Genomic DNA, 57671 nt, shown 5'->3' with positions numbered 1-57671 from the left:
TCCTCGATCGCGTTGGGCCACAGGTCCGGATCCTCGCGCAGGCGGGCCAGCTGGTCGGGGTGGGTGAGCAGCTGGACGACGCCGTTGCCGATGAGGTTGACCGTGGTCTCGAAGCCCGCGCCCATGAGCAGGCTCGCCGACGCCTTCAGCTCGCGGTCGTCGAGTTCGCCCGCGGTCACGAGGCTGGACAGGATGTCCTCGCCGGGTTCGCGGCGCAGCCGGGCGATGTGGTCGTCGAGGTAGGTGTTCATGACCTTCATCGAGCGCATGGCCTGCTGGTAGGTGCGCCAGGACAGGCCGACGTCGAGCAGGGGGCTCATGGCGTCGCCCCACTCCAGGAACAGGTCGCGGGAATCGTCCGGGAAGCCGAGCATTTCGGAGATGATCGCGATCGGGACCTGGGAGGCGTAGGTGGCGACGAGATCGGCCGACCCGCCCGCGGGCAGCGCGGCCAGCAGTTCCTCGGTCACCGATTCCACCCGGGCGCGCAGCCGGGCGATCGCGCGCGGGGTGAAGGCGGAGGTCACCGGGCGGCGCATCCGGGTGTGGTCCGGGGGGTCGATGACCAGCATGGAGGGCGGTTCGACGGGGTTGGGCGGCAACGGGTTTCGTTCGGTCAACCGTTGCAGTGGACGGGGCACCTCGAAGCTGTCCGGGGCGCGCACGCCCCACCGGTTGTCGCGCAGAATCGTCCGGCACAGCTCGTGATCCATGACCGCCGAGCCGATCGGCGAGGGCACCACCGGTCCCCGCGCGCGCAACTCGTCGAGCACCGGATACGGATCGTGCGCGCTGGACTCCTCGATCATCAAGCGGGACAACGCATCCCCGCGCCGCGCGAACATCTTCATCGCGTATCGCGGCATCCCCTGCGCCGACACCCACCGGAGCACATACTGCGGCATCATCGCCATCCCCGTTCGTCGTCCAGTCCTGGTCCCACCGTACGAAACCACCCGGCCCCCCGAAACGTGCCCGAGACGGACCCCGACCCCCTACCCAGGTAGGACACGCCGCCGATCCTACGCGGGGCCGGCCCAGCCGCACCCTTTATTCGGATCCGCACCCGTTGTGGGGGCTTGTAGCGGGTGCGGATTCGAATAAAGGGTGCGGCTGTGTTGCGTAGCTTTTGGGGGTTAGGGGCGGGTGTGGGTTATGTGTTCGGTGTGGAGGCGGTGGGGGTTGGGGGTGGGGTTTGTGACCTGGACGAGGGAGGCGCCGGCGGCGTAGATGGCGAGGAGGTCTTCGGTGAGGAGTTGGGGGGTGGTCCAGGGGGTGGTGGAGAGGACTCGGGAGTCCTCGGTGAAGGATTGGGATTTCGCGGAGGCGCGGGCTTGGGTGAGGACCTCTTGGACGGAGGCGCCTTCCAGGGCGGGGCCGGTTGTGGTGGGGTGGAATTGGTCGGGGTGGACGCGGACCGAGGTGGCGTAGTCGACCACGCCTACGGGGAGGTCGCGGGCGGGGCCGCCCATGGGGTCGAGGGAGAGGACGGCAACCTCGGGGATGTCGGCGGCGTCGTCGACGCGGTCGGCGGCGGTGAAGGCCATTTCGGCGGTGGGGTCGGGGCGGAGGACGACCTCGGTGCCCGCCCACCAGCAGCCGAGCAGGACGGCGGCGGTCTGCCAGTGGGCGGGGAGCAGGACGGCGACGCGGCCGCCGGGTTGGACGCCGAACTCGTCGCGAATCATGTTGGCGGTCTTGGCCGCCCAATTGGCGAGGGTCAGGGCGGACAGTTCGATGCGGGCGCCGAGGGCGTCGTCGTAGTAGGTGATGCGCGGACCGGCCGGATCGCGGGCCAGGATGGGATCGAGCAGCGCGCCGGTGAGGGTCTGGTTCAGTTCACACATTTGGGTCCGTTCTGGCCGGCGTCGATGGGTGGGGCGGGGGGCACCGGGGTCGCGGTCGTCGTCGCCGACGTTCCGGACATGTCGAACAGGCTGCCCGCCGCCGAGCCGGGACCAGAATAGTCACCGCTCAGCACGACGCGGACCGTGCCCTCGGGCAGTCCGGCCTCCGCCGTGACGGTCAGTCCGCCCAGGGCCTTGGCGACGGCCTTGGCCTTGGGATCGGCCGCGCTGCCCGCGACCACCCGGCTCGACGACACCGGGCCGCCGATCCAGTTGTCCACGGTCCCGGTGCGGAAACCCTTGCCCGCCAAGGCTTGTGCCACCTGTCCGGCGAGGCCGGGCGTGCCGCTCGCGTTGTAGACGTCCGCGGTCACCGACGAGGGTTCGGGGGTGTCGGAATCGGTGGCGTGGCCGCCGCCGACCATGGCCGCCACATACGACTTCACCGCGCGCGGTTCGACCTTCACGACCGATTCGCCGGATGCCGTGGTGCTGTTGATGTCCGCCACCGGAATGGTCTCGAACTGGACCTGCCCGGCCGACAGATCGCGCAGCTGCTGCACGAAACGCATGACGTCCCAATCGTCGTCGAGCACGATCGTGCGACCGACCGCGTCGCTGAGCTGCTTCAGCCGGCCGGGGTCGGCGAGGATGCGGGCGCTCAGCGCCTGATGCACCAGCGAGGCCATGAACACCTGCTGGCGCACGATCCGATCCAGATCCCCGCGCGGCAGATCGTGGCGCTGGCGCACGAAGCTCAGGGCCTCCGGACCGTCCAGGCGCTGCTCGCCCGCCGGGAACTGCGCGCCCGAAAGCGGTTCGTCCACCGCGTTGTTCAGGCACACCTGCACCCCGCCGACGGCATCGGTGAGCAGCACGAAACCCAGCAGGCTCACCTCGGCGTAGTGGTCGACGGTGATACCGGTCAGATTGCCGACGGTCTTGATCAGCGCCTGCCGCCCGGCCTGGGTGGACTGGCGTTCCACCTCGGCGTCGGACAGGCCCTGGGCGATCAACTTCTGGCGCGCCTTCTCCTTGGTGACGCCGTAGGCCGAATTGATCTTGCCCATACCGATTCCCGGGATGTCGACGTAGGAGTCGCGGGGGATGGACAGCGCGGTCGCCGAGCGGCCGTCGTTGGGGACGCGCATCAACACGATGGTGTCGGTATTGGTGCCGACCTCGTCGCCCGCGTGCAGCATGGCCCGTTCCGAACTCGACAGCGGATTGCCGTGCGCGTCGGTGCGGCTGTCGATGCCGACCATGAGAATGTCGGTCGCACCGTCGCTTCCGCCGCCCAGGCCGAGATTGCCGATCCGCTCGATGCCCGACACCAGGCCGTCGACGCCGTGCCAGCCGAAGCCGGTGACGGCGAAGACCAGGGTGGCCGCGACCGCCGCGATGAGCCGGCCGGAACGGTTCACCGGCGGTTTGCCGTAATAGTCGCGCGAACGCGGGCCGCGCAGAGGGGAACTCGTGCCACGCGCTCGCGACAGCGTTGTTCCACCTCTGCCCTGCGTCACGTGTGCCGTCCTTTCGACCCCACCCGATAACCCCATGTTGACTGTCTACCCCTCGAGGGTCGAGGCTAACGAATGCGAGGGGGCGCATGGTTCAACCGGCACCGGCGCGGCGTGCCAGACTTGCCGCGTGCATTCCTCGTCCGACTCGCGTCTGGTCGTCACCGGGGCCGGGGGGCAACTCGGCCGCGCCGTGATCGCCCGCGCGCCCGAGGCGCTCGCGCTGGGCCGCGGGGACCTCGACATCACCGATCCCGCGGCGGTGCGCGCCACCCTGCGGCCGGGCGACCTCGTCCTGAACTGCGCCGCGTACACGGCCGTGGACGCCGCCGAATCGAACGAGGCCGCGGCCTTCGCGGGCAACGAGACCGGGCCCGCCGTGCTCGCCGCCGCGTGTGCGGCCCTGGGCGCGAGGCTGATTCACGTATCGACCGATTACGTCTTCGACGGCCACGGCACCCGGCCCTACGAACCGGACGATCCGACCGGACCGACCAGCGTCTACGGACGTTCCAAACTGGCCGGGGAACGGGCCGTGCGGACACTGGGCGAGGACGGGCACATCGTGCGGACCGCGTGGGTCTATACCGGCGACCACGGCGACTTCGTCGCCACGATGCGGCGGCTGGAACGCGAGCGGGAGACGGTGTCGGTGGTGAACGACCAACTGGGCTCGCCCACCTACGCCGCCGATCTCGCCGCCGGACTCCTCGAACTGGCCGCGCGCGTGAATTCGCCTGGGCCGCAACCGCTTCCGGCGGTGCTGCACGCCACCAACGCCGGGCAGGCGACCTGGTTCGAGCTGGCGCGAGCCGTATTCGAGGAGGTCGGCGCCGATCCCGACCGGGTGCGGCCGTGCACCAGCGCCGAATTCCCGAGTCCCGTACGGAGACCGGCGTATTCGGTGTTGTCCGATCGCGCCTGGGCCGCCGCGGGACTCACCCCGCTGCGGAATTGGCGTCTCGCCCTCCGCGACGCACTGCGTCGCGTCTGCGGATAGGCTGGGCCCCCGTGAACGCTTCGGAACCCTCCGCTCGACCCGGCCTGGTCGTGGTCACCGTCACGTATTCGCCCGGTGAGCACCTCGAACACTTCATCAGCACGCTGGCGGGTGCGACCAATGAGAAGCCGCAGGTCGTTCTGGCCGACAACGGGTCCACCGACGGGACGCCGGAGCTGGCGGCCGAGGCCAACGAGCATGTGCGGCTGCTGCGCACGGGGGGCAACATCGGGTACGGCGGCGCGATCAATCGCGCGGTGGCCGAGATCGATCCGGAGGTCGAGTTCATCGTCATCGCGAATCCGGACATTCGGTGGGGGACCGACTCGATCGACCGGTTGCTCGAGGCGGCGCAGCGCTGGCCGCGGGCGGGCGCGCTGGGGCCGCTCGTGCTCGAACCGGACGGCAGCGTCTACCCGTCGGCGCGGCGCGTGCCGGGACTGCTCGACGGCGCGGGGCACGCGGTGCTCGGCACGATCTGGCCGACCAATCCGTGGACCCGCCGGTATCGCCAGGAGAACGAGGAACTGTCCGAGCGCTCGGTCGGGTGGCTGTCGGGGTCGTGTCTGCTGGTGCGGCGGGCCGCGTTCGACTCGATCGACGGATTCGACTCGCGCTACTTCATGTACATGGAGGACGTCGACTTCGGCGACCGGATGGGCAAGGCGGGCTGGCACAATGTATTCGTGCCGACGGCCGAGGTCACGCACGCGAAGGGGCATGCGGCAGGGCGCAATCCCGAGGCGATGCTGCCCGCCCATCACGCCTCCGCGTATCGTTTCCAGGCCGACCGGCATCCGCACTGGTGGCAGGCCCCGTTGCGGCTCGCGCTGCGCGCCGGACTTGCGATCCGCTGCCGCCTTGCGGTTCGATCTGCGCTGCGTGAGCGCGCCGCGCAGCAATAGGGCGCGACGGATCTCTTCGGCCACGCGCGCGTGGATCGAACCTGAACAGGGAGACTGATGGCGGACAACTCGGCTGTGCCCGGCACCGCGACCGATGCCGTGATCCTGGTCGGCGGCCAGGGGACGCGGCTGCGGCCGTTGACCCTCTCGGCACCGAAACCCATGCTGCCGGTGGCCGGTCTGCCGTTCCTGCACCACCTGCTCGCCCGCATCGCCGACGCGGGCATCACCCACGTCGTGCTCGGCACCTCGTTCAAGGCCGAGGTGTTCGAGGCGCATTTCGGCGACGGCGCCGACCTCGGACTCGAGATCGAGTACGTCACCGAGACCGAGCCGCTGGGCACCGGCGGCGGCATCCGCAACGTGCTGCCGAAGCTGCGCGCCGACACCGTGATGGTGTTCAACGGTGACGTGCTCGGCGGCAGCGATCTGGGCGCGATCCTCGACACGCACGTGTCGAGCAACGCCGATGTCACGCTGCATCTGGTGCGGGTCAGCGATCCGCGCGCGTTCGGATGCGTGCCGACCGACGAAACCGGCCGGGTCACAGCGTTTCTGGAGAAGACCCAGGATCCGCCCACCGATCAGATCAACGCCGGGTGCTACGTGTTCCGGCGCGAGTACATCGAGAAGATCCCGTCCGGTCGGCCGGTGTCGGTGGAGCGGGAGGTGTTCCCGGCGCTGCTGACCGAGGGTGCGCATATTCAGGGACATGTCGACATCTCCTATTGGCGGGATATGGGCACCCCGGAGGATTTCGTCCGGGGCTCGGCGGATCTGGTGCGGGGCATCGCGCCCTCGCCCGCGCTGCCCGGCCAGCGCGGGGAGTCGCTGGTGCACGCCGGCGCGGGTGTCGCGCCGGGCGCGCTGCTGATCGGCGGGACCGTGGTCGGCCGGGGCGCGGAGGTCGGGGCGGGGGCCCGCCTCGACGGTGCGGTGCTGTTCGACGGCGCCCGCGTGGAAGCCGGTGCGACCGTGGAACGTTCGATCATCGGATTCGGTGCTCGGATCGGGCCGCGGGCGCTGGTCCGCGACGCCGTCATCGGGGACGGGGCCAGTGTCGGGGCGCGGTGCGAGTTGCTGCGCGGGGCCCGGGTGTGGCCGGGAGTGGAGATCCCCGACGGCGGCATCCGCTTCTCCACCGACGTGTAGCCCTCGCTCACGCCGCGACCGGAACGGGGGTCGCGGCCCGAGCGCCGGACGCTTCCGCGCGGACCGGCCGCCGCTCGCGCAGCAGCAGGAGACCGGTCGTGAGGACCAGGGCCGCGGTGAGTCCGTGCACGCTCAGGGCGATGGCCGTGGAGCCGTGGTAGCTCAGCACCGTGAGCATGTCGCCGATGGGGATCAGTGCGATCGCCAGCATGGTCACCCCCAGGGCGAGGCGTTGCCGGGTCGCCAGCAGGGCCAGCAGCAGCACGCCGGAGGCGGTGTCGCGCACGCCCTTCAGATTCAGGAACGCGACGGCGTCGCCGTGCGGCCACTCCGGTAGGCCGAAGCCGGTGGCTATGGATTCGGGGACGAGGAGATAGCTGACGCCGATGTAGAGGATGAACGCGGCGCCGAGCAGGACGAGACCGGTGTTGATGCGGGACAAGGTCATTGGAGTGCTCCGAAATCTAGCGTTGCTATTGGATGCGGCAACCATAGCTTGTCGACGGCTAAGTTGTCTAGCGGTGCTAGAATCGAATCCGTGAGCACTCAGGCCAGACGAGAACGCCAGCGCGCCGAGCGGCATCAGCAGATCATCGACACCGCCCGCGAGATCGCCGAGACGCAGGGCTGGGAGTTGGTGACGGTCCGCCGCCTCGCCGACGCCATCGAGTACAGCCAGCCTGTGCTCTACAGCCACTTCCACGGCCGCGACGCCATCGTCGCCGCCGTCGCCGAACAGGGCTTCGTCGAGTTGACCGAGTTGATGCGGCGGCTGCGGGCCGCGGCACGGACCCCCGAGGAGGCGCTCGTCGCGGTCGCCCGCGGCTTCCTCGAGTTCGCGCGCACCAATTCCGCCCTCTACGAGGCCATGTTCGTGCAGAAGGTGGACCTGAAATTCGGCGACGGCGCCCCCGAGGTCCTGGTCGAGGGCTTCGCGGAGCTGATGGCCGTATTCGCCCCCTTCGCGGGCGACCACGACCCGGAGACCTTCACCGAGGTCGCCATGAGCGCCCTGCACGGCCTGGCCCACCTCGACCACCACGCCCGCCTCCGCCCCGACTTCCGCCGCCAGCGCCTGAACATCCTCGTGGAGCAGTGGACCCGCGGCCGCGCGGTCGAGCACGCCTGAACCTCCGCCGCCGCGGGGCGGGCCTGGACCGAAGCGCGCCAAGGGCATTGGGCCGTCTCCTCCGTCGTCCGCGACAGGGCGGAGGGCTCGGGCCGCCGAATGGGCGGGCGGATTCGGGGTCGCGCCTACAGTGGGGACCATGGCTGATGCGGTGGTGGTGGGAGCGGGGCCGAACGGGCTCGCGGCGGGCGTGATCCTCGCTCGGGCGGGCCTCGAGGTGGAGGTGTACGAGGCGGGGGAGACGATCGGGGGCGGCTGCCGGACGGCGGAGTCGACCTTGCCGGGCTATCACCACGATGTGTGCGCGGGGGCGCATCCCATGGCCGTGGCGTCACCGTTCTTCCGGGCGTTCGATCTGGCCGCGCACGGAGTGGAGATGCTGACGCCGGAGGCGTCCTACGCGCATCCGCTCGACGGGGGTGTGGCCGGGGTGGCCTGGCGGGATCTCGACCGGACCGTGGCGGGGCTGGGTCGGGACGGCGCGGCGTGGCGGCGGTTGTACGAGCCGCTGGTGCGGCGCTGGGAAGGCGTTGTGGCCCTGGCGATGTCGGATCTGCGGCATCCGCCGCTGGATGTGGGCGTCGGGGTGCGGTTCGGGCGGCGGATGCTGGAACAGGCATCGCCGTTGTGGGGCTTGCGGTTTCGGGAGGAGCCCGCGGCGGCCCTGTTCACCGGGGTGAGCGCGCACGCGATCTCGCCGCCGCGCTCGTTGCCGCCCGCGGGGGTGGCGCTGTTGCTGGGCACGCTCGCGCACGCCGAGGGGTGGCCGGTGCCGCGGGGCGGGAGTCAGGCCATCGTCGACGCGCTCGCGGCGGATCTGGTGAAACACGGTGGCCGCATCGAGACCGGGACGAGGGTCGACTCGCTCGACGAATTCCGTTCCGCGCGAACGATTCTGCTCGACACCGCGCCCGCCGAACTGCTGCGCGTCGCGGGCGACGATCTGCCCGAGCGCTACACCCGCCAGCTCGAGCGGTTCCGCTACGGCGGGGCGGCCTGCAAGGTGGACTTCGCCCTGTCCGGTCCGGTGCCGTGGCAGGGCGAGGGCTGTGATCGCGCGGGGACCCTGCATGTGGTCGGCACTCGCGCCGAGGCCGTCGCCGCCGAAAAGGCCGTCGCCGCGGGCGAACACGCGCAACGGCCCTACGTCCTGGTCATCCAGCCCGATATCGTCGACGACACGCGCGCGCCCGAGGGCGGGCACACGCTCTACACCTACGCCCACGTGCCGAATGGTTCCCCGCGCGACGTGAGCGGCGCCGTCGTCAATCAGCTCGAGCGCTTCGCCCCCGGCTTCCGCGACCTCGTCCTCGCCACGAACGTCCGCACCGCGGCCGAAATGCCCTACTACAACGCCAATTACGTGGGCGGCGACATCTCCGCGGGCGCGATGACCCTGCTCCAGACCCCGCTGCGCCCGGCCCCGCGCTGGAATCCGTACGCGACCCCGCTGCCCGGCGTCTACTTCTGCTCGTCGTCCACCCCGCCGGGCCCCGGCGTGCACGGCATGTCCGGGCTGCACGCCGCCCGGCACGCCCTGCGGGAACGGTTCGCGATCACCACCGAGCCCGAGGCGTTGCTGCGGCCGGCGTAGCTCAGCGGCTCGATTCGGTGGCCTGCTGGCTGCGGTACAGGTCGGGTTCGATGTACATGAGCCTGGCGGCCGGAACCGCCTCGCGGACACGGGCTTCCGCGGCGTCGATGGCCTGCGCCACGTCGGCGATGTCGAGGCCCGGGACGATGGCGACCTTGGCGGCGATGAGCAGCTCCTCGGGGCCGAGGTACTCGGTGCGCAGGTGGATGACGCGGTCGATGCGGCTGCCGTCCACCAGGTTCTCGCGGATCTTGCGGTCCTGCGTCGGGGTCGCGCCCTCGCCGATGAGCAGACTCTTCATCTCGACGATCAGGACCACCGCGATGGTGCCGAGCAGGGCGGCGATGCCGAGGGTGCCGACGCCGTCCCAGATCGGATTGTCGGTGAGGACGGTGAGCACGACCGCGACGAGGGCGAAGGCCAGGCCGATGAGCGCGCCGGAGTCCTCGAGCAGGACCACGGGCAGCTCCGGATTGCGGGAGTTGCGGATGAACCGCCACCAGCTCAGATTGCCGCGCAGCGGGGCGGATTCGCGCATCGCGGTGACGAAGCTGAAGCCCTCCAGGGCCACCGCGATCACCAGGATCACGATCGCCACGATCGGCGACTCCAGCCTCTCCGGATGCTGGATCTTGTGGATGCCCTCGTACAGCGAGAACATCGCGCCCAGGGTGAACAGCACCAGCGCGACGACGAACGAGTAGAAGTACCGATTGCGCCCGTAACCGAAGGGATGTTTGGCGTCGGCCTCCTGCTCGGCGCGCCGCTGACCCAGCAGCAACAATCCCTGGTTGCCGGTGTCGGCCACCGAGTGCACCGCCTCGGACAGCATCGACGACGAACCCGTGATCGCCGCACCCACGAACTTCGCGATGGCGATTCCCAGGTTCGCGGTCAACGCCGCGAAGATCGCCTTCTTACCGCCACCGGCAGACATGTCGCAGCCCTGGTCCTTCCGTCTCGCGGCGCGCACCTGCGAGCCGTGTCCGATTCGCCCGGATATTACCGATCGTGAACGCAGGCGCAGAACACCTGGGCCGCATCCGCGTCCGCCCGCGCCCGCACCGGGCCGTCCGCGGCCGACACCCAGGCCGCGCCGCCCGGGGCGATCCGCAGTTCGTCGGCGCCGTGCCGCAACCACGGGTTGCCCGCCGTGCACAAGATGATGCCCGGTCCGCCGTCGAGGATCTCCACCGGCTCCGCGTCCGGCGTCAGCTCGAACCGCCGCAGCTCGAATTCGCGTGCGGGCGTGGGATATCCGAACGCCCCTTCGCCCAGCGGTTCGGGCGCGACGATCGGGACCTCGAGCGGTTCGAAGTCCAGGACCCGCAGCAGTTCCGGAACGTCCACGTGCTTGGGCGTCAGCCCGCCGCGCAGCACGTTGTCGGAGTTGGCCATGATCTCCACCCCGACCCCGCTGAGGTAGGCGTGCAGATTGCCCGCGGCCAGGTACAGCCCCTGCCCCGGTTCCAGCGTGATGCGGTTGAGCAGCAGCGCGGCCAGCACGCCCGCGTCGCCGGGATAGCCCTCGGCCAGCTCCAGGACGGTCCGCGCCTCGGCCACGAATTCCTTGGGGGCCGAGGCGGATTCGTCGTCGGACTGCTTGAGGTAGTGCACGCAGCCGTCGAGCACCTTGGGCAGCAGGGTGGCGAGCATGGCCTGCGGCAAGGTGATCCAGCTGGTGAACAGCGTGCGGAGACCGTCCGAATCCGGTTGCGCGCCCAGCAGTTCCGCGTAGGGGACCAGTTCCGGTACGCCCAGCGCGTGCAGCAGGGCGACCGTGCGCCGCGGCTCGCGGAATCCGGCCAGCGCCTCGAACCGTTCCAGCGCCACCACCAGTTCGGGCTTGTGGTTCTCGTCGCGGTAGTTGCGCAGCGGCGAGTCCAGCGGCACGCGCGCCTCGTTCTCGCGCCGGAACCCCGCGCGGGCCTGTTCGGCGCTGGGATGGGCCTGCAGCGACAGCGGTTCCTCGGCGGCGAGGATCTTCAGCAGGAACGGCAGGCGGCCGCCGAAAGCCGGTGCCACCGAACCGAGTTCGTGCTGCGGATCGGCGTCGACCACCTCGAGCAGCGAGGCGTTGCGGCCGTCGAGGCGCAGCCGGGCCGGATCGGCGGGATGCGCGCCGAACCACAGCTCGGCCTCCGGATGCGCGGACGGGACGGGGCGCCCGCACAACCGAGCGAGCGCGGTGCGCGAACCCCAGGCATAGGAACGCAACGCACCTACGAGTTCGTGCACTAGTAGGTTCCCCCGTCGTACTGGGCCGGGCGGTCGGCGGCCACCGGTCGGCCGCCGAGCAGACGTAGATAGGCCGCCGCCATCTCCAGGCGCAGGATCAGCACGGCGAGCTGTTCGAGTTCGCCGCCGCGCACGGGCGGACGCGGCGAAACCGATGCGGCGAGCAGGTCTTCCGCGGCCGGTCCGACCGCGGCCTCGCCGCCGGTCAGTTCGGCCTCGAGGTTCAGCAGATCCGCGTCCACGAGTCCGCCGCCGCTGAACACGGCCAGCCGCCGATGCGCGGCGAGCCGATCGGCGTCGGCGCTGATCACGAACACCCGGACCCGTTCGACCGGGGCCGGACCGTCGAGCTGCTCGTCGTGGAACAGCGGATCGTAGTCCGGCGCGGCCGCGTTCGCGGCCTCGCTCAGGCGGCCGTGGGCGGCCACGGCGTCGGCCAGATCCGTGGCCGTCGCGATGCGGCCCGCGGCCAGCAACAGCACCTCGGCGGCGTGCCCGGCCACCTCGGTGGCGGCGGGGGAGTCGCCCGCCAGCACGACATCGCGCTCCCGCATCCGGGCGGCCAGCGTCTTGGCCGGATTGTGGAAGACCTCGTTCTGCGGACCGTCGCGCAGCGCCTCGGCGTCGAGCAGGTCGGCGAGCGCGTTCAGATCGGGCACCAGCGTCGCCGCGCGGACCGGATCGATCGCCCGCAACACGGCGAGTTCGACGGCCAGGTACCGCAGCAACCGATTGTGGTCGAGCACCGGGACCCGGGGCGGCAGCACGGCCGCGCGTCCGGCCGCCGCCGCGCGCATCGGACCCTCGTCGGGGGCGGCGACGACCACCTCCGCGCCGCGGCGCAGCGCCCGGTCGACCGCGCCGATGAGCCGCGGATCGCCCGCGTCGTCCCCGGCGACCAGGACCACGTCCAACGGGCCGACCCACTGCGGAATCTCGGTGACCGGCACGATCGGCAAGCCGGCGCGGTCGCCGACCGCGGCCACCAGCAATCCCGCCGCGCGGGCCGCGCGGCCGGAGCCGGAGACCAGGACCAGACTTCGGGGGCGGAGATCGGTGAGCCGGCTCAGCGCGTCCTCACCGATGGCGGCCGCCGTCGCGCGCACCTGGGCGCCGCCCGAGGCGGCCGAGCGCAATGTCCCTCCGGAATCCGCGGCCTCCAGCGAGGCGACGTCATCGAGGTCGAGTACCGGTGTCCCTGCGATCATCGGGCGTTGCCACCTCCCCTCAATCGGGTCACCAGGCCGGTCGAATCCGAGCTCTGTGATTCCACTATTCCAGTCAGCCGCGGACGATGCCGAGGATCTCGGTCACGAGTGCGTCTACTTCGTCCTGCGATCGGGCCTCGACGTTGAGCCGCAGCAGCGGTTCGGTATTGGAGGCGCGCAGATTGAACCAGGCCTTGTCCGGCAACCGCACGGTCACGCCGTCCATCCGATCCACCGATTCGGACCTACCCTCGAATGCCGCGAGTACCGCCATCGTTCGCTCCTTCGCGTCCGCCACTGTGGAGTTGATCTCCCCGGAGGCGGCATATGTTGCATAGGACGCGGCCAGTTCCGACATCGGGCGGTCCTTCTCGCCGAGCGCGGCCAGCACGTGCAGCGCGGCCAGCATGCCCGAGTCGGCGCCCCAGAAGTCGCGGAAGTAGTAGTGCGCGGAGTGTTCGCCGCCGAAGATCGCGCCCGTCGCGGCCATCTCCTGCTTGATGAACGAGTGCCCCACGCGAGTGCGAACCGGGGTGCCGCCCAGCCGGTTCACCAACTCCGGCACCGCCTGCGAGGTGATCAGGTTGTGGATGACGGTCGCGCCCGGCTCCTTGGCCAGTTCGCGCTCGGCCACCAGCGCGGTGATCGCCGACGGCGGGACCGGGTTGCCCTGTTCGTCGACGACGAAGCAGCGGTCGGCGTCGCCGTCGAAGGCCAGGCCGAGGTCGGCGTCGTTGTCGCGCACGAACTTCTGGAGGTCCACCAGATTCTTCGGGTCCAGCGGATTGGCCTCGTGATTGGGGAACGAGCCGTCCAACTCGAAGTACAGCGGGGCGATGGTGAGCTGCGGGACCTGACCCAGTACGGCGGGCACGGTGTAGCCGCCCATGCCGTTGCCCGCGTCGACGGCGACCTTCAGCGCGCGGCCCGCGCTCAAATCGACCAGCCCGCGCAGGAATTCGGCGTAGGCGTCGAGCAGGTTCACCTCGCTCGCGGTGCCGGGAGTGCCGTCGAATCCGGGCACCCCCTCGATCAGCTCGCTCGTGATGGTGGCCAGACCGGTGTCCTGGCCGACCGGCAGCGCGTTGGCGCGGCACAGCTTGATGCCGTTGTAGCGGGCGGGATTGTGGCTGGCGGTGAACATCGCTCCGGGACAGGCGAGATGGCCGGAGGCGAAGTACAGCTCGTCGGTGGAGGCGAGGCCGATGTGCACCACGTCCAGGCCCTGGGCGAGCACGCCGTCGGCGAAGGCGGTGGACAGGGCGGGCGAGGAGTCGCGCATGTCGTGCCCGATGACGATGCGGGCCGCGCCCTCCTCCCGCATCAGCCGCGCGAACGAAGCGCCCACGTCCCGAACGAATTCCGCATCGATCTGTTCGCCGACCACACCGCGAACGTCGTAAGCCTTGACAACTGCATGTACCGACTCGGCAGATCGCGCGACTGTCATATGAACCACCCTAGTAGGCGCGCGCCCGGCGCAGGCGGGGGTCCCACCCCTCGGCGGAACGCGGGCGAGCCGGGACTCGGATCAATTCGGCGGGTCGGGCAGGACGCGCAGATGGCCGCGGCGGCCCGTGCGCCCGGTGCGGGCCGGACGGGCGGGGGCGGCGGGCGGGTCGGCGTAACCGCGGTGCTCGGGTTCGCTTGTGCGACGGCGCATTCCGGCCTCGCGAACGGCCTCGGCCAGCGCGGTCAGATCGTCGTCGTCGGGGGAGGTGGAGAAGCCGCCCTCGTGGCGGACCAGTTCCCAGCCCTTCGGCGCGGTGATCCGGGAGGCGTGGGTCTCGCACAGGTCCCAGGAGTGCGGTTCGGCCACGGTGGCCAGCGGGCCGACGACGGCCGTCGAGTCCGAGTAGACGTAGGTGAGCGTCGCGACGGCCGGGTTCTTGCAGCCTGGACGGCAGCAACGACGCATGGGAATCACGCCAAGGAGAGTAACCCCCCACACCGCCGCGCGCCGCGAGACACGCAGGATGGGATGGCGATCACGTGGGGGACTAGATTCGAGCCATGACCCGATCCCGGAAGCGACCCCCCACCGCCCGGTCGGTGCTGCGGCGTGGGCGGGGGGTGCGCGGACCCATGTTGCCGCCGACCGTGCCCGCCTGGCGGACCCGGGGCCAGCAGTTCGATCGGCTGGTGCTGGAGGCGTTCGCACCCCTGGACAGCCGCTGGCACGATCGGCTCACCAAACTGGATATCGCGGTCGACGACGTGCCGAAAATCCGTCCGCTGCACCCGGATTCGGTGACCTGGCCCGACGAGGTGGTCGCCGACGGCCCGGTGCCGCTGTCGCGCCTGGTCCCGGCCGGCGTGGACCGGCACGGAGCGGCTACCCGGGCCCGCGTCGTCCTGTTCCGAAAACCGTTGGAACTACGCGCGAACGACCCCGACGACCTGGTCGATCTGCTTCGGGAGGTGCTCGTCCAGCAACTCGCCACCTATCTCGGCGTCGATCCGGACGTCATCGATCCCGAACCGGAGTGATCCGGCGCGGGTCTAGCCGATGCCCCGCTTCAGGCGACGGCGCTCCCGCTCCGACAGCCCGCCCCAGATGCCGAAGCGTTCGTCGTGCGCCAGCGCGTATTCGAGGCATTCGTCGCGGACCTCGCAGCCCATGCAGATCCGCTTCGCCTCGCGGGTCGAGCCGCCCTTCTCGGGGAAGAACGCCTCCGGATCCGTCTGGGCGCACAGGGCCCGTTCCTGCCACTGCTCCTCGATGGTGTCGAACATCGCATCGAAGTCGGTGACGATCAGGCTGAGCCGCGGTGGTTCCGGCTTCTGCTGAGCGCGTGCCCACTGTCCTCCCTGCGGTGGTGTCACTGTCACCTTGTTTCCCCCCTCCTGTTCTGCTTCGTTCCGGCTGTCAGCGCAGACGCCAGGTGCTGCGCCTGCCGTGGAATCGGTTTGCGATACACCGCCCGGAATGCTCGACGGGGCCAGCTCCTCGGCCATCGCTCCGCCTCCTCACTGTGTGTTAGCGCAGAATGATTTTTCCGTCGGACCTCATCTGCCCACCGACGGCCCAACACCGCGACGTAGTCCCGCGGACATCCCCGAGCTTGTCACTCCGATGCGAACATCTGTTCGAAAACCGGCCTGCGCCTTGAACTCTCGCGCGTGCCCGGAATGACATGTCTGTGATTAGACACGCCGGACGCGGTGATGGTCAAGCTGCCGACACAATTCCGTTACTATCCGCCGCCGACTTCGCCGCGGTTCGGTAACCGGAAGTAGCAAATGAACAGCAAATATGCTCCGGATCGTGACCGCCGCGCCAACGCATAGGCTGTGTCGATGTGAGTGGAGAACGAGCGGAGAGCGCGCCCGCCGCCGGGCCGCGCATTGCCGTGTTGGTCGGTGGCGTCGGCGGCGCGCGCTTCCTGCTGGGCGTGCGCGAACTGCTGCCCGAGGCCGAGGTTTCGGCCGTCGTGAACGTCGGCGACGACGTCTGGATGCACGGGCTGCGCATCTGCCCCGACCTGGACACCTGCATGTACACGCTGGGTGGCGGCATCGATCCCGAACGCGGCTGGGGCCGGCGCGGGGAGACCTGGCACGCCAAGGAGGAGCTCGCGAATTATCGGGCGCAGCCGGACTGGTTCGGACTGGGCGATCGCGATATCGCGACCCATCTCGTGCGCACCGAAATGCTGCGCGCGGGTTACCCCCTCTCGGCGGTCACCGAAGCGCTGTGCGCGCGCTGGCAACCGGGCGTGAAACTGCTCCCGGCAACCGACGACAGATGCGAAACGCATGTTGTCATCTCCGATCCGGAGAACCCTGGCGAACGTCGCGCGATTCATTTCCAAGAGTGGTGGGTACGCTATCGTGCCGGCGTCGAGACCCATGGATTCGTCACAATCGGGGCGGAACAGGCCAAACCTGCCCCTGATGTGATCGAAATCATAGAATCCGCGGACGTGGTCCTGCTGGCCCCCTCGAACCCCGTCGTGAGCATCGGCGCGATCCTCGCGGTGCCCGGTATCCGGGGCGCGCTGCGCACGACGAAGGCCAAGGTCATCGGCCTGTCTCCGGTCATCGACGGAAAGCCGTTGCGCGGCATGGCCGACGAGTGCCTGTCGGTGATCGGCGTCGAGACCACCGCCGAGGCCATCGGCCGCCACTTCGGCGCGCGCACGCACACCGGCATTCTCGACGGCTGGCTCGTGCACTCCACCGACACCGCCGACGTGCCCGGCGTCGAGGTGCGCAGTGTGCCGCTGCTGATGACCGATCCGGCGGCGACCGCCGAAATGGTCCGGGAGGCACTGGATCTGGCGGGAGTGAAGCCGTGACCGTGACCGATCACGCGCCCGGCGGGGAACTGCGCATCCTGCCGGTCACCGGATTGCCGGAGTTCCGGCCGGGCGACGATCTCGCCGAGCGCATCGCCGAGCGCGCCCCTTGGCTGAGCGACGGCGATGTGCTCGTGGTGACCAGCAAGATCGTCGCCAAGGTCGAGGGCCGCATCGTCGCCGCGCCCGCCGATCCGGACGAACGCGACGCCGCGCGACGGGAATTGGTGAACGCCGAGGCGGTGCGCGTGCTCGCGCGCAAGGGCCGCACACTGATCACCGAGAACCGCATCGGCGTCGTGCAGGCGGCCTCGGGCGTGGACGGCTCGAATGTCGAACAGGGCGAACTGGTTCTGCTGCCGGAGGATCCGGACGCCAGCGCCCGCGCGTTGCGGGCCGCGCTCGCCCGGCGGCTCGGCGTGGACGTGGCGGTCGTCATCACCGACACCATGGGCCGCGCCTGGCGCATCGGCCAGATCGACGCCGCGATCGGCGCGGCCGGGCTGCGGGTCGTGCACGACTACGCGGGCGCGATCGACGGGCAGGGCAACGAATTACACGTCACCCAGGTGGCGATCGCCGACGAACTGGCCGCCGCCGCGGATCTGGTGAAGGGCAAACTGGGCGGCGTCCCGGTCGCGGTCGTGCGCGGCCTCGAACCCCACGACGACGGCTCGCGCGCCGCGGATCTGCTGCGCCGCGGCGAGGAGGACCTGTTCTGGCTCGGCACCGCCGAGGCCCTCGACCAGGGTCGCCGCGAGGCGCTGCTGCTGCGGCGGTCGGTGCGCCGATTCGCCGACGCCCCGGTCGATCCCGAGCTGATCCGCGAATCGGTGGCGGCGGCGCTGACCGCGCCCGCCCCGCACCACACCCGGCCCGTGCGCTTCGTGTGGGTGCGCGACCCGGATCTGCGAAAGCGGTTGCTGGAGAGCATGGCCGAGGCGTGGCGCGCCGATCTGACCGCCGACGGTCTATCCGCCGAACGGGTCGAGCGCCGAATCGCGCGGGGCGGCATTCTGTTCGACGCCCCCGAGGTGATCATCCCGTTCTGCGTCCCCGACGGCGCGCACGACTATCCGGACGAACGCCGCCGCGCCGCCGAGCGGACCATGTTCACCGTCGCCGTCGGCGCGGCCGTGCAGGGACTGCTGGTCGCGCTCGCCACCCGCGGCGTCGGCAGCTGCTGGATCGGCTCGACGATCTTCGCGCCGGAGATCACCCGCGAGGTGCTGGGCGTGGCCGCGGACTGGAACCCGTTGGGCGCCATCGCCGTCGGACACCCCGAGGCGGAGCTCGCCCCGCGCGAGCCCCGGCCCTCCGGCGACGGCCTGGTCGAACTGTAGGAACGAAAGGTATCGATGAGCGCGGAATCCCTGCACGTCTCGGCCCGCGAACTGCTCGAGAAGTGGTGTCCCGCACCGGGTCCCGAGCAGTCGCTGCGCCAGGCCCTGCTCGCGTTCCTCGCCGCGTCCCCGCGCGGCTGCCTGCGCGAGCACGCGCCCGGCCACATCACCGCCTCGGCGCTGGTGTTCTCCCACGACGAGCGGGAGCTCCTGCTGACGCTGCATCCGCGGGTGGGGCTGTGGATCCAATTGGGCGGGCACTGCGAGGAATCCGACGAGACGGTCGTGGACGCGGCGCTGCGCGAGGCGATCGAGGAGTCCGGCATCGCCGACCTCGAGATCGAACCGGAACTGTATGGCGCGCAGGCACATCCGATCACCTGCTCGCTCGGCGTGCCGACCCGCCACCTGGACCTGTTGTTCAAGGTGCGCGCCCCGCGCGGCGCGGTGGCGGTGCGCAGCGCGGAGTCCACCGACCTGCGGTGGTGGCCGGTGGACGCGCTCCCGGCGAACTCGGAAGTGTTGCTGTACTGAGCGATTCGCGACGTGGGAAGCGCCGGTGCGCCGCCGCCCGGGGGTGTTGAGCGGATGCGCACCGGCGCGCTGGTCCCGGCCTTGGGAACTAGGCGGGTACTAGGCCGGAACCAGGTCTTTCTCGGGCGCGGGCCCGTGGTCGTCGACCATCGTGGCCGGGTCGAAGGGCACCTCGCGGTCGAGGACCGCGCGCACCCGCGCCGCGTCGATGGTTCTGGTCCAGGTGCCGATCAGCACGGTCGCGACGGCGTTGCCGGAGAAGTTGGTGATCGCGCGGGCCTCGGACATGAACCGGTCGATGCCCACGATCAGGCCCACGCCGCTGATCAGATCCGGCCGGTGACTCTGGAGACCGCCCGCCAGCGTGGCCAGACCGGCGCCCGTCACGCCCGCCGCGCCCTTGGACGCCACGATCATGAAGACGAGCAGGCCGAGTTGTTCGCCCACCGACATCGGCTTGCCCATCGCGTCGGCGATGAACAGGGAGGCCATCGTCAGATAGATCGCGGTGCCGTCCAGGTTGAACGAGTACCCCGTCGGCACCACGATGCCGACGGTGGTCCGCTCCACGCCCAGGTGCTCCATCTTCGCGATCAGCAGCGGCAGCGCCGATTCCGACGACGACGTGGAGAAGATGAGCAGGTACTCGCGGGCCAGATACCGGACCAGTTTGAAGATCGACACCCCGGACGCGGCCCTCATCAGCACGCCCAGCACACCGAACACGAACACCAGACAGGTCAGGTAGAACGCGACCATCAGCAGCGCCAGCTGCTTCACCGCGTCCAGGCCCGTGGTCGCGACGACATTGGCCATCGCGCCGAACGCGCCGATCGGCGCGAGCCACAGGATCATGGTCAGAATCCGGAACACCAGCTTCTGCACCAGTTCCACGCCACGCAGCAGTGGCGCACCCGTAGCGCCCATGGCCTGGATGCCGAAACCCACCAGCAGCGCGACGAACAAGGTCTGCAACACGCTGCCCGCGGTCAGCGACGACAGCAGCGAGGTGGGGACGATGCCCTCGATGAACTGCCAAGTGCCGCCGGCGGTTTCGGCCTGCTTCTGATACTTCGCCACATCCTTGGCGTGTTCGGCGATGTTCAGCCCGCTGCCGGGTTGCAGCAGATTGCCCACCACCAGGCCGATGCCCAGCGCGACCGTGGACATGAGCAGGAAGTACCCGATGGCCAGGCCGCCGACCTTGCCGATCCGCGAGGCCGCCCGCACCGAGCCGATGCCGAGCACGATCGTGCAGAAGATGACCGGGGAGATCATCATCTTGATCAGACTGACGAAGATCGTGCCCAGTTCGGCGACCGACTTCCCGGCCCCGGGGGCGAACCTGCCCACCAGCACACCGGCGATCACGGCCACGATCACGGCGATGTACAGCCAGTGCGTGCGGTCGCGCTTACGGGGTGGTGCGGTGGTGCCGGTCATGGTCACAGATCATGGCGGCTACGGTGACGGGGGTCACTGTTTCGTACATTTCGTTCACCGGGAGGGCGCGTGCGCAGACGGGGCATGACCCTGGCCGGGCAGGTGTTCGTCGTCCAATTGCTGGTGCTGATCGTGGTGATCGGGATCGGCGCGACGCTGGCGCTGTGGGAGGTGCGGCGCGAACAGGACGAGGCGACCCGCCAGCGCGTCACCGGAATCGGCGTCGCGGTCGCGCAGTCGCCCGCGACGGTGGCGGCCGTGCACGATCCGAATCCGACCGCGCTGCTGCAACCGGTCACCGAGCGCATTCGCAAGCAGACCCGGGTGGACTTCATCGTGGTCATGGCCCCCGACCGCACCCGCTACACCCACACCGAACCGGACCGGATCGGAAAGCCGTTCAGCGGCAACATCTATCGCGCCCTGCGCGGGGAGACCTTCACCGAGACGTTCACCGGCACGCTGGGGCCGTCCATCCGGGTGGTCACCCCGGTGCGCGACGAGATCGGCGGGGGCGTCGTCGCCCTGGTCTCGGTGGGCGTGACCCGGGCGGCCATCGGCGATCAGGTGTTCGCGCAGTTGCCGCTGATCCTGAGCGCCGCGGGCGGTGGTCTGCTGTTGGCGACGGGTAGTTCACTGTTGTTGCGGCGCAGGCTGTTACGGCAGACCCACGGCCTGGGTCCGGCGCAGCTGCGCTCGCTGTACGAACACCACGACGCGGTGCTGCACTCGATCCACGAGGGGCTGGTGGTGTTCGATCAGGGGGCCGACGAGGCTGCGGTGGTCAACGACGAGGCGCGGCGGCTGCTCGAACTGCCCGACGGACCCGTGCGCCGCACCGATCTGCCGGTCTCGCTGCGCCGCCTCGAACGGGCCGTGGTGCGCGACGAGATGCACGTGACCGCCGAACGCGTGCTGGTCGTCAATCAGGACGTGGTCACCTGGTCGGGCCGTCCGCTCGGGACCGTGCTCACCGTCCGCGACCACACCGAATTGCGCGATGTGATGGGCGAACTGGATTCGGTGCGCGGGCTGGCCGAATCGCTGCGCGCCCAGGCGCACGAGGCGGCCAACCGGCTGCACACCGTGGTCACGCTGGTGGAACTGGGCCGCGCGGGGGAGGCCGTGGAATTCGCCACCGACGAACTGCGGCTGTCCCAGGCGCTCATCGATCGGCTCACCGGCGCGGTGCACGAACCGGCGCTCGCCGCGCTGCTGCTGGGCAAGGTCGATCAGGCCCTCGAACGCGGCGTGGAGCTGACCGTGGCCGAGGACACCGCGCTCGACTCCGCCGCCCCGCTCAGTCCGCACGAAATCGTCACGCTGGTGGGCAATCTCGTCGACAACGCGCTGGACGCGGTCGCCCAGACCCCCGACGCCTGGGTGGAGGTGACCGTGCGCCACGACGACGGGCGGCTCCTCGTCCGGGTCGCCGACAGCGGTCCCGGGATGTCGCAGGAGGCGTTCGCCCGCGCGATGGAACGCGGCTATTCGACCAAGACCGATCACCAGGGGCTGGGGCTGGCCCTGGTCCGCCGCCTGGTCGCCCGCTACGGCGGGACGCTGCGTGCCGAGCGCTCCCCGGAATCGGCTGTGCTGGTCCGGATTCCGATCGCCGGGGAGGCGCGATGATCCGGGTGCCGGTGCGGATTCCGATCGCCGGGGACGCGCGATGATCCGGGTGCTGGTGCGGATTCCGGTCGGCGGGGAGGCGCGATGATCCGGGTGCTGATCGTCGAGGACGAACCGCGGATCGCGGCGGCGCACCGCTCGTACGTGGAGCGGGTGCCGGGTTTCACCGCGGTCGCCGTCGCGCACACCGGACGCGAGGCGCTGCGCGCGGCGGGCCGGGCCCCGATCGATCTGGTGCTGATGGACATCGGGCTGCCCGATATGAGTGGACTCGAGGTGACCGCGGCGCTGGCCCGGTCGCGGCCCCGGCCCGACGTCATCGCCATCACCTCCGCGCGCGACCTCGACATGGTCCGGGCCGCGGTCGCGCACGGCGTCGCGCTGTATCTGCTGAAACCGTTCACCTTCGCGGCCTTTCGCGACAAACTCGAGCGTTATCGCGAATTCCGCACCACGCTGGACGCGGGCGCGAGCGCGGTCACCCAGCACGACATCGACCGGGCGTTCGGCGCGCTGCGCGCCACCGATCCGAAGGGCACCGCGCCCAAGGGCATCGCGCCGCACACCCTCGCGGAGGTCTCGCGCGCGCTGCGCGCCGCCGACGGCGGACTCTCGGCCACCGAAACCGGTCGCGCCGTGGGTGTTTCGCGGGTGACCGCGTGGCGCTATCTGGAACGGCTGGCCGAGGACGGGGTGGTCGACCGGCACACCGACTACGGCGGTACGGGGCGGCCGCGGGTGCGGTACGTCTGGCGCAGGTGAACCCGGCTAGGGGTATGCGGATCGGGTAAAGATCGCGTCGGTGGCGTAACTATCGTCACGTCGGGAACGATTCGCGCGCGGATGCTGTGCGGCAACTGGCTGGCGTACCCGGCGGAGCGAAAGCCCCTTGTTCCAGGGGGGCCGGGTCCGATCCGGGGTCGATCCGAGTTTGCCTGCCGGATGCGGGCTTTTCGGACGCGTGTGCAACACCTCAGAAAAGGACTTCCAGGTCTGTAATCGGCCCCAGGTTTGACTCCGCGAAACCGATGTAACACGCGTAAAGTCTCGGCAGATTTAACAGCAGTAGGTCGAGAGTTATTTCTAAGCGGGGCTAACGTGCAATCGGTCGGCAAACGCTCGGGTTCGCCTGACCCCAAGCGGCATCTCTGGGTCCTGGGGTTGATCGCCCCCGGCGCCGCGCTGCTGCCATCGCAGTTAGTGCTGCACACCGGCAACCCGGTGTTCTGGTGGATCGGTCCGATCATCGTGCTGGTGGTGATCCCGGTGCTGGACTGGGTGGTCGGCGAGGACGGGACCAACCCCCGCGACGAGGACTACGAGCTGCTGTCCCGGGACCGGTACTACCGTTGGTGCACATACCTTTTCCTGCCCATCCAGTTGATCGGGCTGGTGATCGCCGCCTACATGTGGGCCGGGCACGACCTCGCGATCGTCGACAAACTCGGGCTGGCGGTCACCCTCGGCTTCGTCAGCGGGATCGGCATCAACGCCGCGCACGAACTGGGTCACCGGGTCGAGCACATGGAACGCTGGCTGGCGAAAGTCGCGCTCGCCCAATCCGGTTACGGCCACTTCTACGTCGAGCACAACAAGGGCCATCACGCGCGGGTCGCCACCCCGGAGGATCCGGCGAGCGCCCGGCTGGGCGAGTCGCTGTGGGAGTTCCTGCCGCGCAGCGTGCTCGGCGGCTTCCGCTCCGCGATCGCCATCGAACGAGATCGCTTGCACCGCAAGGGTTTACGGTGGTGGAGTCGGCACAACAACATCCTCCAGGCGTGGTCGATGACCGTGGTGCTGTACGGCGTGCTGATCGCGGTGTTCGGGCCCCGGATCGTGCCGTACCTGTTGTTGCAGGCCGTGATCGGCGCGGGCATGCTCGAGACGGTCAACTACGTCGAGCACTACGGACTGCTGCGCCGCAAGCGCCCCAACGGTTCCTGGGACCGCTGTTCGCCCGCCGACAGTTGGAACAGCGACCGGCTGGTCACCAACATCTTCCTGTTCCATCTGCAACGGCACAGCGATCATCACGCCAATCCCGGCCGCCGCTACCAGACGCTGCGCTCCTCACAGGAGGCGCCGCAGCTCCCCGCCGGATACGCCACCATGATCCTGCTGGCCGCGGTTCCGCCGCTGTGGCGGCATGTGATGGATCCGAAGGTGTTGGCGCACTACGGCGGTGACCTCTCGCGGGCCAATATCGCTCCGCGCAAGCGCAAGCGGATCCTCGCGATCCACGGCGGCGAGGCGCCGGCCACCTGACAGGGGTTCGAACCTCGCGAATCGACCTGTGCGTACCGTGTACGCACGAAAGGTATTAGTCTCTCCTCGTACACGCCGACCAGGAGAGGCTGATGACGACCGCAGTGAGCAGCAAGACGACTGCCGACCACCGCAACGGGATCGATTTCAAGGTGGCGGACCTGTCACTGGCCGAGTTCGGCCGCAAGGAGATTCGGCTCGCCGAGCACGAGATGCCCGGTCTGATGGCCCTGCGCCGCGAGTACGCGGAGGTGCAGCCGCTGAAGGGCGCGCGCATCTCCGGTTCGCTGCACATGACCGTGCAGACCGCGGTGCTGATCGAGACGCTGGTCGACCTGGGCGCACAGGTCCGCTGGGCCTCCTGCAACATCTTCTCCACCCAGGACCACGCGGCCGCGGCCGTCGTGGTCGGCCCGCACGGCACCGTCGACGAGCCCAAGGGCGTGTCGGTGTTCGCGTGGAAGGGCGAGACGCTCGAGGAGTACTGGTGGGCGGCCGAGCAGATGCTCACCTGGCCCGGCGAACCCGCCAACATGATCCTCGACGACGGCGGCGACGCCACCATGCTGGTGCTGCGCGGCGCGCAGTTCGAGAAGGCCGGGGTCGTGCCGCCGGAGGACGAGGACCACTCCGCCGAATTCAAGGTGTTCCTGAACCTGCTGCGGCAGAGCCTCGAGGCCGACAAGGGCAAGTGGACCCGCATCGCGGAGTCCGTGCGCGGCGTCACCGAGGAGACCACCACCGGCGTGCTGCGGCTGTACCAGTTCGCGGCCGCGGGTGAGCTGGCGTTCCCGGCGATCAACGTCAACGACTCGGTCACCAAGAGCAAGTTCGACAACAAGTACGGCACCCGGCACTCGCTCATCGACGGCATCAACCGCGGCACCGACGTGCTGATCGGCGGCAAGAAGGTGCTGATCTGCGGCTACGGCGACGTGGGCAAGGGCTGCGCGGAGTCGCTGGCCGGGCAGGGCGCGCGCGTGCAGGTCACCGAGATCGATCCGATCAACGCGTTGCAGGCGCTGATGGACGGCTTCGACGTGGTCACCGTCGAGCAGGCCATCGGCGAGGCCGACATCGTCGTCACCGCCACCGGCAACAAGGACATCATCACCCTCGACCACATGAGGGCGATGAAGGACCAGGCCATCCTGGGCAATATCGGCCACTTCGACAACGAGATCGATATGGCCGCGCTGGAGCGCTCGGGGGCCACCCGCCTGAACATCAAGCCGCAGGTCGACCTGTGGACGTTCAAGGAGTCGGGCCGCTCGATCCTGGTGCTGTCCGAGGGCCGCCTGCTGAACCTGGGCAACGCCACCGGCCACCCCTCGTTCGTCATGTCCAACTCCTTCTCCAACCAGGTCATCGCCCAGATCGAGCTGTGGACCAAGCCGGAGGAGTACGACAACGAGGTCTACCGCCTGCCGAAGGTGCTCGACGAGAAGGTCGCCCGCATCCACGTCGAGGCGCTCGGCGGCACCCTGACCAAGCTCAGCAAGGATCAGGCGGAGTACATCGGGGTGGACGTGGAGGGGCCGTTCAAGCCGGAGCATTACCGGTACTGAGGGAAGTGGGGGGACGGGTCGTCCTGGGGGGCGACCCGTCTACCCTGTTGCGCATGGGCGCGTTGGTGGCTGTCGAAGGGCTGGACGGCGCGGGGAAGCGGACGTTGATCGACGCCGTGGGCGTGGGTCTGGTCGAGCGTGGGCTGCGGGTGGCGGTGTTCGCGTTTCCCCGGTACGGGCAGTCGGTGCACGCGGATCTGGCGGCCGAGGCGTTGCGCGGGCGGCACGGGGATCTGGCCGGGTCGGTGAACGCGATGGGTCTGCTGTTCGCGCTCGATCGAGCGGGGGCACGCGACGAATTGCGGAAAGCGTTGGCGGACAACGACATCGTGCTGCTCGATCGCTACGTCGCCTCGAATGTCGCCTACAACGCGGCGCGCACGGATCAGCCGGTGGACGGGGAAATCGCTTCGTGGGTCGCGGAATTGGAATTCGGCCGCTTCCAGCTGCCGGTCCCCGACCTCCAGGTGCTGCTCGACGTGCCCCTCGAACTCGCGGCCGAACGCGCCCGGCGGCGAGGCGAACTCGACGACGCGCGGGCGCTGGACGCCTACGAACGCGACAAAGGGCTGCAGGAACGCACCGCCGCGATCTATCGTGTGTTGGCCGAAACGCATTGGCACGGATCGTGGTGGATCCATCGGCCGCACGACGATCCCGCGACGCTTGTCGCGCGACTCGCGGAAAGGGTTGCCCGATAGGGTCGGATGCGTCGGTAATGTACCAGTGTTGGCCCCCGAATGTTGACCACAGTTGCCCGTTCCGAGCCGGAGAGATGACACCATAGTAGTTATGAAGCCGAAGATTCTGGTCGTCGACGACGATACGGCGCTCGCGGAGATGCTCACGATCGTCTTGCGCGGCGAGGGTTTCGAGCCCCACGTGGTCGGCGACGGCACGCAGGCGCTCAGCGCGGTCCGGGAGATCCGGCCGGATCTGGTGTTGCTGGATCTCATGCTGCCGGGCATGAACGGCATCGACGTGTGCCGCGTGCTGCGCTCGGACTCCGGCGTGCCGATCGTGATGCTGACGGCGAAGACCGACACCGTGGACGTCGTCCTGGGCCTGGAGTCCGGCGCCGACGACTACATCGTCAAGCCGTTCAAGCCGAAGGAACTCGTCGCTCGCGTGCGCGCCCGGTTGCGCCGCACCGAGGAGGAACCGGCCGAACTGCTGTCGATCGCCGACATCGTCATCGACGTGCCCGCGCACAAGGTCACCCGCGCGGGCCAGCAGATCTCGCTGACCCCGCTCGAATTCGACCTGCTGGTGGCGCTCGCGCGCAAGCCGCGTCAGGTGTTCACCCGTGAGGTGCTGCTGGAACAGGTCTGGGGCTACCGGCACGCGGCCGACACCCGCCTGGTCAACGTGCATGTGCAGCGGTTGCGCGCCAAGGTCGAGAAGGATCCGGAGAATCCCGAGATCGTGCTGACGGTCCGCGGCGTGGGCTACAAGGCCGGACCGCCGTGATCGCTGGCTCCAGAAGCCGCTTCGCGCGGTTGCTGGCGGCAGTGGTGGCCTGGTTCCGATCCGTCGGGGAATCGCTGGGCCACGTCTGGCGGCGCTCGCTGCAATTGCGGGTCGTCGTCTCGACGCTCACCCTCTCGCTGATCGTCATCACCATTCTCGGCGTCGTGCTGACCAGTCAGATCACCGATCGACTGCTCGACGCCAAGATCAACGCGGCCGTGGAGGAGATGGGCCGGGCGCGCAACTCGGTGGAGAGTCAGCTCACCGGCGTGCAGGATTCGAACACCCAGCAGCGCGTGCGGCTCGAGGACGCGCTGCGCTCGCTGTCGTCGGGCAGTTCCGAATCCGGCGGCGCGGCGGGCACCTACTTCGCGGCGCTGTCGATGATCGGCGAGGGTCAGCAGGAGATTCCGGCCGGGCCGATTCAGGACGTGCCCGCCGAACTGCGCCGGTTCGTGCAGCAGAACCAGCTCAGCTACCAGTTCGTCACGATCTCCGACGCCGACTTCTATCACGGTCCGGCGCTGATCATCGGCAGTCCCAGCGCCGAGGTGCCGACCCTCGAGATCTATCTGATCTTCCCGCTGACCAACGAGCAGCGCAGCCTCGATCTGATGCACGGCACCATGTTGATCGGCGGCATCGTGCTGCTGGTCCTGCTCGCCGCCATCACCGCCCTGGTCACCAGGCAGGTGGTGCTGCCGATCCGGTCGGCCGCGCGCATCGCGCAGCGCTTCGCCGACGGGCGGCTCAAGGAGCGCATGCTGGTGCGCGGCGAGGACGATATGGCGCGGCTGGCCATGTCGTTCAACGAGATGGCCGAGAGCCTGTCGAATCAGATCACCCAGCTGGAGGAGTTCGGTAACCTCCAGCGCCGCTTCACCTCCGACGTGAGCCACGAACTGCGCACCCCGTTGACGACCGTGCGCATGGCCGCTGATCTCATCCACGGTTCCAGCGACGAACTCGATCCGGCGCTGGCGCGCAGCGCGGAACTGCTTGTGACGGAACTGGATCGGTTCGAGAGCCTGCTCAACGATCTGCTCGAGATCAGCCGCCACGACGCGGGTGTGGCCGAACTCCAGGTGGAATCGCTCGACGTGCGCATGTGCGCGCGGGCCGCGCTGTCGACCGTGCGGCATCTGGCCAAGGACACCGGCGTCGAGGTGGTGGTGGACCTGCCCGAGGAACCGCTCGTGGCCGAGGTCGATCCGCGCCGCGTGGAACGGGTGCTGCGCAATCTGCTCGCCAACGCCATCGATCACAGCGAGGGCAAACCCGTGCTGTTGCGGATGCGCGGTGACGTCGACGCGAATTCGGTCGGCATCGTGGTCCGCGATCAGGGTGTGGGCCTGCGGCCCGGCGAGGAGAAGTTGGTGTTCAACCGGTTCTGGCGGTCGGATCCCTCGCGGATGCGGCGTTCCGGCGGAACGGGTCTGGGCCTGTCGATCAGCGTGGAGGACGCCAATCTGCACGAGGGCAAACTCGAGGCGTGGGGCGAACCCGGTGTGGGCGCGAGCTTCCGGCTCACCCTGCCGCTGACCCGCGGCCGCAAGATGGGCGCCAGCCCGCTGTCGCTGGAACCGCCGCGCCGCCGCATCCAGGTGGTCGACGCCGCGCCGCACGACGACGCCGAAACCGATTCGGAGAGCGGCGAATTCGAGCCGCCGGACGGGCCGGAGGCGACGGAACCGCCGGACGCCCCGGCCGAGCATTCCGTCGGAAACGGCGCCACCGCCGCGCATTCCGTACCCACCGACACCGAGGACGCGAAGTCATGAGCGTGGTCCCGAGGCCGCGCCTGCGCGTCGTGGCCTGTCTGCTGGCCGGGCTGCTGGCCCTGAGTGGATGTGCCAGCCTGCCCGATTCCTCGGCTCCCCAGGCGCTGGGCACCATCGACCGCGAGCCCACGTCCTCGGCTCCGCCGCAACCCCTTCCGGGCCGCGACCCCGATCTGCTGCTGCGCGATTTCCTCCAGGCGTCGGCGGATCCGGCCAACGGACACGCCGCCGCCCGGCAGTACCTGTCCCCGGCCGCGGCGGCGAACTGGAACGATTCGGCGAGTACGACGATTCTGGAATCCGCCGACACGCTTCGGGAGTCGCGTTCGGGGGATACCGCGACCTATCAGATGCGCGGGCGCAAACTCGGGGAACTCGAGCCGGACGGCTCGTTCCGGGTGACCGACGGATCCTCCGCGCAGGTCGAGAAGCGGATCGAGATGGTCCGCGTCGACGGCGAGTGGCGCATCGACGACCTACAGCCCGGCGTGCTGGTGCTGAGCACCGCCTTCGAGAAGACCTACCGGCGTTACGTGCTGCACTTCCCGAATGCCGTTGGTACGACCATGGTTCCGGAGATCCGCTGGATCGCCGAGCGCAAGGATCAACTCGCCGCGCGGCTGTTGACCATGCTCGCCGCCGGACCGCGACCCGAACTCGCGCCCGCGGTCCGCAATGTGCTGTCGGGTCCGGTGAGCGTGCACGGCAACATCACCAAACCCAACGGGCAGACCGACGGCGTCGGCACCGGGCCGGGCGGGGTGCAGATCGACTTCGCGGGCGCGTCCACCCTGGATCCGCACAGCCGGGAACTGCTGGCGGCGCAGGTGATTCTGACGCTGTCCGGGGCCGACATCCTGGGGCCGTACTTCCTGCTCGCCGACGGCAAACCGCTCGACGACCGGTATCCGGCGGGCTGGTCGGTGAGCGACGTCAACGGGATGAACCCGATGGCCAATGCCCAGAACCGGGTCGGGCTGCACGCGGTGCGGGACGGGTCGCTGGTCAAGGTGGACGTCGGACGCAACGAAATCGTCCCCGCGCCGGGCTATTTCGGTAACGCGCGCAATCTGCAATCGGTCGGGCTGTCCTCGGACGGTCAATTGGTGGCCGCCGTCGTCGACAGCGGCCAGCCCGGTCCCGCGCCGCCCCGCACGCTGGTGGTCGGCAACTACGACGGCAACGCCTTCCCGGTTCGTCAGGGCACCACCTTCACCCGGCCCTCCTGGACCCTCGACGGCAGCGCGGCCTGGACGGTCGTGGACGGCGACCAGGTGATCCGCGCCGTGCACGACCGCAGCACGGGAACGGTGTCGGTGCAGGACGTGGACGCCTCCGGGCTGTTCGCCCAGCCGCCGAATCCCGCCGACAACCCGCTGCGGGGGCCGATCACCGATCTGCGCATCGACCGCACGGGCGCCCGCGCGGTGCTGATCGCCGCCGGGAAGGTCTACTCGGCGGTGGTGGTGCCGAACGCGGACGGCCGATTCGCGCTGACCTCGCCGCAGCCGGTCGCGTTGACCCTGAGCACCACCGTGGTCTCGATCGACTGGGTCAGCACCGACACGATCATCCTGGCGCGCGAGGGCAATGTGCAACCGGTGGAGATGGTCCGGCTCGACGGCTTCGGCCCGACACCGCTGACCCTGCAGAACCTCACCCCGCCGGTGCGGGTGGTCAGCTCCTCCTCCGACACCCAGTACGTCGCCGACGCGCGCGCGGTCATGCAGTTGCAGTCCGCCGAACCGAGCAGCGAGCGGTTCTGGCGCGAGGTGTACAACCTGGGCACGAATGCGATTCCGGTGCTTCCGGGCTAGAACCCGTTCCAGCGCAACGGGATTCGGGCCGAACCTGTCGGTGCCCGCGGGCATACTGCCGCATATGCTGCTGGAGCTGATGCTGCCGCAAACCTGCGGCGGCTGTGGTCGCCTCGGGCCGGGGTGGTGTCGCCGGTGCGCCGAAAGCCTTGCCGGACCGCCGGTTCGGGCTCGGCCGCGAGCGGACCCCGGGGTGCCGTGCTGGGCGCTGGGCCGGTACCGGGGGCCGGTGCGGCGGGCGGTGGTTGCCGCGAAGGAGCAGGGGCGGCGAGATCTGGCCGTTCCGCTGGGGCGGGCGCTGGCGCGGGGGTTGACCGGCCTGCGCGCCGCGGAACGGACGTTGGTGCTGGTCCCCGCGCCTACCCGCCGGGCCGCGGCGCGTCGGCGCGGCGGGGATCCGGTGGCCCGCGTCGTCCGGGTCGCCGGAAGCTTGCTGCCGAATTGCCAGGTCGCTCCGATCCTGCGGATGCGGCGCGGCGTGCGCGACTCGGTGGGGTTGGGGGTCGACGACCGCGCGCGCAACCTGCGCGGGCGTGTCGCGGTCGCGCGGCGTCGCCTGCCCGACGTCCTGTTCGACCCGAATGCCGAGGTAGTGCTGGTCGATGACGTCCTGACCACGGGAACGACGGCGTGCGAGTCGGTGCGCGCGCTGGCATTCGCCGGAATCGCCGTGCGTGCCGTGTTGGTGACTTCAGTCGTCTGATCGGGGGAAATTTGCGTGAACACTGGCGGACTGATCGCTGGCGTAATAGCGTGGCCACTAGAGCGATCTGACACCCGAACACAGAGTTTGGAGGTGGCGCTTCGGACGACTTCGTGCCGGGTTTCGCGGCCATGTCCCCAGCTCGGCGCGGTTGATTCCCGCCGCACATGTATCGGTTGTGTGGCCAGATCCGGGAGGTACGCGTGACGACTTCACGACCTTCAGTGAAAGAAGCAGACACTTCGGCCGACTACGGCGCCGCATTCGACATACCCGAGCGGAACGGAGCCGACCAGCCTGCTGCGGACCGGCCCAGGACGCCTCGGGCGGACGTCGTGGTGAAGGGCCGCAACGTCGAGGTTCCCGATCATTTCCGCATCCACGTCGCGGAGAAACTCTCCCGACTCGAACGTTTCGACCCCTCGATCTACCTGTTCGACGTGGAGCTGTTCCACGAACGAAATCGCCGCCAGCGCAAGAGTTGTCAGCGCGTGGAGATCACCGTGCGGGGCAAGGGTCCCGTCGCACGCTCCGAGGCCTGCGCCGACAGCTTCTACGGCGCGCTGGAACTGGCCGTCGATCGGCTGGAGAGCCGCCTGCGCCGGACCAAGGACCGGCGGCGCGTGCACTACGGGGAGAAGACCCCCCTCTCGGTGGCCGAGGCGACCGCCGATCTCGTCGATCACGCACTGCTGCGGGACGATTCGGACCGATCCCGCGAATCCGATGCCGAAGAGGTCATCGAGCCCAGCGACTACGCGGGCCCCGGTCACATCGTGCGCACCAAGGTGCACCCCGCCACGCCGATGACCGTCGACGATGCTCTCTACCAGATGGAGCTGGTCGGGCACGACTTCTTCCTCTTCCAGGACAAGGAGACCGACCGACCGTCGGTCGTCTACCGTCGCCACGCCTTCGACTACGGCCTCATCCGGCTGGCGTAGGGCGTTTTCCCGTATGTCATTGTCGCCGTTGCGGTTTCGGCCGCAACGGCATTACATGTGACAGGCTGTATCGCCTTTTTTCCTACTTCGCGGTAGGTTGGTGGCCCCAGGTGCTGTGCGAGAGGACTTTGCCGTGGCTGCCAAACGTCGTGCTGTGATCGTGTCGGGTGCGCGGACGCCGTTCGTCCGGGCGTTCACCGACTACACGCGGATGGATTCGATCGACCTGGCCGACGCGGCCGTGGCCGGACTGCTGGAACGCACCGGCCTGCCCAAGGATCAGGTGCAGGCGATCGTGTGGGGCGGGGTGATCCTGCCCAGCGCGGCGCCCAACATCGCGCGCGAGATCGCGCTGGATCTGAAGCTCGATCCCGGGTGCGAGGGTCATACGGTCACCCGTGCGTGCGCGTCCGGCCTCCAGGCGGTGACGACCGCGGCCGCGGCCATCGAGCGCGGCGAATACGACGTGATGATCGCGGGCGGTAGCGATTCCACCAGCAATGCGGAGGTGAAGCTGCCGCAGAAGGTCGTGCACGCCGCCGCGCCGCTCGCGCTGGGCAAGCCGAAGGCCAAGGACTATCTGTCGGCGGTGGCGCAATTGGCCCCGTTCACCGATCTCGTGCCGCGCCGCCCCAAGATCGCCGAGCGCACCACCGGTGAGGTGATGGGGGAGTCGGCGGAGAAGATGGCCCGCATCCACGGGGTGACGCGCGCGGCGCAGGACGAGTTCGCGGCGCGGTCGCATCAGCGGGCCGCGGCGGCCGCCGAATCCGGGCGGTTCGACCGCGAGGTGCTGGAAGTCGTTACGCCCGAGGGCAAGTCGGTGCGCCGGGACGGGCTGGTGCGGGCCAATACGAGCGTCGAGAAGCTGGCCAAGCTGGCCCCGGTGTTCGCGAAGGACGGGACGGTGACCGCGGGCAATGCCAGTCCGCTCACCGACGGCGCGGCCGCGGTGCTGCTGATGAGCGAGGAGCGGGCGCGGGCGCTGGGGCTGGAGCCGCTGGCGGCGTTCCGGTCGTGGAGCTATGTCAGCGTGGATCCGACCGATCAGGTGCTCATCGGTCCGGCGATCTCCATGCCGCGCGCGTTGGACAAGGCTGGATTGTCGCTGGGCGATGTGGATCTGGTCGATATCCACGAGGCGTTCGCGGCCCAGACGCTGTCGGTGCTCGCGGCGCTGGGCAGCGACGAGTGGGCGAAGACGCGGCTGGACCGGGACACCGCGGTCGGGGAGATCGATCCGGCGATCCTCAATGTGCACGGCGGTTCGGTCTCGCTCGGGCATCCGTTCGGGGCGACCGGGGCGCGCATGGTCACGACCATGGCCAACGAATTGGCGTTGTCGGGCAAGAGCACCGCGCTGCTGGGCATCTGCGCGGCCGGGGGCATCGGCGCGTCGGCGGTGCTGGAACGGGTCTGAATCCCGTTCTAGCCGAAGCGTTCCCAGTGCACGGCGTCGGTGAGCGGCCGCCGGGAGCGCCAGCCGAAGCGCTCGAGATCCGGGGTGTCCTGGAAGGTGTGGACCGGTCCGACGCAGAGCCAGGCGACGGGCCGGATTCCCGGCGGCAGGCCGACGAGTTCGGTGAGGTACCCGGCGTCGTAGAAGCTCACCCAGCCGACCCCGATATGTTCGGCGGTGGCGGCCAGCCAGAGGTTCTGGATGGCGAGAATCGTTGAGTACAAACCGGTTTCGGGCACGGTGGCGCGCCCCAGCACCTGCGGCCCGCCGCGGCCGTCGTCATGGGTGACGACGATCCCGGTCCCGCTCTCCACGATCCCCTCGATCTTGATCGGCTCGAAGGTCCGCGCCCGCTCCGGCGGCAGCGCGTCCCGGAACTCGATCCGCTTCTCGGCCACATGCGCGGCGAACTTCTCCAGCGTGGCCCGCTCCCGAACGACCACGAAATCCCAAGGCTGCGAATTCCCCACACTCGGCGCCCGATGCGCCGCATCCAAAATCCGCCACAGCGCAGCGTCCTCCACCACCTCCCCCGTGAACTCCGCCCGCACATCCCGCCGCCGCCGAATAACCTCATAAACCTCGGAACCCACACCCCCACCTAACCAACCCCCACCCCCACGAACACAGCCGCACCCCTTATCCGGATCCGCACCCCTTCCAGGGCCCTACAACGTGTGCGGATTCGAATAAAGGGTGCGGCTGGGTTGCCGTACCTGGGGGTCAGGCGACGGGGGAGGGGGTGCGGGTGAGGCGGCGGCGGCCTTCGGTGAGGGCGGTGCGGAGGCCGCGGCGGCGGCCGGTGGTGGGGTCGGTGACGGGGGCGCCGCCGTAGGCGCGCTCGGAGCGGGTTTCGGGGGCGTCGTCGGGGGTGCGGCGGAGGTACTTGTTGGGGAGGGAGAGTTTGATGATGGTGCGCCAGGACTTGGCGTACTGGACCGGGAGGGAGCCGGTGGTGTAGGGGAGGTCGTACTTGTCGCAGAGTTCGCGGACGCGGACGGCGATGGCGGCGAGGCGGTTGCTCGGCAGATCGGGGAACAGGTGGTGCTCGATCTGGTGGGAGAGGTTGCCGGTCATGAAGTGCATGAGCGGGCCGCCGCTGATGTTGGCGCTGCCGAGCATCTGCCGCAGGTACCACTCGCCCTGGGTCTCGTTCTCGACGTCGCCGCGGGTGAACTTCTCGGCGCCGTCGGGGAAGTGACCGCAGAAGATGACCGCGTTGGTCCAGACATTGCGAATCACGTTGGCGGCCAGGTTCGCCGTGAGCGTGGACAGGAACGCCGGGCCGGTGAGCAGCGGGAAGAACAGATAGTCCTTGGCGACCTGCTTGCCGACCTTCTTCAGCACCGTGCGGCGGTCCTGCTCGAACTGCTTGCGCTCGGGGCTGTCGGGCGCCCACTTCTTCTTGGCGACCTTGCCCAGCTCCAGATGCTGGATGGCCACGCCGTACTCGAAGAACATCTGCAACAGCAGGTTGTACACCGGCTGCCCGAGGTAGAACGGCGACCACCGCTGATCGCGGGTGACGCGCAGCAGGCCGTAGCCGATGTCGTCGTCCATGCCCAGCACATTGGTGTACTTGTGGTGCAGGTAGTTGTGGGTGATCTTCCAGTGCTCGGCCGGACCCACGTTGTCCCATTCCCACGACGAGGAGTGGATCTCCGGATCGTTCATCCAGTCCCACTGGCCGTGCATGACGTTGTGGCCGATCTCCATGTTCTCGATGATCTTGGCCGTGGACAGCAGGGCCACCCCGGCGAACCAGGCGGGCGGGAAGAGACTGGCGAACAGCACCGCGCGGCCACCGATCTCGAGGCCGCGCTGCAACCGGATCACATTGCGGATGTAGCGCGCGTCGCGCTCGCCCCGGGACGCCTCGATCTCGCGCCGGATGGAATCCAGCTCGGCACCGATCGCTTCCACGTCCTCGGGAGTGAGGTGGGCGTACTCCTTGACATCCGATATCGCCATACTCCCTACACTACCGTAAGTTACGGCTCCGTAGGTTGGCTCCGGATCGATTCACAACTGTGACGTACACCGCATTGTGCGGGTGACCTACGCCTGCCTGGGCTTGCGCGCCTTGTCGCGCAGCGCCCGCTTGGCCTCGCGCAGCGTCTCCTTCTCCTGACGCGCCTTCTCCTTCAGCGTCGCCCGCGCCTCGGCCATCGCCGAACGCAGGCCGCGTCGGCGACCGGTCTCGGGATCGATTCCGGGCCAATGGTTTTCGGCCCAGTGATCGAACATGCGCTCCGAGGAGGTCTCGGGAGCGTCGTGCGCGGTGCGCCGCAGGAACCGATCCGGCAACGCCAGCTTGTGAATCGTACGGAACGCCAGCAGATATTGCTTGCCGAGCGAACCGGTCGTATACGGCAGATCGTATTTGTCGCACAGCTGGCGGACCTGCTCGGCGACCTCCGGGTACCGATTGCTCGGAATGTCCGGGAACAGATGATGTTCGATCTGATAGCAGAGATTGCCGCTCATGAACGCCATGACCGGACCCGCCTCGAAATTGGCGCTGCCCAGCATCTGCCGCAGATACCACTCGGCCCGCGTCTCGTCGGTGAAATGCTCCTCGGTGAACTTCTCCGCGCCGTCGGGGAAGTGCCCGCAGAAGATCACCGCGTAGGCCCACAGATTGCGAATGAGATTCGCGGTCGCGTTGGCCTTCAGCGTCTGCTTCCACGCCGGACCGGTGAGCAGCGGGTAGATCACGAAGTCCTTGACGACCTGTCGACCGGCCTTGCGCGCGAACGCCTTGTTCGGCTCCGACGCCACCTGCCACGGGTTCACCCCGAGCTGCACCTTCTCCGCCGACAGATCGTGCAGCGCGATACCCCACTCGAACGTCGCCGCGAGGATCAGATTGGCCACCGGCTGCACCAGATGCAGCGGCTTCCACTTCTCGTCGCGGGTCATGCGCAGGATGCCGAAACCCAGATCCTCGTCCTTGCCGAGGATGTTGGTGTAGGTGTGGTGCGAGTAGTTGTGCGCCCGCTTCCACTGCCCGGACGTGCCGGTCATATCCCACTCCCAGGTGGTGGAGTGGATCTCGGGATCGTTCATCCAATCCCATTGCCCGTGGCTGATGTTGTGCCCGAGCTCCATGTTCTCGATGATCTTCGCGACGGACAGCAGGGCCGTGCCCAGCACCCACGCCGAACGCTTCCGGCTCGCGAACAGGGTGGCCCGCCCGGCCGCCTCGAGCATGCGCTGGGCGCGAATCGTCCGACGAATGTACTTCGAATCCCGTTCGCCGAGGGACTGTTCCACGTTCCGGCGAATGGTGTCGAGCTCCGCCCCCAGGGTCTCGATATCGGCGGCCGTCAGGTGAGCGTATGCATTGATGTCGGTGATTGCCACTGTGTTGGATTGCCTCGCTTCGCTCGGCGGGGTTTGCGGCCCTGAGTCTCGTCGTTCCGCGGTCGAGACTCGCGCTGCGCGCATGCGCTTCGACCGCGGAACGACGAGACGGCCGCAAACCGGCGCTCGTAAGACTCGCGCCCAACGGGGTACCTCGGGCGCGAAGGTTCTGTTCTGAGGGTAGCGGGTGAAGCTGAGAGAAGCTTGTTGTCAGCGTGTCGTGGCTGGTCAGATGTCCAGGGTGCAGTCGCCGGCGGCGGCGGAGATGCAGGTCTGGATCTTCTCTCCGGCCTGGTGTTCCATGCCGTTGCGCAGATCCCTGGCGTGGCCGTCGGTGAGGGTGAGCACACAGGTCTGGCAGATACCCATGCGGCAGCCGAACGGCATCTGCACGCCCGCGCCCTCGCCGGCCTGCAACAGACTCGTGGCGCCGTCCACGGCGACGCTGCGGCCGGTGCGGGCGAAGGTGACCGTGCCGCCCTGGCCCACCGCCGAGCGCTCCACCTCGAACCGCTCGACGTGCAGGTGGTCGCTCAGATCTGCTGCGGCCCAATGCTTTTCGATGTCGTCCAGCATGGCCAGCGGGCCGCAGGCCCAGGTCTGGCGCTCGCGCCAATCGGGATACAGCTCGTCCAGCGTGGACAGCTCGAATTTGCCCTGCTCACCGGTCAATTGCAGATGCGAGGTGAAACTCGGGTGCTTGTCGTGCAATTCGCGCAGTTCCGCGGCGAACATGACGTCCTCGGCCGACCGCGCCGAATGGATGTGCACCACATCCGGCACGGTGTCGCGGCGATCGAGTGTGCGCAGCATCGCCATGACGGGCGTGATGCCGCTGCCCGCGGTGAGGAACAGGATCTTGCCCGGCGGCGGCTCGGGCAGCACGAAACCGCCCTGGGGCGCGGCCAATCGGACGATCGTGCCCTCGGGGACGCCGTTGACCAGGTGGCTGGACAAAAAGCCTTCGGGCATCGCCTTGACCGCGATGGAGATCAGGCGCTTGGCCCGGCTCTCCGGATCGGTCCAGTCCGGGGGACAGGTCAGCGAGTACGACCGCCAGTGCCAGCGGCCGTCGACCAGGACGCCGATCCCGATGTACTGCCCGGGGGTGAACTTGAAATCGAACCCCCAGCCGGGCTTGATCACCAGCGTGACCGAATCGGCGGTCTCCTCGCGCACGTCCACGATGCGGCCGCGCAGCTCGCGGGCCGACCACAGCGGATTGACCAGGTGCAGGTAATCGTCCGGCAGCAGCGGGGTGGTGATGCGTGCCGCCGCCCCGCGCAGCGCGTCCAGCCGGGTGCGCCCGGCCGTCTTCGCCTCGGCGACCGGAGCCTCCAGCCATGCCCGAATACTCTGTACCGATTTCGAGACCATTCGCCCATTTCCTGTGATCACGCGCCCGTCGGCGCCTTACGCCAGCAAGGTTACGGCATCGTAGGTTGCGCGGGGGCGGGAGCGGTAGAGGGTCACAGCAGATCGAGCAGGAAGGGCAGTTCCTGGGTGGCGTACCAGGCCAGTTGGTGATCCTCGGCGTCGCCGAGCACGAATTCGGCGTCGGTGTCGCCGAGGTCGGCGGCGTCGATCACGTCCACGGCCTTGGCCACCGCGGGTTCGGCCTCGGCGAGATCGACGTGCACCGAGGCGATCCGGTCGTAGGGGATCGCGGCCGACAGGCGGACCACGGCGTCGTCGAGGTCGGGGCGCAGCGTGGCGCCGGTGACGTCGGCGGCGATCACCGCGCGGCGGTAAACCGGGCTGTGGTAGCCGGATTCGTCGTCGGTGCTGTCGTCGTCGGCGCTGCGGGTGGCCGTCTCGCGCTCGTCGGCGAGCAGGCGCAGCGACGCGCGCGCGGCCTCGCCCATCGCGACCTCGGCCAGTTCCTCGTCGTCGCCCGCGGCGTACGCCTCGCGCAGCGCGGGAGTGACCGCGAAGGCGGTGTCGTTGATCGCGCGAATCTCGCGATCGGACACCAGGTTCCGCAGCATGGCGATCGTCGCCGGGACGTAGACCCGCAGCTTGTCATTGGACGCAGGCACCGAGCATCTCCTCCATGGACTCGCGCACCGCCGCGGACAGCACCCCGATATCGGCCATCGCGTCGCGATCGGCATTGAGACCGTAGAACACCCGTCCGTCGTAGGACGTGATTCCGATACTCGACGCCTGATTGCGCAGCAGGGGCGACACCGGATACATCTCCAGTATCCGCGCGCCGCCGATGTACATCGGCCGTTGCGGACCCGGCGCGTTGGTGATCACCAGATTGAACGTGTGTTCTGCGAACGTACTCGCCGACCGCACGCTCATCGCGTGCAGGCTCGCCGGAGCGAATCCGGCCATGTGCACCAGCGTGCGGGCCCGCACGGCGTGCCGGTGGCGGGTGTGCGCCTCGGTGGCGTGGCCGATGTGCGACAGCCGCATGGCCGGATTGGGCTCGCCCACCGGCAGATCCATCAGGAACGACGACACCTCGCTGTCGCAGCCGCGCGCGCCCGTCGCGTACACCGACATCGGCACGATCGCGCGCAGCACCGCCGATTCGGCGAGCATGTCCCCGCGCGATTGCAGGAAGATGCGCAGCGCGCCCGTCACCACGGCCAGGATCGCGTCGTTGGTCGAGCAGCCGAACCGCTCGCGGATGCGGCGGTAGTCGTCGAGGTCGGTGTGCACCACGTCGAAGCGGCGATTGCGCGAGGTCGGGGTGTTGAACGGGCTGGCGGGCACACCGGTGGCCGCGCTGCGCACCCGGGAGAGCGCCCGCTCCACGGCCCGGCCGGTCGCCCCGGCCACCGACCTCGCGCCCGCCTGCCGCAGCGCCCCGAGCGCCTCGCGCGGCTGGCCCGCCAATTCGGCCACGGCCATGGCCAACAGCTGCGCCTCGCTCGGTTCGCGGTGCGCGGTCCAGGGATCCGGGGCGAGTTCGCGTGGCGCCGGGCCGGTGTCGAGGATCACGTGCCCGATCTCGAGCGCGCCGCCGCCGTCCACGAGCGCGCTGTGGGTCTTGGTGAAGATCGCGGAGCGGCCCTCGGCCAGACCCTCGATCAGGTACATCTCCCACAGCGGCCGGGTCTGGTCGAGCGGGCGGGAGGACAGCCGGGCGACCAGGTCGTGCAGCTGCTCGGCGGAGCCGGGCGCGGGCAGCGCCGAGCGGCGCACGTGATAGCCGATGTCGAAGTGGGCGTCGTCCACCCACACCGGGCGGCCCAGCGCGAACGGCACCTCGCGGACCTTGTGCCGATAGCGCGGGACCAGCGGCAATCGGTTCTCGACCAGTTCGACCAGCCGCTCGTAGGCCGCCCGTCCCGGTTCGGGCGGATCGGTGTCCGCCACGATGGCGAGCGAGCCGATGTGCATCGGATTGCTGCTCGATTCGAGCCGGTAGAAGGACGCGTCCTGCGGCGACAGTCTCGTGATCACGCTCTCCGGTGCTCCTTCCGATACCCGCTCCATTGTGAGGTCACACAAACCCGTCGGCGGTAGGCGTGTCCCCTTTTCGCCATACGGGTTGCGAAATCTTCCGGCCCGGGTGGCTGCCGTGCGATGCTGGGACGTTCGTGTCCAGGGGAGCCGACAACGAGGGGGAATCGGGATGTTATCGCCCGCGCCGAATGCCGAACCGCCACTGGGCGATGCCGACCGGTCGGGGAATCGGAGCCGGGCGAGCGGTCCGGCGGGCCGAGCGCCGCTGCCCTGCCGTCGTCGCGTGCCCGCGCGCACCGGCGCGTATCGCCTGCGCGGAACTCATCGCAGGTCACCGCACGACGGGCGTTCCCCATCCTACGCCAGGTTCGACGAAAACGGTTCGGCGGCAACACGATTCGCCGAGCGGTCGCTGCGGCTGGTGCTCGAGGTGCTGGACGGCCGACGGTCGGCGACCCAGCTCACCCGGCTGACCGACCCCGCGGTGGCGGCGATGCTCGCGACCGCCGCGCGCACCGCGGTCGCGGATCGGCGGCTCGGCGCGGCGGTGCTGGTCGCGGTGCGCGCCGAACCCGTCGCGCCGGGCGTGGCCGAGGTGGTGGCCGGATACGAGCGCGGGGCGCGCCGCTTCGCCGTGGCGGGCCGGGTGACCTGCCGCCGGGGCGAATGGCGGCTGGTGGCGCTGCGGCTGCGATGACGCCGCGCCCGCCGCCTAGGATGGATCCCGCATTACCATGGGCGATGCTGCCACAGCCAGCCCCCGCGTGGGCCCAGCCCGGCGTGGGGTGCCGAGACGAACAACACCGACCAGAGGACTGACGAGACCCGTGCCTGCGCTGACACTGACGAGGTTGCTACGTTTTGGTGAGGGCCGCGTCGTGAAGCGGCTCGCGCGGCTCGCCGACGAGGTCATCGAGCTCGAGCCGGACTACGCCGAACTCACCGATGCCGAACTGCGCGGTAAGACCGACGAATTCAAGCAACGCTACGCCGACGGCGAATCCGTGGACGAACTGCTGCTCGAGGCGTTCGCGGTCGCGCGCGAGGCGTCCTGGCGGGTCCTCGGTCAGAAGCACTACAAGGTGCAGATCATGGGCGGCGCGGCGCTGCACATCGGCAACGTGGCCGAGATGAAGACCGGTGAGGGCAAGACCCTCACCTGTGTGCTCCCGGCCTACCTCAACGCGCTGTCCGGCGACGGCGTGCACGTCGTCACCGTCAACGACTATCTGGCCAAGCGCGACGCGGAGTGGATGGGCCGCGTGCACCGCTTCCTCGGCCTCGAGGTCGGGGTGATCCTCGGCGGCATGAGCCCGGCCGAGCGGCGCGCCGCCTACGGCGCCGACATCACCTACGGCACCAACAACGAGTTCGGCTTCGACTACCTGCGCGACAACATGACCCACTCGCTGGACGATCTGGTCCAGCGCGGGCACAACTTCGCCGTGGTCGACGAGGTCGACTCGATCCTCATCGACGAGGCCCGCACCCCGCTGATCATCTCCGGCCCGGCCGACGCGTCCTCGAAGTGGTATGCCGAATTCGCCCGTATCGCACCGCTTCTCAAGAAGGACGTGCACTACGAGGTCGACATCAAGAAGCGCACCATCGGCGTGCACGAGGCGGGCGTGGAGTTCGTCGAGGACCAGCTGGGCATCGACAACCTCTACGAGGCCGCGAACTCGCCGCTGGTCAGCTATCTGAACAACGCCATCAAGGCCAAGGAACTCTACGTCCGCGACAAGGACTACATCGTCCGCAACGGCGAGGTCATCATCGTCGACGAGTTCACCGGCCGAATCCTGGTGGGCCGCCGCTACAACGAGGGCATGCACCAGGCCATCGAGGCCAAGGAGGGCGTGGAGATCCAGCCGGAGAACCAGACGCTGGCCACCATCACGCTGCAGAACTACTTCCGCCTCTACGACAAGCTCTCCGGCATGACCGGCACCGCCGAGACCGAGGCCGCCGAGCTGCACTCGATCTACGGCCTGGGCGTGGTGCCGATCCCGACCAACAAGCCGATGATCCGCAAGGATCAGGCGGATCTGATCTACAAGACCGAAGAGGCCAAGTTCGAGGCGGTCGCCGACGACATCACCGAGCGGCACGAGAACGGCCAGCCGGTGCTGGTCGGCACGACCTCGGTCGAGCGGTCGGAGTACCTGTCGAAACTGCTGACCAAGCGCGGCATTCCGCACAACGTGCTCAACGCCAAGTACCACGAGCAGGAGGCGCAGATCATCGCCGAGGCCGGTCGGCCCGGCGCGGTCACCGTCGCCACCAATATGGCCGGTCGCGGTACCGACATCGTGCTCGGCGGCAATCCCGACATCATCGCCGACCTGTTGCTGCGGCAGCAGGGCCTGGATCCGGTGGAGACCCCCGACGACTACCAAGCGCACTGGCTGCCGACGTTGGAGCGGGTCAAGCAGCAGGTCGAGGAGGACGGCGAGCGGGTCCGCGAGGTCGGCGGCCTGTACGTGCTGGGCACCGAGCGGCACGAGTCGCGCCGCATCGACAACCAGCTGCGCGGCCGGTCCGGCCGTCAGGGCGATCCGGGTGAGTCGCGGTTCTACCTGTCGCTGGGCGACGAGCTCATGCGCCGGTTCAACGGCGCGGCGCTGGAGTCGATCATGACCCGGTTGAACCTGCCCGACGACGTGCCGATCGAGGCCAAGATGGTCTCGCGGGCCATCAAGAGCGCCCAGACCCAGGTCGAACAGCAGAACTTCGAGATCCGCAAGAACGTTCTGAAGTACGACGAGGTGATGAACCAGCAGCGCACCGTGATCTACGCCGAGCGCCAGCGCATCCTGGCCGGTGAGGACATGGAGGGCCAGGTCCAGAACATGATCACCGACGTGATCACCGCCTACGTCGAGGGCGCGACCGCCGAGGGTTACGTCGAGGACTGGGATCTGGCGAAGCTGTGGACCGCGCTGAAGACGCTGTACCCGGTCGGCATCGATTACAAGGATCTGACCGGCGAGAACGACTCCGGTGAGATCGGCGAGCTGACCCGCGAGGAGCTGCTCGACGCGGTCCTCGACGACGCGCACCAGGCGTACGCGCGCCGCGAGAAGGAGATCGACGACCTGGCCGGTCCGGGCAGTATGCGCAATCTGGAACGCCAGGTGCTGCTGTCGGTGCTGGACCGCAAGTGGCGCGAGCACCTCTACGAGATGGACTACCTCAAGGAGGGCATCGGCCTGCGGGCGATGGCCCAGCGCGATCCGCTGGTGGAGTACCAGCGCGAGGGCTTCGACATGTTCGCCGCGATGCTCGAGGGGCTCAAGGAGGAGTCGGTCGGCTTCCTGTTCAACCTCCAGGTCGAGGTGCAACAGCCGCAGCCGCAAGGGGTTTCGGTGGATCCGGGCCTGCGCTCGCCGGTCGGCGCGCTGGCGGGCGCCCCCGCCGCCCCGGTCGAGGGCTCCCCCGCGGCCCCGGCGGCCTTGCGCGCCAAGGGGATCGGCGACCGCTCCAACACGGGCGGCCTGACCTATTCGGGCCCCGACGAGGGCGGTCACGTCGCCCGCCACAGCGACGCCGAGGAGTACGGCGACAACGGCCACGACGGCACGACCCGCCGCGAGCGCCGCGAGGCCGCCCGGGCGGAGGGACGGCATCCGAAGCCCCCGAAGTCCAAGCGCCGCCGCTGATTTCGCCGACGATGCCCTCCCGCCGATCCGGTGGGAGGGCATCGGTCTGTTCGGGGGAGGGACGGGATTGGAGTGCACCCGCCACCGGAGAGTCGATGAGGGGCAAGGACATCGGATCCGGCGGCGGGGCCATCGATAGTTTGCTGGAGGGGAGCTGCGCGGGGGAAGCGTTGCGGTGTTGCCGCCTGTTGCCGGTCGTGGCAATACCGGGCGGACTTCTCGTCAACCGCCGCCCATTGCCCATGGATCGTTGGCATTGAGCGCGACCAGCAGGCGGCGGATGGCGGCCACGCGACGTTCCTTGCCGGGCAGGCGGTCCAGGGCGCATTCGGGATCGGCGGGCGGGCCGAGATGGGTGCAGCCGCGCGGGCAGTCCTCGATGGCGTCGGCGAGATCGGCGAACGCCTGGATGACGTCGTCGGGGGTGATGTGCGCCAGGCCGAACGACCGGATGCCCGGGGTGTCGATGACCCAGCCGCCGCCGGGCAGCGGCAGCGCGATCGACTGCGTGGAGGTGTGCCGCCCCTTGCCGACGCCCGACACCTCACCGACGGCCCGATCCGCCTCGGGCACAAGGCGATTCACCAGCGTCGACTTGCCGACGCCGGAGTGGCCGAGCAGGCAGGTGAGCCGTTCGCGGAGCAGGTCCAGGATCGGTTCGAGGGGGTCGTCGCGGCCGCCGGGCACGATGGTGAGGTCGAGATCGCGGAATTCCGTGGCGAATTCGGAGTTCGGGTCGAGATCGTGTTTGGTCAGGCACAGCACCGGTTCCAGGCCACCGGCGTAGGCGGCGGCCATGGCGCGTTCGACGAAACCGGTGCGCGGCGGCGGATCGGCCAGCGCGACGACGATGAACAGCCGTTCGGCGTTGGCGACCACGACGCGTTCGAAGGGATCGGTGTCATCGGCGGTGCGCCGCAACACCGTTCGCCGCTCGGCCACCCGCACGATCCGGGCGAGGGTGTCGGGGGCGCCGGACAGATCGCCCACCACGCCCACCTCGTCGCCCACCACGATGGGGGTGCGGCCCAGTTCGCGCGCCCGCATGGCCACGATGGGCCGCTCCGGATCCCCCTCGAGCACACAGCTCCAGCGTCCCCGGTCGACCGCGGTGACCATGGCGGTGACCGCGTCCCGATGTTCGGGCCGGGTCTTGGTGCGCGGCCGCGAGCCCTTGCCCGGGCGCACCCGGACATCGGACTCGTCGTAGTCGCGGCGTCTCAGTGCGCCGCTCCCGTGCCGGAAAGCATTGTCTCCCACAGGGATACGAAGTCGGGCAGGGTTTTGGCGGTGGTGCCGATGTCCTCGATCCGGACGCCGGGGACGCGCAGGCCGAGGATCGCGCCCGCGGTGGCCATGCGGTGGTCGGCGTAGGAGTGCCAGTCGCCGCCGTGCAGCGGGGCCGGGACGATGTCGAGGCCGTCGTCGGTCTCGGTGACCTTGCCGCCGAGCCGGTTGATCTCGGTGGCCAGGGCGGCCAGCCGGTCGGTCTCGTGGCCGCGCAGATGCGCGATGCCGCGCAGCCGCGACGGGGAGTCGGCCAGCGCCGCCAGCGCGGCGACCGTGGGGGTCAGCTCGCCGACGTCGTGCAGGTCGATGTCGATGCCCGCCAGGCGTTCCGGGCCGCGCACGGTGAGTTTGCCGTCGAAGCGGCGGGCCTCGGCGCCCATGCGCACCAGGATCTCGCGGATGACGTCGCCGGGCTGATTGGTCAGCTGCGGCCAGTGCGGGATGATCACCTCGCCGCCGGTGACCGCCGCCGCGGCCAGGAACGGGGTGGCGTTGGACAGATCCGGCTCGACCTCCCAGTCGACCGCGTGGATCGGGCCGGGCTCGACCGTCCAGACCTGTTCGGCGCGTGGATCGTTCGGGGCCTGCACCCGCACGCCCGCCTGCTCGAGCATCTGCACGGTCATCTCGATGTGCGGCATGGACGGCAGCGGCGCGCCGTCGTGCCGGACGGTCACGCCCTCGTCGAAGCGCGCGGCCGACAGCAGCAGTCCCGAGACGAACTGCGAGGAGCCGGAGGCGTCGATGGTCACCGCCCCGCCGCGCAGCTTGCCCATGCCGTGCACGACGAACGGCAGCGAATCGCCGTCGATGTCCACGCCGAGTTCGCGCAGCGCGTCCAGTACGGTCCGCAGCGGCCGCAGCCGGGCCTGCTCGTCGCCGAAGAACGCGACGTCGCCGTGGGCCAGCGCCGCGACCGAGGGCAGGAACCGCATCACGGTCCCCGCCAGCCCGCAGTCGACGGTCGCGCTGCCCAGCGCCCCGGCCGGGGTGATCGCGAGAGTGTCGGCGTCCCCGTCGATCTCGGTGCCCAGCGACCGCAGCGCCCCGATCATCAGATCGGTGTCGCGGCTGCGCAGCGCCCCGGTGATGGTCGAGGGCCGATCCGCGAGCGCCGCCAGGATCAAAGCCCGATTCGTGATCGACTTCGACCCCGGCAACGCCACGGTGGCGTGCACGGGCTGATCGGTATGGGGCGCTGGCCAGAAACTCACCCCCCCATCTTCGCCTATACCTCCGAAACCCACCCACTTCCCCCCGCCCCCGAAACCCAGCCGCACCCCTTGTTCCGATCCGCACCCATTCCAGGGCACTGGAGAGGGTGCGTTTGCGAACAAGGGGTGCGGCTGGGGTTGCGGTTACTTGTGGCGGCCGTGCAGGAGGGGGACGACGCGGCGGAGGAGTTTCATGGTGCGCTCGGTGCGGGTGTAGCTCATCAGGGCCATACCCGGAATCGCGAAACGCTGCACCGCGATCGAGTGGGGTTCGGTGAACTCGAGCAGGCCGGGGGCGCCGTGGATGCGGCCGATGCCGGAGTCGCGATGACCGCCGAAGGGCAGCGCCGAGATGGCGGCGAAGCCGAGCACCGAGTTGACCGAGGTCGCCCCGGCCTTCAGGCGGCGCGCGATCTCGAGGCCCTGCTTGCGGGAGTACACCGAGGAGCCCAGGCCGAAGGTCGAGTCGTTGGCCAGCTCGACGGCCTCGTCCACGCCGCTGACGGTGCGGATGGTGACGGTCGGGCCGAAGGTCTCCTCGCGCACCGCGGCCGAGTTCTCGTCGACGTCGACCAGCACGACCGGCTCGATGTAGGGGCCCTTGATCGACTCCGGGCCGCCGAGAACGGCCGTGCCGCCGTTCTTCAGCGCGTCCTCGATGTGGCGGCGCACGACGTCGATCTGACTCGGCATGGTCATCGGGCCGTAGCTGGCCTTGTCGTCGGAGCCGGGGTGGATGTCGGTCAGGATGCGCTTGACCTCGGCGACGAACTCGTCGCTGATGGACCGGTCGACGTAGACGCGCTCGACGCCCGCACAGGTCTGGCCGCTGTTCATGGTGGCGCCGTAGGCGACCGCGTCGGCGGCGGCCTTGATGTCGGCGTCGGCGGCCACGATGACCGCGTCCTTACCGCCGCACTCCAACAGCACCGGCGTGAGCCGCTCGGCCGCGGCGGCCATGATCTTCTTGCCGGTGGCCGCCGAACCGGTGAACGCGATCTTGTCGATATCCGCGCGCACCAGGGCCGCGCCGGTCTCGCCGTAACCGTTGATCGTGACGAAAACACCATCCGGCAGTTCGGGATTGGCCTCGGCGAACAGCTGGGCCAGGAAATTGCCGATGCCCGTGGAGTATTCGCTCGGCTTGAACACCACGGTATTGCCCGCGGCCAGCGCGTAGCCGATGGAACCGTTGGGGGTGTAGACGGGATAGTTCCACGGCCCGATCACCCCGACCACACCCAGCGGGCGCTGCTCGATGTAGGCGGCGAAGTTCGACATCAGCGCCCCGGGGGAGACCTTCTTGGTCTTCAGCACCTTCTCGGCGTTGCTCGCGGCCCACTTGATGTGCTCGAGCGCCAGCATCAACTCGAGGAAGGCGTCGTCGCGCGGCTTGCCGTTCTCGGCGTGGATGAGGTCGCAGAATTCGTCGGCGCGGGCGACGATCCGGCTGCTCCAGCGCAACAGGTGGCGCTTGCGGTCGGCGAAGCTCAGGCTCCCCCAGGTCGCGGCCGCGCGGCGAGCCTTGGCCACGGCGGCGTGCACGGCCGCCTCGTCGGCGATCGGGTGGGTGGCGATGACCTCGCCCGTGGCCGGATCGACCGATGTGAGCGTGGTCTCGCGGGTGACGGCGGTGGACTCGGTGGTGGACATATTTCGGCGACCCCTAATGAGAGAGTTGTGGCTCGAAGTTCTCACACCATAGATGTGAAGTCAACCGCCTTCAGTTGCATTTTCGGCCATTCTTCCGCCCTGGCTGTCGGTGCCCGGTGGCAGCATGGGAACCATGTGCGGCAGATACGCGACAACGGCGAACCCGGCCCGGCTCGTCGCCGAACTCGACGCCCTCGACGAGACCGGCGACCGCCCCGATTCCGGCCCGAACTACAACGTGGCGCCCACCAATCAGGTGCTCACGGTCGTCCGGCGGCACGATCACGACCACCCCGACGACGAGCCCCGGCTGCGGGTGCGGCGGATGCGCTGGGGGCTGATCCCGGTGTGGACCAAGGCCGCCGAACCGCGCGTGCCCGCCAAGGGCAAACCGCTGTTCAACGCGCGCGCCGACAAGGCCGCCACCACCGCCTCGTTCCGCGACGCGGTGAAGAAGCGCCGCTGCCTGGTCCCGATGGACGGCTGGTACGAGTGGCTGGTCGAGGGCCAGACCGACAAGGGCAAGGCGATCAAGCAGCCCTATTTCATGGCACACGCCGACGGTTCCCGGCTGTACATGGCCGGGCTCTGGTCGACCTGGCGCGATCCGGACCATCGCGATATGGACCCCCTCCTGTCGTGCACGATCCTCACCACCGACGCGGTCGGCGATCTGACCCGCATCCACGACCGGATGCCGCTGCCGATGCCGCGCGAGCACTGGGACGCCTGGCTCGACCCGGACCACCCCGCCCCCCACGAACTGCTGGAAACGCCTCCGCCGCAATGGGTTTCGGATATCGTCGCGCGCCCGGTCTCGCCGCTGGTGAACAGCGTGCGCAACAACGGCCCCGAACTGCTGGCCGATCCGGCGGCCGGAAACGACGAGCGGGCCGGTCAGACCAGCCTGATCTGACCGGCCCGGCCGCTCGTCACAGGTCGCAGCGCACCGACGGCACCGCGACATTGAGTCCGCATCGCACGATGCTCGCGCCGAGGTCGACCAGTTTGGAGGTCGCGCCGCCGCCGTACTTCTCGGCCTTCTCCGCCTGCTTGTTCGGTCCGTCCTGGGCGGCCCGCCCCGGCCCGGAGCCGAGGGGGTAGTTGGAATCCGCGGTGGCCGTCGCGCAGCCCAGCAGGAGGATCACCCCGCCCGACACGGCGACGATCATGGTGCGCACCCGGTGCCTGTCCGACATTTCGCATCACATCCTCGGGGTCGAACGAATCTGACCCGATCAGTAACGCACACCGAATGATCCCATTCGGGAGATTTGCGGCTTTCGTGCCGTACGCGGGCGTGTTGCCCGCAAACGACCGGGCGGCCCCGCCACGAGGTGCGGGACCGCCCGGGAAACTGTCGCGGGGCCTAGACGGGCTGGGCAGTGGCGACCTTGCGTTCGTTGGCCTCGGCTCCGGCCTGGATGCCGCCCGCGGTGCGCAGCGGCACCTCCTTCCAGAACACCACCAGCACGAGCGCCAGCGCCGCGATCCCGGTGACCGACAGGAACACCGTCGACATCGAATCCGCGAAGCCCACCTTGAACGGCCGGGCCAGCGTCGGATTCAGCTGCTGGATCACCGAACTGTCGTTGAGCACCCCGCTCGCGGCCGAGACATCGTGCGCCGCAAGGCCCTTCGACAGTGCCGCGTCCGCGGGATTCGAGCTGTGCAGGCCCTCGGCGACCGCCTGCTGGAACGCGGGCTGGGTCGAGGCGGACCGCAACTCGTCCCCGATGCTCGGGCTCAGCTGGGCGAACAGGATGGACAGGAACACCGCCACGCCCAGCGTGCCGCCGATCTGCCGGAAGAACGTCGCGGCCGCGGTGGACACGCCCATGTCCTTGGGCGGCAACGCGTTCTGCAACGCCAGCGTCAGCGGCTGCATCAGATTGCCCAGGCCCAGTCCGGTGATCCCCATGAAGATCATCACCAGCCACAGGTGGCTGTCGGCGTCGACGAAGTGCAGCAGGAACAGTCCCAGCGTGAGCAGCGCCGCCCCGATCAGCGGGAAGGCCCGGTAACGGCCGGTGCGCGAGATCGTCTGACCCGCCACGATCGAGCCGACCATCATGCCGAGCACCATCGGCAGCATCTGCAACCCGGCCACGGTCGGGCTCGAGCCGCGCACGACCTGCAGGTACTGCGGGATCAGGCTGATGCCGCCGAACATGCCCGCGCCGACCACGAACGAGATGACCACGCCGAGCGCGAAGGTCGAGTTCTTGAACATCCGCAGCGGGATGAGCGCCGCGTCCCCGAGCCGGGCCTCCACCGCGACGAAGCCGAGCACGCCCAGCACGCCGACGACATAGCACAGCACCGAAGACGTACTGCCCCAACCCCATTCGCGGCCCTGCTCGGCCACCACCAGCAGCGGCACGATGCCCACGGCCAGCATGAGCACGCCCCACCAGTCGATCCGCACGCCCGGCCGCGGGGTGCGGGGCAGGTGCAGCACGCGGGTCACCACGGCGAGGGCGACGACGCCGATCGGCACGTTCACCAGGAACACCCAGCGCCAGCCGGTGACGCCGAAGATGTCGGCCTGCCCGGCGAACAGGCCGCCCAGCACCGGGCCGACCACGCTCGAGGTGCCGAACACGGCCAGGAAGTAGCCCTGGTAGCGGGCGCGTTCGCGCGGGCCGACGATATCGCCCATGATGGTCAGCGCCAGCGACATCAGCCCGCCCGCGCCCAGGCCCTGCAATGCGCGGAAGGCGGCCAGTTCGTACATCGACTGCGCGAACGAACAGGCCAGCGAGCCGACCACGAAGATCGTGATGGCCGCGAGATAGAACGGCTTGCGCCCGTACATGTCCGACAACTTGCCGTACAGCGGGGTGGCCAGGGTCGCGGTGATCAGGTAGGCGGTGGTCACCCACGCCTGCAGGGAGTAGCCCTGAAGATCGTCGGCGATGGTCCGGATGGACGTGGACACGATGGTCTGGTCCAGCGCGGCCAGCAGCATGCCGAGGATGAGCCCGCTCATGATGACCAGGATCTGGCGGTGGGTGAAACCCGCCTCCGATCTCGGTTCGGCGGGTGCGGTTGCGGTTGTCACGAGTCTTTCTCCGTCGCTGAGTTCTGGGAGGTCGGGGGAGTGAGGATGGCCGGGCGCGCGGCGTCGTAGTCGTCGACGAAGCGCCGCAGCATGGTGCCGAACAGCTCGCGTTCGTCGTCGGTCCAGTCGGCCAGGACCCGTTCGAAGGTCTCGTTGCGGCGCTTGCGCATCTGCGCGGCCACCTCGCGGCCCGCGTCGGTGACGACCAGGACGCTGGCCCGGCCGTCGGCGGGATCGGCCCGGCGTTCGATCAGGCCGCGTTTGACGAGGGTCTGCACCTGACGGCTGATCGTCGAGGCGTCGGAGTACAGCGCCTCCGCCAGCGCTCCGGACCGCATGGGCCCGTCGCAGAGCAGGCGGAAGATGATGCCGAACGCGGCGATCTCGATCTCGCCGCCGGAGTGGGCGGCGATGTGGGCCTGGGTGCGTTCGCGGATCCGGGCCAGGCGGACCAGCTGCTGAGCGATCCGATCGACCGCCGAGTCGCCGTCCATGTGCTGTCGTCTCCTTGCATCCGTCAACTGCTTGTGCGAAGCAATTGCTTGTATCTGCCAACTAGTTGTACTAGGCAAGTATGCGACCGCGAGCGACCGCGGGCAAGGAGTTTTTCTGTGATCCGGATCAGCCCTGCGTGACGGGTGCGGTCACCGCGGCGGTGAGCCGGATGAGATCGGCGGGGGCCAGCTCGATCTCGAGCCCGCGGCGGCCCGCGCTGCACAGGACGCGATCCCAGGTCAGCGCGGATTCGTCGATGACGGTTGGCAGCGCGCGCTTCTGGCCCAGCGGGGAGATGCCGCCCAGCACGTAGCCGGTGGTCCGCTCGGCGCGGGCCTTGTCGGCCATCGCGGCCTTGGGCGCGCCGAGCGCGGCCGCGGCGGCCTTGAGCGACAAGGTGTTCGGCACCGGCAGCACGGCGACCGCGAGGCCGCCGGTGGACAACTCCACGACCAGGGTCTTGAAGATCTGCGCGGCGCGCACACCCAGCTGTTCGGCGAGCGCGGCCACGGCCTCCGCGCCGAACGAGTCCGCGCGCGGATCGTGCGGATAGGAGTGCACGCGGTGAGCCACCTTCGCCTGGGTGAGCACCCGGACCGCCGGGGTCGACGCACCTGCCATGCGGGCCAGATTAGGCGCCGCGGCGGCCGGGGCGCGAACGCGCGGGAACACACCGCGCGCACGCCATGTTGCATGCGATACGAAATCCATCCACCCCCCAGCGACCTTCGAAGGAGTTTGCCGGTGACCGTTCTGGTCGATGAACGCCCGGTGCGCGTCGTCACCGGATTCCTGCTGCCCAGTCCCGTCGCGGTAGATTCGGAAACTACGGCGATCGAAGGGATGGGCGTGACGAGCGACGACGAAGTGACGGCCGGCATCGGAGAGCCCGATGATCCCGCCGACGACGAGTTCGCGGACGACGGATCCGGGGCCCGCAGCGATTCGAGCGAAGCCGAACTGGCCCAGCGGTTCGAGCGCGACGCGCTGCCGTTGCTGGATCAGCTCTACGGGGCGGCCCTGCGCATGACCCGCAACCCGGCCGACGCCGAGGATCTGGTCCAGGAGACGTTCGCCAAGGCGTTCCAGGGTTTCCGGTCCTTCCGCGAGGGCACCAATCTGCGGGCCTGGCTGTACCGGATCCTGACCAACACCTACATCAACTCCTACCGCAAGAAGCAGCGGCAACCGGCGCAGTACCCGACCGACGAGATCACCGACTGGCAGCTGGCCTCCACGGCCGAGCACACCTCCACGGGCCTGCGCTCGGCGGAGATGGAGGCGCTCGAGGCGCTGCCCGACGACGACATCAAGGCCGCGCTGCAATCGCTTCCGGAGGAGTTCCGGATGGCGGTGTACTACGCCGATGTCGAGGGCTTCCCCTACAAGGAGATCGCCGACATCATGGGGACTCCGATCGGTACGGTCATGTCCCGCCTGCACCGCGGCCGCAAGCAGCTCAAGGGTCTGCTCGCCGACGTGGCGCACGAACGGGGGTTCGATCGCAACCGCACGGGTGAGGGCACGCGTCAGGAGGTAACCCAGTGAGCACCGGCGACGACGAGACGGAACTGGACTGCACGGCGGTTCTCGCCGACGTCTGGCTGATCCTCGACGGCGAATGTGACGAGGCGACCCGGGAACGGCTGCGCCACCACATGGACCACTGTTCGCCGTGCATCGAGGCCTACGGCCTGGAGGAGAAGCTCAAGCGGCTGCTGCACACCAAGTGCGGCGGCGACCGCGCCCCCGAGGCGCTGCGCGAGCGGCTCACCCTCGAGATCCGCAGATCGGTGACGATCACCGAGACGAGCGTCGAACAGCCCTGACGCGACAGAGCGGCACGCCATCGAAATGGCGTGCCGCTCAGTGCTTTTCGGGGCGCCCGTCGTCAGCTGTTGGGGCGCTTGCCGTGGTTGGCCGCGTTCTTGCGGCGGCTGCGCTTCTTGCGTCCACGCTTTCCCATGGTTTCCTCCTTCTGATCGACGCCATTGTTCCATGTGTGGTTGGCTGTACCGTCAGCGGCCGCTGGCCGGAACGCGTCGGTTCGAACGAGAGGGTGGCATGGCCGAGGAAGTGCACGCCGAGATGGTGTCGACCGTCTTCCAGATCGTCGCCGAGGAGGGCGCGCCGATCGCCGAGGGCGACACGCTGGTGCTGCTGGAGTCGATGAAGATGGAGATTCCGGTCCTCGCCGAGGTCAGCGGCACGGTCGCCTCGATCAACGTCAAGCCCGGCGACGTGCTGCAGAAGGGCGATCTGATCGCCGTCATCGCGTGAACCCGGGCGGGATCGCGCGGAACGACACCCTTCACCTGGTGTAAGGGGAGGATGTTCACATCGGGTGAAGGAGCGTGGGTGATGTCGACACTGAGCGATCTGCTGGCCGAGCACACGGATCTGCCGGGCGCGGCCGTGGATCATCTGCAGCGGATGGTCGGCGACTGGCAGCTGTTGTCGGATCTGTCGTTCGCGGATCTGCTGCTGTGGGTGGGCGCGGGCCCGGTCGCCGAGGGCGCCGACGTCGTCTGCGTCGCGCAGAGCCGCCCGACCACCGCCGCGACCGTGCACCCGAAGGATCTGGTCGGCTCGCTGGCCTCGCGCGACGACCAGTCCCAGATCTTCGAGGCCCTGCTGACCGGTGAGATCGTGCGGCTGGACTCGGACGTGGAGACCAGCGGCGTCTATCACCCCACCCCCGTGCACGCCATCCGCGAGGCGATCCCGGTACGGGTCGGCGACGACGTGATCGCGGTGCTCGGGCGCGACACCGACGTGCGGCGCACGAAGGTGCGCGGCAGCCTGGAACAGGCCTATATGGCCTGCGCGGACGATCTGTGCCGGATGATCGCCGACGGCACCTTCCCCACCCTCGAGGACCGCACCGGTTCGCATTCCAGCCCGCGCGCGGGCGACGGCTTCATCCGCCTCGACACCCAGGGCCAGGTCGTCTACGCCAGCCCGAACGCGCTGTCGGCCTATCACCGCATGGGCTTGCAGAGCGATCTGGCCGGACAGGATCTCGCGCAGACCACGCGCTCGCTGATCACCGATCCGTTCGACGCCCAGGAGGTGGTCAGCGACATCCAGGCCGCGCTCGCGGGCAAGTCCGGGCGGCGGATGGAGGTCGAGGCGCGCGGGGCGACCGTACTGCTGCGGACCATCGTGCTGCGCCCGAACGGCGAATTGGTCGGGGCCGCGGTGCTCGTCCGCGATGTCACCGAGGTCAAGCGCCGCGACCGCGCGCTGCTGTCCAAGGACGCGACCATCCGCGAGATCCATCACCGGGTGAAGAACAACCTCCAGACCGTCGCGGCCCTGCTGCGCCTCCAGGCCCGCCGCACCGAGAACGAGGAGGCCCGCCTGGCGCTGACCGAATCGGTCCGCCGGGTCACCTCGATCGCCTCGGTGCACGAGATGCTGTCGATGTCGGTGGACGAGGAGGTCGATCTCGACGAGGTCGTCGACCGGCTGCTGCCGATCATGGCCGACGTCGCCACCGTGCACACCGCCCGCATCAAGGTGCGGCGCGCGGGTTCGCTCGGCGTGTTCTCCGCCGAGCGGGCGACCCCGCTGGTGATGGTGCTCACCGAATTGGTGCAGAACGCCATCGAGCACGCCTTCGACGCGGGCGAAAACGGCACGGTCACAATTCGTTCCGAGCGGTCGGCCCGCTGGCTCGACGTCATCATCAGCGACGACGGCCGGGGTTTGCCCGACGGTTTCAGTTTGGAGGGTTCCGACCGGCTCGGGCTCCAGATCGTGCGCACTCTGGTCACGGCCGAATTGGGCGGTTCGATCGGTTTGCATCCGGGCGCGGATGTCGGAACCGACGCGGTGTTGCGGGTTCCATTGGGCCGCCGGTCTTCTCGCTGACCGATTTTCCTGCCCGGAAACAATGAAGCCCGGCACCGCATGGGTGCCGGGCCGGAAATGCGTTACGGCCGGGCCGAGCGCTATCGCGTGGCCGTAACGCGCGGTGCCGTACTAGACGGCACTGCGAGTGCGGGTGCGCGCGTTGCGACGCTTCAGCGCCCGACGCTCGTCTTCGCTCATACCACCCCAAACGCCGGCGTCCTGGCCTGACTTCAGGGCCCAGGACAGGCACTCGGCGGTTACGGGGCAGCGGGCGCAGACCAGCTTGGCATCGGCAATCTGCGCGAGCGCGGGACCGCTGTTACCCACCGGGAAGAACAGCTCGGGGTCCTCGTCGCGACAGATGGCCTTGTGGCGCCAGTCCATTTCCTCTGCTCCTTTGCTGGGCGCGCTCGGGCGCCTCTGGTTTGTGGTCCGTTCACTTGTGCGACTCGAATGTTTCCGCACGGTTGCTTGTGAATGCTTTCACGAACACCGTAGATGTCAATAGCTTTGTGGTGCACCGTGGGGAAGCTCACGCTGTAAGACCCCTACCTGGGGGCCTGCGGAGTCCTTTGTACTCGCTCGCGCCGGTTTTCGCAGCACAACTGCGATGTTTCTCAGTTGTGTCGGCCCGAATCCGGTCGCGGGGCGACCACCTCGAGCACCTCCGGCACGGCCGTGAATTCCACCACGGTACGTCGGCCGATGAAGTCGCCGTCAATTTGCAGCCCGATCGGCTCGGCGGCGGTGATCCGTACCGACGGAACGTCATCGGTGCGAAACAAATTGCGCGCCTTGGGATTTCCCTCCGCGGACAGCAGTTGACGGGCGACCCACAGTGTTGGCAGTACCCCCATGGTCCGCATGGCAAACACCCCGAGACCGGTCTCGAATCGGGTGCCCGGATTGGTGCGAACGGGACGAGAGTCCAGAAACGTCCACGGACTGGTATTCGTCACGAACGCGTAGTGCACGCCCGCGACCGGTTCGTGTCCGGGGACCTCGACGGTGAGCGCGGGCTCGCGCCGGCGGGCCCGGAAGAACTGCCGCACGGTGGTCCGCAGATAGCGGGCCGGGGTGGCCGGATGTCCGTTCGCGCGACTGTGGTCGATGGCCTCGCACACATCGGCGTCGAGCCCGACCCCCGCGCTGAAGGTGAACCAGCGATCGTCGGCGATGGCCAGCCCGATGCGCCGATCCCCGCCCGATCCCGGCGACAGCTGATGGATCAGCTGATTGGTGGCCGCCACCGGATCGGGCTCGAGCCCGAGCGAGCGGGCGAACACATTGGCCGAGCCGCCCGGAATCACTCCCAGCCGCGGAGTCCACGCCTGCCCGTCGTCGACCTGCGGCAGCGGCAGGAACCCGTTGATCGTCTCGTTGACCGTCCCGTCGCCCCCGTGCACGACGATCAGATCCATCTCGTTGGTAGCGGCCCACTGCGCCAACTCGGCCGCATGCCCCCGATGCTGCGTATGCGCGACGATCAACTGCGTGCGGCTCTCCAACGCGTGAGCGAGCAGATCGCGGGTGGCCGGCGTCGTCGAGGTGGCATTGGGATTCACGATCAGCAGCGTCCGCACCCGAAGCAGCGTACTGTGCCCGATCCCAACCCCCACCCACCCGCGGACCCCGGCCCTCCCGGGACCGTGCCGTCCCGCTGACGCGCGGGTTCCGGCCCCTGCTGTGCGTTGGCGCGTGGGCTTTGGCTCCCCTCGGCCCGTGCCGAGCGTTGACACGCGAGCCCCGGCTCTCCCCGGCCCGTGCTGTGCGTTGGCGCGTGGGCCCCGGCT

General features: G+C 69.2%; 54 protein-coding genes (1 of these 54 only partly in view). 27 read left to right on the top strand and 27 right to left on the bottom strand.

Annotated elements, in window-relative coordinates; all coding sequences use genetic code 11:
* The 3 genes from ACWDSJ_RS31100 to ACWDSJ_RS31090 all read right to left on the bottom strand — a co-directional run.
* Positions 1–908 carry the 5' portion of a cytochrome P450 gene (locus ACWDSJ_RS31100; RefSeq protein WP_387364269.1) on the bottom strand. The gene continues 403 nt to the left of window position 1, outside the view, so 908 of the gene's 1311 nt are visible here — the first part of the coding sequence; it begins with the start codon at positions 906–908; its stop codon lies off the left edge, out of view.
* Positions 909–1136: 228 nt separating this feature from the next.
* Positions 1137–1847: a TIGR03089 family protein gene (locus ACWDSJ_RS31095; RefSeq protein WP_450036124.1), complete on the bottom strand. Its 711-nt coding sequence runs from the start codon at positions 1845–1847 to the stop codon at positions 1137–1139.
* Positions 1835–3271, bottom strand: coding sequence for an LCP family protein (locus tag ACWDSJ_RS31090; RefSeq protein ID WP_387363923.1), 1437 nt, complete (start codon positions 3269–3271; stop codon positions 1835–1837). Before ACWDSJ_RS31090 ends, ACWDSJ_RS31095 begins: the two co-directional genes overlap by 13 nt.
* Positions 3272–3497: 226 nt before the next feature.
* Here ACWDSJ_RS31090 and rfbD point away from each other — a divergent pair, with 226 nt between their 5' ends.
* Genes rfbD through ACWDSJ_RS31075 form a run of 3 tightly spaced genes read left to right on the top strand, consistent with a single transcriptional unit; the run spans position 3498 to position 6424 of the window.
* Complete coding sequence (gene rfbD, locus ACWDSJ_RS31085; protein WP_450036123.1) at positions 3498–4367, top strand: dTDP-4-dehydrorhamnose reductase; 870 nt, start codon at positions 3498–3500, stop codon at positions 4365–4367.
* An 11-nt stretch (positions 4368–4378) separates the two neighbouring features.
* Positions 4379–5272, top strand: a complete 894-nt coding sequence (locus ACWDSJ_RS31080; RefSeq protein WP_450036122.1) for a glycosyltransferase family 2 protein — start codon at positions 4379–4381, stop codon at positions 5270–5272.
* A 57-nt stretch (positions 5273–5329) separates the two neighbouring features.
* Entirely contained in the window at positions 5330–6424 is a 1095-nt protein-coding gene (locus ACWDSJ_RS31075; RefSeq protein WP_387363932.1) for a mannose-1-phosphate guanylyltransferase, read from the top strand.
* 7 nt (positions 6425–6431) lie between these two features.
* On the opposite strand, the gene ACWDSJ_RS31070 is transcribed toward ACWDSJ_RS31075, so the two are convergent.
* The gene (locus ACWDSJ_RS31070; RefSeq protein WP_450036120.1) at positions 6432–6872 is read right to left on the bottom strand and encodes a DUF4267 domain-containing protein; all 441 of its coding nucleotides are present in this window, start codon (positions 6870–6872) and stop codon (positions 6432–6434) included.
* Between the two features lie 90 nt (positions 6873–6962).
* Here ACWDSJ_RS31070 and ACWDSJ_RS31065 point away from each other — a divergent pair, with 90 nt between their 5' ends.
* Both ACWDSJ_RS31065 and ACWDSJ_RS31060 read left to right on the top strand, forming a co-directional pair.
* Complete coding sequence (locus ACWDSJ_RS31065; protein WP_450036118.1) at positions 6963–7553, top strand: TetR/AcrR family transcriptional regulator; 591 nt, start codon at positions 6963–6965, stop codon at positions 7551–7553.
* Positions 7554–7692: 139 nt separating this feature from the next.
* A complete protein-coding gene (locus ACWDSJ_RS31060) occupies positions 7693–9147 on the top strand; it encodes a phytoene desaturase family protein (protein ID WP_387363941.1) in 1455 nt (484 codons plus the stop codon).
* A 1-nt stretch (position 9148) separates the two neighbouring features.
* On the opposite strand, the gene ACWDSJ_RS31055 is transcribed toward ACWDSJ_RS31060, so the two are convergent.
* The 5 genes from ACWDSJ_RS31055 to ACWDSJ_RS31035 all read right to left on the bottom strand — a co-directional run bounded on the left by ACWDSJ_RS31055 (position 9149) and on the right by ACWDSJ_RS31035 (position 14511).
* Entirely contained in the window at positions 9149–10084 is a 936-nt protein-coding gene (locus tag ACWDSJ_RS31055; RefSeq protein ID WP_450036116.1) for a cation diffusion facilitator family transporter, read from the bottom strand.
* Positions 10085–10149: 65 nt separating this feature from the next.
* A complete protein-coding gene (gene manA / locus ACWDSJ_RS31050) occupies positions 10150–11385 on the bottom strand; it encodes a mannose-6-phosphate isomerase, class I (RefSeq protein WP_450036114.1) in 1236 nt (411 codons plus the stop codon).
* A complete protein-coding gene (locus ACWDSJ_RS31045) occupies positions 11385–12593 on the bottom strand; it encodes a tobH protein (RefSeq protein WP_450036112.1) in 1209 nt (402 codons plus the stop codon). Before ACWDSJ_RS31045 ends, manA begins: the two co-directional genes overlap by 1 nt.
* Positions 12594–12666: 73 nt before the next feature.
* The gene (locus tag ACWDSJ_RS31040; RefSeq protein WP_450036110.1) at positions 12667–14043 is read right to left on the bottom strand and encodes a phosphomannomutase/phosphoglucomutase; all 1377 of its coding nucleotides are present in this window, start codon (positions 14041–14043) and stop codon (positions 12667–12669) included.
* An 81-nt stretch (positions 14044–14124) separates the two neighbouring features.
* Positions 14125–14511 (bottom strand): DUF3499 domain-containing protein, encoded by a 387-nt coding sequence (locus ACWDSJ_RS31035; RefSeq protein WP_387364272.1) that lies wholly within the window; start codon positions 14509–14511, stop codon positions 14125–14127.
* Between the two features lie 95 nt (positions 14512–14606).
* Between ACWDSJ_RS31035 and ACWDSJ_RS31030 the strand changes: the two genes are divergently transcribed.
* Positions 14607–15083 (top strand): metallopeptidase family protein, encoded by a 477-nt coding sequence (locus ACWDSJ_RS31030; protein WP_387363956.1) that lies wholly within the window; start codon positions 14607–14609, stop codon positions 15081–15083.
* A 12-nt stretch (positions 15084–15095) separates the two neighbouring features.
* On the opposite strand, the gene ACWDSJ_RS31025 is transcribed toward ACWDSJ_RS31030, so the two are convergent.
* Complete coding sequence (locus ACWDSJ_RS31025; RefSeq protein ID WP_040827503.1) at positions 15096–15329, bottom strand: WhiB family transcriptional regulator; 234 nt, start codon at positions 15327–15329, stop codon at positions 15096–15098.
* A 566-nt stretch (positions 15330–15895) separates the two neighbouring features.
* Here ACWDSJ_RS31025 and cofD point away from each other — a divergent pair.
* Genes cofD through ACWDSJ_RS31010 form a run of 3 tightly spaced genes read left to right on the top strand, consistent with a single transcriptional unit; the run spans position 15896 to position 18771 of the window.
* Positions 15896–16894, top strand: coding sequence for a 2-phospho-L-lactate transferase (cofD, locus tag ACWDSJ_RS31020; RefSeq protein WP_387363959.1), 999 nt, complete (start codon positions 15896–15898; stop codon positions 16892–16894).
* Positions 16891–18237, top strand: a complete 1347-nt coding sequence (locus ACWDSJ_RS31015) for a coenzyme F420-0:L-glutamate ligase (protein ID WP_450036108.1) — start codon at positions 16891–16893, stop codon at positions 18235–18237. Before cofD ends, ACWDSJ_RS31015 begins: the two co-directional genes overlap by 4 nt.
* Positions 18238–18252: 15 nt before the next feature.
* On the top strand, positions 18253–18771 hold the full coding sequence (locus ACWDSJ_RS31010) for an NUDIX hydrolase (RefSeq protein WP_450036107.1): 519 nt from the start codon (positions 18253–18255) through the stop codon (positions 18769–18771).
* Between the two features lie 99 nt (positions 18772–18870).
* On the opposite strand, the gene ACWDSJ_RS31005 is transcribed toward ACWDSJ_RS31010, so the two are convergent.
* Positions 18871–20214 (bottom strand): cation:dicarboxylate symporter family transporter, encoded by a 1344-nt coding sequence (locus tag ACWDSJ_RS31005; RefSeq protein WP_450036106.1) that lies wholly within the window; start codon positions 20212–20214, stop codon positions 18871–18873.
* 84 nt (positions 20215–20298) lie between these two features.
* On the opposite strand from ACWDSJ_RS31005, the gene ACWDSJ_RS31000 reads away from it, so the two are divergent.
* The 11 genes from ACWDSJ_RS31000 (at position 20299) to ACWDSJ_RS30950 (ending at position 33814) form a co-directional block, all read left to right on the top strand.
* Entirely contained in the window at positions 20299–21846 is a 1548-nt protein-coding gene (locus ACWDSJ_RS31000; protein WP_450036139.1) for an ATP-binding protein, read from the top strand.
* A gap of 84 nt (positions 21847–21930) precedes the next feature.
* Positions 21931–22608, top strand: a complete 678-nt coding sequence (locus ACWDSJ_RS30995; protein WP_450036105.1) for a response regulator — start codon at positions 21931–21933, stop codon at positions 22606–22608.
* 336 nt (positions 22609–22944) lie between these two features.
* Entirely contained in the window at positions 22945–24111 is a 1167-nt protein-coding gene (locus ACWDSJ_RS30990) for an alkane 1-monooxygenase (protein ID WP_450036104.1), read from the top strand.
* A gap of 92 nt (positions 24112–24203) precedes the next feature.
* Positions 24204–25679 carry an adenosylhomocysteinase gene (gene ahcY / locus ACWDSJ_RS30985; RefSeq protein WP_450036102.1) on the top strand — a complete coding sequence of 492 codons (1476 nt, stop codon included), beginning with the start codon at positions 24204–24206 and terminating at the stop codon, positions 25677–25679.
* 53 nt (positions 25680–25732) lie between these two features.
* Positions 25733–26380 (top strand): dTMP kinase, encoded by a 648-nt coding sequence (locus tag ACWDSJ_RS30980; RefSeq protein WP_387363979.1) that lies wholly within the window; start codon positions 25733–25735, stop codon positions 26378–26380.
* 91 nt (positions 26381–26471) lie between these two features.
* Positions 26472–27149, top strand: coding sequence for an MtrAB system response regulator MtrA (gene mtrA / locus ACWDSJ_RS30975; RefSeq protein ID WP_387363982.1), 678 nt, complete (start codon positions 26472–26474; stop codon positions 27147–27149).
* 44 nt (positions 27150–27193) lie between these two features.
* Positions 27194–28930: an MtrAB system histidine kinase MtrB gene (mtrB, locus tag ACWDSJ_RS30970; RefSeq protein ID WP_387364280.1), complete on the top strand. Its 1737-nt coding sequence runs from the start codon at positions 27194–27196 to the stop codon at positions 28928–28930.
* Positions 28927–30747, top strand: a complete 1821-nt coding sequence (gene lpqB, locus ACWDSJ_RS30965; protein WP_387363985.1) for an MtrAB system accessory lipoprotein LpqB — start codon at positions 28927–28929, stop codon at positions 30745–30747. Before mtrB ends, lpqB begins: the two co-directional genes overlap by 4 nt.
* 64 nt (positions 30748–30811) lie before the next feature.
* Positions 30812–31450 (top strand): ComF family protein, encoded by a 639-nt coding sequence (locus ACWDSJ_RS30960; protein WP_450036099.1) that lies wholly within the window; start codon positions 30812–30814, stop codon positions 31448–31450.
* Positions 31451–31617: 167 nt separating this feature from the next.
* The gene (hpf, locus tag ACWDSJ_RS30955) at positions 31618–32394 is read left to right on the top strand and encodes a ribosome hibernation-promoting factor, HPF/YfiA family (protein WP_387363991.1); all 777 of its coding nucleotides are present in this window, start codon (positions 31618–31620) and stop codon (positions 32392–32394) included.
* 133 nt (positions 32395–32527) lie between these two features.
* The gene (locus ACWDSJ_RS30950; protein ID WP_387363994.1) at positions 32528–33814 is read left to right on the top strand and encodes an acetyl-CoA C-acyltransferase; all 1287 of its coding nucleotides are present in this window, start codon (positions 32528–32530) and stop codon (positions 33812–33814) included.
* Positions 33815–33822: 8 nt separating this feature from the next.
* On the opposite strand, the gene bluB is transcribed toward ACWDSJ_RS30950, so the two are convergent.
* From bluB to ACWDSJ_RS30920, 6 genes are all read right to left on the bottom strand, one after another.
* The gene (gene bluB / locus ACWDSJ_RS30945; RefSeq protein ID WP_450036096.1) at positions 33823–34446 is read right to left on the bottom strand and encodes a 5,6-dimethylbenzimidazole synthase; all 624 of its coding nucleotides are present in this window, start codon (positions 34444–34446) and stop codon (positions 33823–33825) included.
* A gap of 130 nt (positions 34447–34576) precedes the next feature.
* Complete coding sequence (locus ACWDSJ_RS30940) at positions 34577–35824, bottom strand: fatty acid desaturase family protein (RefSeq protein ID WP_450036094.1); 1248 nt, start codon at positions 35822–35824, stop codon at positions 34577–34579.
* A gap of 87 nt (positions 35825–35911) precedes the next feature.
* Positions 35912–37219, bottom strand: a complete 1308-nt coding sequence (locus ACWDSJ_RS30935; protein ID WP_450036092.1) for a fatty acid desaturase family protein — start codon at positions 37217–37219, stop codon at positions 35912–35914.
* A gap of 228 nt (positions 37220–37447) precedes the next feature.
* Positions 37448–38596, bottom strand: coding sequence for a ferredoxin reductase (locus ACWDSJ_RS30930; RefSeq protein WP_450036091.1), 1149 nt, complete (start codon positions 38594–38596; stop codon positions 37448–37450).
* A gap of 92 nt (positions 38597–38688) precedes the next feature.
* Complete coding sequence (locus ACWDSJ_RS30925) at positions 38689–39207, bottom strand: DUF6912 family protein (protein ID WP_450036138.1); 519 nt, start codon at positions 39205–39207, stop codon at positions 38689–38691.
* Between the two features lie 34 nt (positions 39208–39241).
* Positions 39242–40639, bottom strand: coding sequence for a WS/DGAT/MGAT family O-acyltransferase (locus ACWDSJ_RS30920; RefSeq protein ID WP_450036089.1), 1398 nt, complete (start codon positions 40637–40639; stop codon positions 39242–39244).
* 286 nt (positions 40640–40925) lie between these two features.
* On the opposite strand from ACWDSJ_RS30920, the gene ACWDSJ_RS30915 reads away from it, so the two are divergent.
* A complete protein-coding gene (locus ACWDSJ_RS30915; RefSeq protein ID WP_450036088.1) occupies positions 40926–41339 on the top strand; it encodes an Rv3235 family protein in 414 nt (137 codons plus the stop codon).
* Positions 41340–41469: 130 nt separating this feature from the next.
* Positions 41470–44304, top strand: a complete 2835-nt coding sequence (secA, locus tag ACWDSJ_RS30910) for a preprotein translocase subunit SecA (protein WP_450036086.1) — start codon at positions 41470–41472, stop codon at positions 44302–44304.
* A gap of 222 nt (positions 44305–44526) precedes the next feature.
* On the opposite strand, the gene rsgA is transcribed toward secA, so the two are convergent.
* The 3 genes from rsgA to ACWDSJ_RS30895 all read right to left on the bottom strand — a co-directional run bounded on the left by rsgA (position 44527) and on the right by ACWDSJ_RS30895 (position 48461).
* Entirely contained in the window at positions 44527–45564 is a 1038-nt protein-coding gene (gene rsgA, locus ACWDSJ_RS30905) for a ribosome small subunit-dependent GTPase A (RefSeq protein WP_450036084.1), read from the bottom strand.
* Complete coding sequence (gene aroA, locus ACWDSJ_RS30900; RefSeq protein WP_387364020.1) at positions 45525–46808, bottom strand: 3-phosphoshikimate 1-carboxyvinyltransferase; 1284 nt, start codon at positions 46806–46808, stop codon at positions 45525–45527. Before aroA ends, rsgA begins: the two co-directional genes overlap by 40 nt.
* Positions 46809–46952: 144 nt before the next feature.
* Positions 46953–48461 carry an aldehyde dehydrogenase family protein gene (locus tag ACWDSJ_RS30895; protein WP_450036082.1) on the bottom strand — a complete coding sequence of 503 codons (1509 nt, stop codon included), beginning with the start codon at positions 48459–48461 and terminating at the stop codon, positions 46953–46955.
* A 133-nt stretch (positions 48462–48594) separates the two neighbouring features.
* Here ACWDSJ_RS30895 and ACWDSJ_RS30890 point away from each other — a divergent pair, with 133 nt between their 5' ends.
* Complete coding sequence (locus ACWDSJ_RS30890) at positions 48595–49377, top strand: SOS response-associated peptidase (RefSeq protein WP_450036080.1); 783 nt, start codon at positions 48595–48597, stop codon at positions 49375–49377.
* A gap of 16 nt (positions 49378–49393) precedes the next feature.
* Here the strand turns inward: ACWDSJ_RS30890 and ACWDSJ_RS30885 are convergent, their stop codons facing one another.
* From ACWDSJ_RS30885 to ybaK, 4 genes are all read right to left on the bottom strand, one after another.
* Positions 49394–49660: a hypothetical protein gene (locus ACWDSJ_RS30885; RefSeq protein ID WP_387364029.1), complete on the bottom strand. Its 267-nt coding sequence runs from the start codon at positions 49658–49660 to the stop codon at positions 49394–49396.
* 170 nt (positions 49661–49830) lie between these two features.
* On the bottom strand, positions 49831–51453 hold the full coding sequence (locus ACWDSJ_RS30880) for an MDR family MFS transporter (RefSeq protein ID WP_450036137.1): 1623 nt from the start codon (positions 51451–51453) through the stop codon (positions 49831–49833).
* 68 nt (positions 51454–51521) lie between these two features.
* Positions 51522–52019, bottom strand: a complete 498-nt coding sequence (locus ACWDSJ_RS30875) for a MarR family winged helix-turn-helix transcriptional regulator (protein WP_387364032.1) — start codon at positions 52017–52019, stop codon at positions 51522–51524.
* A 127-nt stretch (positions 52020–52146) separates the two neighbouring features.
* Positions 52147–52641, bottom strand: coding sequence for a Cys-tRNA(Pro) deacylase (gene ybaK / locus ACWDSJ_RS30870; RefSeq protein ID WP_450036078.1), 495 nt, complete (start codon positions 52639–52641; stop codon positions 52147–52149).
* A 72-nt stretch (positions 52642–52713) separates the two neighbouring features.
* On the opposite strand from ybaK, the gene ACWDSJ_RS30865 reads away from it, so the two are divergent.
* Together ACWDSJ_RS30865 and rsrA are read left to right on the top strand one after the other, a co-directional pair.
* Positions 52714–53568: a sigma-70 family RNA polymerase sigma factor gene (locus ACWDSJ_RS30865; RefSeq protein ID WP_387364038.1), complete on the top strand. Its 855-nt coding sequence runs from the start codon at positions 52714–52716 to the stop codon at positions 53566–53568.
* A complete protein-coding gene (gene rsrA, locus ACWDSJ_RS30860) occupies positions 53565–53849 on the top strand; it encodes a mycothiol system anti-sigma-R factor (RefSeq protein WP_387364041.1) in 285 nt (94 codons plus the stop codon). The genes ACWDSJ_RS30865 and rsrA overlap by 4 nt, the downstream gene beginning before the upstream one ends.
* A 62-nt stretch (positions 53850–53911) precedes the next feature.
* On the opposite strand, the gene ACWDSJ_RS30855 is transcribed toward rsrA, so the two are convergent.
* Positions 53912–53986: a 50S ribosomal protein bL37 gene (locus tag ACWDSJ_RS30855; protein WP_369801531.1), complete on the bottom strand. Its 75-nt coding sequence runs from the start codon at positions 53984–53986 to the stop codon at positions 53912–53914.
* Between the two features lie 98 nt (positions 53987–54084).
* On the opposite strand from ACWDSJ_RS30855, the gene ACWDSJ_RS30850 reads away from it, so the two are divergent.
* Together ACWDSJ_RS30850 and ACWDSJ_RS30845 are read left to right on the top strand one after the other, a co-directional pair.
* Complete coding sequence (locus ACWDSJ_RS30850; RefSeq protein ID WP_387364044.1) at positions 54085–54300, top strand: biotin/lipoyl-binding carrier protein; 216 nt, start codon at positions 54085–54087, stop codon at positions 54298–54300.
* Between the two features lie 81 nt (positions 54301–54381).
* Positions 54382–55896 (top strand): sensor histidine kinase, encoded by a 1515-nt coding sequence (locus ACWDSJ_RS30845; protein ID WP_450036075.1) that lies wholly within the window; start codon positions 54382–54384, stop codon positions 55894–55896.
* A 111-nt stretch (positions 55897–56007) separates the two neighbouring features.
* Here the strand turns inward: ACWDSJ_RS30845 and ACWDSJ_RS30840 are convergent, their stop codons facing one another.
* Positions 56008–56262: a WhiB family transcriptional regulator gene (locus tag ACWDSJ_RS30840; protein WP_019930908.1), complete on the bottom strand. Its 255-nt coding sequence runs from the start codon at positions 56260–56262 to the stop codon at positions 56008–56010.
* 233 nt (positions 56263–56495) lie between these two features.
* Complete coding sequence (locus tag ACWDSJ_RS30835; RefSeq protein ID WP_450036073.1) at positions 56496–57461, bottom strand: diacylglycerol/lipid kinase family protein; 966 nt, start codon at positions 57459–57461, stop codon at positions 56496–56498.
* Between the last annotated feature and the right edge of the window lie 210 nt (positions 57462–57671).

The organism is Nocardia sp. NPDC003482 (assembly GCF_053588115.1).
Note: the sequence above shows the minus strand (reverse complement) of the source record. Positions and strands in the feature narration are given on the sequence as shown.

Coding starts and splice junctions, on each gene's coding strand:
- ACWDSJ_RS31070 (WP_450036120.1), bottom strand. CDS start 6,872: ATGACCTTGTCCCGCATCAACACCGGTCTCGTCCTGCTCGGCGCCGCG.
- ACWDSJ_RS30930 (WP_450036091.1), bottom strand. CDS start 38,596: ATGGTCTCGAAATCGGTACAGAGTATTCGGGCATGGCTGGAGGCTCCG.
- hpf (WP_387363991.1), top strand. CDS start 31,618: ATGTATCGGTTGTGTGGCCAGATCCGGGAGGTACGCGTGACGACTTCA.
- ACWDSJ_RS31095 (WP_450036124.1), bottom strand. CDS start 1,847: ATGTGTGAACTGAACCAGACCCTCACCGGCGCGCTGCTCGATCCCATC.
- ACWDSJ_RS31025 (WP_040827503.1), bottom strand. CDS start 15,329: ATGTTCGACACCATCGAGGAGCAGTGGCAGGAACGGGCCCTGTGCGCC.
- ACWDSJ_RS31000 (WP_450036139.1), top strand. CDS start 20,299: ATGACCCTGGCCGGGCAGGTGTTCGTCGTCCAATTGCTGGTGCTGATC.
- ACWDSJ_RS30995 (WP_450036105.1), top strand. CDS start 21,931: ATGATCCGGGTGCTGATCGTCGAGGACGAACCGCGGATCGCGGCGGCG.
- ACWDSJ_RS30840 (WP_019930908.1), bottom strand. CDS start 56,262: ATGGACTGGCGCCACAAGGCCATCTGTCGCGACGAGGACCCCGAGCTG.
- ybaK (WP_450036078.1), bottom strand. CDS start 52,641: ATGGCAGGTGCGTCGACCCCGGCGGTCCGGGTGCTCACCCAGGCGAAG.
- ACWDSJ_RS31075 (WP_387363932.1), top strand. CDS start 5,330: ATGGCGGACAACTCGGCTGTGCCCGGCACCGCGACCGATGCCGTGATC.
- ACWDSJ_RS31060 (WP_387363941.1), top strand. CDS start 7,693: ATGGCTGATGCGGTGGTGGTGGGAGCGGGGCCGAACGGGCTCGCGGCG.
- ACWDSJ_RS31005 (WP_450036106.1), bottom strand. CDS start 20,214: ATGACCGGCACCACCGCACCACCCCGTAAGCGCGACCGCACGCACTGG.
- ACWDSJ_RS30875 (WP_387364032.1), bottom strand. CDS start 52,019: ATGGACGGCGACTCGGCGGTCGATCGGATCGCTCAGCAGCTGGTCCGC.
- ACWDSJ_RS30880 (WP_450036137.1), bottom strand. CDS start 51,453: ATGAGCGGGCTCATCCTCGGCATGCTGCTGGCCGCGCTGGACCAGACC.
- ACWDSJ_RS30865 (WP_387364038.1), top strand. CDS start 52,714: ATGCGATACGAAATCCATCCACCCCCCAGCGACCTTCGAAGGAGTTTG.
- ACWDSJ_RS30940 (WP_450036094.1), bottom strand. CDS start 35,824: ATGGCGATATCGGATGTCAAGGAGTACGCCCACCTCACTCCCGAGGAC.
- ACWDSJ_RS31035 (WP_387364272.1), bottom strand. CDS start 14,511: ATGCGTCGTTGCTGCCGTCCAGGCTGCAAGAACCCGGCCGTCGCGACG.
- ACWDSJ_RS31055 (WP_450036116.1), bottom strand. CDS start 10,084: ATGTCTGCCGGTGGCGGTAAGAAGGCGATCTTCGCGGCGTTGACCGCG.
- ACWDSJ_RS30845 (WP_450036075.1), top strand. CDS start 54,382: ATGTCGACACTGAGCGATCTGCTGGCCGAGCACACGGATCTGCCGGGC.
- ahcY (WP_450036102.1), top strand. CDS start 24,204: ATGACGACCGCAGTGAGCAGCAAGACGACTGCCGACCACCGCAACGGG.
- ACWDSJ_RS31040 (WP_450036110.1), bottom strand. CDS start 14,043: ATGACAGTCGCGCGATCTGCCGAGTCGGTACATGCAGTTGTCAAGGCT.
- ACWDSJ_RS31010 (WP_450036107.1), top strand. CDS start 18,253: ATGAGCGCGGAATCCCTGCACGTCTCGGCCCGCGAACTGCTCGAGAAG.
- mtrA (WP_387363982.1), top strand. CDS start 26,472: ATGAAGCCGAAGATTCTGGTCGTCGACGACGATACGGCGCTCGCGGAG.
- ACWDSJ_RS30890 (WP_450036080.1), top strand. CDS start 48,595: ATGTGCGGCAGATACGCGACAACGGCGAACCCGGCCCGGCTCGTCGCC.
- ACWDSJ_RS30885 (WP_387364029.1), bottom strand. CDS start 49,660: ATGTCGGACAGGCACCGGGTGCGCACCATGATCGTCGCCGTGTCGGGC.
- ACWDSJ_RS30895 (WP_450036082.1), bottom strand. CDS start 48,461: ATGTCCACCACCGAGTCCACCGCCGTCACCCGCGAGACCACGCTCACA.
- ACWDSJ_RS30925 (WP_450036138.1), bottom strand. CDS start 39,207: ATGCTGCGGAACCTGGTGTCCGATCGCGAGATTCGCGCGATCAACGAC.
- ACWDSJ_RS30960 (WP_450036099.1), top strand. CDS start 30,812: ATGCTGCTGGAGCTGATGCTGCCGCAAACCTGCGGCGGCTGTGGTCGC.
- ACWDSJ_RS31030 (WP_387363956.1), top strand. CDS start 14,607: ATGACCCGATCCCGGAAGCGACCCCCCACCGCCCGGTCGGTGCTGCGG.
- ACWDSJ_RS30980 (WP_387363979.1), top strand. CDS start 25,733: ATGGGCGCGTTGGTGGCTGTCGAAGGGCTGGACGGCGCGGGGAAGCGG.
- lpqB (WP_387363985.1), top strand. CDS start 28,927: ATGAGCGTGGTCCCGAGGCCGCGCCTGCGCGTCGTGGCCTGTCTGCTG.
- ACWDSJ_RS30850 (WP_387364044.1), top strand. CDS start 54,085: ATGGCCGAGGAAGTGCACGCCGAGATGGTGTCGACCGTCTTCCAGATC.
- ACWDSJ_RS31045 (WP_450036112.1), bottom strand. CDS start 12,593: ATGATCGCAGGGACACCGGTACTCGACCTCGATGACGTCGCCTCGCTG.